Annotated in this window: 53 protein-coding genes and 3 pseudogenes; 5 read left to right on the forward strand and 51 right to left on the reverse strand. The window is 39.2% G+C overall.

Annotated elements, in window-relative coordinates:
- Positions 1–200: 200 nt before the first annotated feature.
- From HMPREF2574_RS04810 to HMPREF2574_RS04900, 22 genes and pseudogenes are all read right to left on the reverse strand, one after another.
- Entirely contained in the window at positions 201–893 is a 693-nt protein-coding gene (locus tag HMPREF2574_RS04810) for a methionine ABC transporter permease (RefSeq protein ID WP_070811336.1), read from the reverse strand.
- Complete coding sequence (locus HMPREF2574_RS04815) at positions 894–1955, reverse strand: methionine ABC transporter ATP-binding protein (protein WP_024052647.1); 1062 nt, start codon at positions 1953–1955, stop codon at positions 894–896.
- Positions 1948–3321 (reverse strand): M20/M25/M40 family metallo-hydrolase, encoded by a 1374-nt coding sequence (locus tag HMPREF2574_RS04820; protein ID WP_024052648.1) that lies wholly within the window; start codon positions 3319–3321, stop codon positions 1948–1950. Before HMPREF2574_RS04820 ends, HMPREF2574_RS04815 begins: the two co-directional genes overlap by 8 nt.
- 86 nt (positions 3322–3407) lie before the next feature.
- The gene (locus tag HMPREF2574_RS04825; RefSeq protein ID WP_024052649.1) at positions 3408–4259 is read right to left on the reverse strand and encodes a MetQ/NlpA family ABC transporter substrate-binding protein; all 852 of its coding nucleotides are present in this window, start codon (positions 4257–4259) and stop codon (positions 3408–3410) included.
- Positions 4260–4396: 137 nt separating this feature from the next.
- Positions 4397–5221: an amino acid ABC transporter substrate-binding protein gene (locus tag HMPREF2574_RS04830; RefSeq protein WP_049517375.1), complete on the reverse strand. Its 825-nt coding sequence runs from the start codon at positions 5219–5221 to the stop codon at positions 4397–4399.
- Positions 5222–5391: 170 nt separating this feature from the next.
- Positions 5392–5520: a hypothetical protein gene (locus HMPREF2574_RS10865; RefSeq protein WP_255261429.1), complete on the reverse strand. Its 129-nt coding sequence runs from the start codon at positions 5518–5520 to the stop codon at positions 5392–5394.
- A 63-nt stretch (positions 5521–5583) separates the two neighbouring features.
- Positions 5584–5964, reverse strand: a pseudogene (locus HMPREF2574_RS10545) (SulP family inorganic anion transporter).
- Positions 5965–6209: 245 nt separating this feature from the next.
- Positions 6210–6611: a helix-turn-helix domain-containing protein gene (locus HMPREF2574_RS04835; protein WP_070812228.1), complete on the reverse strand. Its 402-nt coding sequence runs from the start codon at positions 6609–6611 to the stop codon at positions 6210–6212.
- Positions 6612–7071: 460 nt separating this feature from the next.
- Positions 7072–7788: a YebC/PmpR family DNA-binding transcriptional regulator gene (locus HMPREF2574_RS04840; protein ID WP_003026093.1), complete on the reverse strand. Its 717-nt coding sequence runs from the start codon at positions 7786–7788 to the stop codon at positions 7072–7074.
- Positions 7789–7902: 114 nt separating this feature from the next.
- The gene (locus tag HMPREF2574_RS04845) at positions 7903–8994 is read right to left on the reverse strand and encodes a nucleotidyltransferase (protein ID WP_070812229.1); all 1092 of its coding nucleotides are present in this window, start codon (positions 8992–8994) and stop codon (positions 7903–7905) included.
- 18 nt (positions 8995–9012) lie between these two features.
- Positions 9013–9483 carry a hypothetical protein gene (locus HMPREF2574_RS04850; protein ID WP_024052656.1) on the reverse strand — a complete coding sequence of 157 codons (471 nt, stop codon included), beginning with the start codon at positions 9481–9483 and terminating at the stop codon, positions 9013–9015.
- Positions 9464–9754, reverse strand: coding sequence for a hypothetical protein (locus tag HMPREF2574_RS10165; RefSeq protein WP_024052657.1), 291 nt, complete (start codon positions 9752–9754; stop codon positions 9464–9466). Before HMPREF2574_RS10165 ends, HMPREF2574_RS04850 begins: the two co-directional genes overlap by 20 nt.
- A complete protein-coding gene (locus HMPREF2574_RS10170; RefSeq protein ID WP_024052658.1) occupies positions 9736–9996 on the reverse strand; it encodes a hypothetical protein in 261 nt (86 codons plus the stop codon). The genes HMPREF2574_RS10165 and HMPREF2574_RS10170 overlap by 19 nt, the downstream gene beginning before the upstream one ends.
- 535 nt (positions 9997–10531) lie before the next feature.
- Complete coding sequence (locus HMPREF2574_RS04860; RefSeq protein WP_070812230.1) at positions 10532–11524, reverse strand: hypothetical protein; 993 nt, start codon at positions 11522–11524, stop codon at positions 10532–10534.
- A 156-nt stretch (positions 11525–11680) separates the two neighbouring features.
- Positions 11681–12415, reverse strand: a complete 735-nt coding sequence (locus HMPREF2574_RS04865) for a class I SAM-dependent DNA methyltransferase (protein ID WP_003035486.1) — start codon at positions 12413–12415, stop codon at positions 11681–11683.
- A gap of 68 nt (positions 12416–12483) precedes the next feature.
- The gene (gene rsfS / locus HMPREF2574_RS04870) at positions 12484–12849 is read right to left on the reverse strand and encodes a ribosome silencing factor (RefSeq protein ID WP_070812231.1); all 366 of its coding nucleotides are present in this window, start codon (positions 12847–12849) and stop codon (positions 12484–12486) included.
- Entirely contained in the window at positions 12850–13362 is a 513-nt protein-coding gene (locus HMPREF2574_RS04875) for a cysteine hydrolase family protein (protein ID WP_070584639.1), read from the reverse strand.
- Positions 13359–13955: a bis(5'-nucleosyl)-tetraphosphatase (symmetrical) YqeK gene (gene yqeK / locus HMPREF2574_RS04880; protein ID WP_070584636.1), complete on the reverse strand. Its 597-nt coding sequence runs from the start codon at positions 13953–13955 to the stop codon at positions 13359–13361. The genes HMPREF2574_RS04875 and yqeK overlap by 4 nt, the downstream gene beginning before the upstream one ends.
- A complete protein-coding gene (locus tag HMPREF2574_RS04885; RefSeq protein WP_024052666.1) occupies positions 13945–14583 on the reverse strand; it encodes a nicotinate-nucleotide adenylyltransferase in 639 nt (212 codons plus the stop codon). Before HMPREF2574_RS04885 ends, yqeK begins: the two co-directional genes overlap by 11 nt.
- A gap of 12 nt (positions 14584–14595) precedes the next feature.
- Positions 14596–14907, reverse strand: a complete 312-nt coding sequence (gene yhbY / locus HMPREF2574_RS04890) for a ribosome assembly RNA-binding protein YhbY (RefSeq protein ID WP_070812232.1) — start codon at positions 14905–14907, stop codon at positions 14596–14598.
- Between the two features lie 63 nt (positions 14908–14970).
- A complete protein-coding gene (gene yqeH / locus HMPREF2574_RS04895) occupies positions 14971–16077 on the reverse strand; it encodes a ribosome biogenesis GTPase YqeH (RefSeq protein ID WP_024052668.1) in 1107 nt (368 codons plus the stop codon).
- Between the two features lie 2 nt (positions 16078–16079).
- Positions 16080–16607, reverse strand: coding sequence for a YqeG family HAD IIIA-type phosphatase (locus HMPREF2574_RS04900; protein ID WP_003031000.1), 528 nt, complete (start codon positions 16605–16607; stop codon positions 16080–16082).
- Positions 16608–16756: 149 nt separating this feature from the next.
- Between HMPREF2574_RS04900 and HMPREF2574_RS04905 the strand changes: the two genes are divergently transcribed.
- Complete coding sequence (locus tag HMPREF2574_RS04905; protein ID WP_070812233.1) at positions 16757–17383, forward strand: TVP38/TMEM64 family protein; 627 nt, start codon at positions 16757–16759, stop codon at positions 17381–17383.
- Positions 17384–17414: 31 nt separating this feature from the next.
- Here HMPREF2574_RS04905 and HMPREF2574_RS04910 read toward each other — a convergent pair whose 3' ends face one another.
- The 8 genes from HMPREF2574_RS04910 to HMPREF2574_RS04945 all read right to left on the reverse strand — a co-directional run bounded on the left by HMPREF2574_RS04910 (position 17415) and on the right by HMPREF2574_RS04945 (position 26742).
- Positions 17415–18326: a DMT family transporter gene (locus HMPREF2574_RS04910; protein ID WP_070812234.1), complete on the reverse strand. Its 912-nt coding sequence runs from the start codon at positions 18324–18326 to the stop codon at positions 17415–17417.
- 73 nt (positions 18327–18399) lie between these two features.
- Positions 18400–19833 (reverse strand): Asp-tRNA(Asn)/Glu-tRNA(Gln) amidotransferase subunit GatB, encoded by a 1434-nt coding sequence (gene gatB / locus HMPREF2574_RS04915; protein ID WP_070241955.1) that lies wholly within the window; start codon positions 19831–19833, stop codon positions 18400–18402.
- Positions 19833–21299: an Asp-tRNA(Asn)/Glu-tRNA(Gln) amidotransferase subunit GatA gene (gene gatA / locus HMPREF2574_RS04920; protein WP_024052672.1), complete on the reverse strand. Its 1467-nt coding sequence runs from the start codon at positions 21297–21299 to the stop codon at positions 19833–19835. The genes gatB and gatA overlap by 1 nt, the downstream gene beginning before the upstream one ends.
- On the reverse strand, positions 21299–21601 hold the full coding sequence (gatC, locus tag HMPREF2574_RS04925; RefSeq protein ID WP_003026120.1) for an Asp-tRNA(Asn)/Glu-tRNA(Gln) amidotransferase subunit GatC: 303 nt from the start codon (positions 21599–21601) through the stop codon (positions 21299–21301). The genes gatA and gatC overlap by 1 nt, the downstream gene beginning before the upstream one ends.
- A 76-nt stretch (positions 21602–21677) precedes the next feature.
- Positions 21678–23417 carry an aspartate--tRNA ligase gene (gene aspS, locus HMPREF2574_RS04930; RefSeq protein ID WP_024052673.1) on the reverse strand — a complete coding sequence of 580 codons (1740 nt, stop codon included), beginning with the start codon at positions 23415–23417 and terminating at the stop codon, positions 21678–21680.
- Between the two features lie 506 nt (positions 23418–23923).
- Complete coding sequence (locus HMPREF2574_RS04935) at positions 23924–24499, reverse strand: cysteine hydrolase family protein (protein WP_024052674.1); 576 nt, start codon at positions 24497–24499, stop codon at positions 23924–23926.
- Complete coding sequence (gene codY, locus HMPREF2574_RS04940; protein ID WP_070812235.1) at positions 24499–25287, reverse strand: GTP-sensing pleiotropic transcriptional regulator CodY; 789 nt, start codon at positions 25285–25287, stop codon at positions 24499–24501. Before codY ends, HMPREF2574_RS04935 begins: the two co-directional genes overlap by 1 nt.
- A 240-nt stretch (positions 25288–25527) precedes the next feature.
- Entirely contained in the window at positions 25528–26742 is a 1215-nt protein-coding gene (locus HMPREF2574_RS04945; protein ID WP_024052676.1) for a pyridoxal phosphate-dependent aminotransferase, read from the reverse strand.
- 151 nt (positions 26743–26893) lie between these two features.
- Here HMPREF2574_RS04945 and HMPREF2574_RS04950 point away from each other — a divergent pair, with 151 nt between their 5' ends.
- On the forward strand, positions 26894–27346 hold the full coding sequence (locus HMPREF2574_RS04950; RefSeq protein WP_020999785.1) for a universal stress protein: 453 nt from the start codon (positions 26894–26896) through the stop codon (positions 27344–27346).
- A gap of 45 nt (positions 27347–27391) precedes the next feature.
- On the opposite strand, the gene HMPREF2574_RS04955 is transcribed toward HMPREF2574_RS04950, so the two are convergent.
- Positions 27392–28780 (reverse strand): Cof-type HAD-IIB family hydrolase, encoded by a 1389-nt coding sequence (locus HMPREF2574_RS04955; RefSeq protein ID WP_024052677.1) that lies wholly within the window; start codon positions 28778–28780, stop codon positions 27392–27394.
- Between the two features lie 64 nt (positions 28781–28844).
- Between HMPREF2574_RS04955 and HMPREF2574_RS04960 the strand changes: the two genes are divergently transcribed.
- Positions 28845–29807, forward strand: coding sequence for an asparaginase (locus HMPREF2574_RS04960; protein ID WP_024052678.1), 963 nt, complete (start codon positions 28845–28847; stop codon positions 29805–29807).
- 325 nt (positions 29808–30132) lie between these two features.
- On the opposite strand, the gene recG is transcribed toward HMPREF2574_RS04960, so the two are convergent.
- The 15 genes and pseudogenes from recG to HMPREF2574_RS05035 form a co-directional block, all read right to left on the reverse strand.
- Complete coding sequence (gene recG / locus HMPREF2574_RS04965) at positions 30133–32148, reverse strand: ATP-dependent DNA helicase RecG (RefSeq protein ID WP_070241957.1); 2016 nt, start codon at positions 32146–32148, stop codon at positions 30133–30135.
- A gap of 103 nt (positions 32149–32251) precedes the next feature.
- The gene (alr, locus tag HMPREF2574_RS04970) at positions 32252–33358 is read right to left on the reverse strand and encodes an alanine racemase (RefSeq protein ID WP_024052681.1); all 1107 of its coding nucleotides are present in this window, start codon (positions 33356–33358) and stop codon (positions 32252–32254) included.
- Entirely contained in the window at positions 33345–33710 is a 366-nt protein-coding gene (gene acpS, locus HMPREF2574_RS04975) for a holo-ACP synthase (RefSeq protein ID WP_003026132.1), read from the reverse strand. The genes alr and acpS overlap by 14 nt, the downstream gene beginning before the upstream one ends.
- A gap of 107 nt (positions 33711–33817) precedes the next feature.
- Entirely contained in the window at positions 33818–34858 is a 1041-nt protein-coding gene (locus HMPREF2574_RS04980) for a 3-deoxy-7-phosphoheptulonate synthase (protein WP_024052682.1), read from the reverse strand.
- A gap of 22 nt (positions 34859–34880) precedes the next feature.
- Positions 34881–37400 (reverse strand): preprotein translocase subunit SecA, encoded by a 2520-nt coding sequence (secA, locus tag HMPREF2574_RS04985; RefSeq protein WP_024052683.1) that lies wholly within the window; start codon positions 37398–37400, stop codon positions 34881–34883.
- A 126-nt stretch (positions 37401–37526) separates the two neighbouring features.
- Positions 37527–39374, reverse strand: coding sequence for an APC family permease (locus HMPREF2574_RS04990; RefSeq protein ID WP_024052684.1), 1848 nt, complete (start codon positions 39372–39374; stop codon positions 37527–37529).
- A gap of 266 nt (positions 39375–39640) precedes the next feature.
- Positions 39641–40585 (reverse strand): mannose-6-phosphate isomerase, class I, encoded by a 945-nt coding sequence (gene manA / locus HMPREF2574_RS04995; RefSeq protein WP_024052685.1) that lies wholly within the window; start codon positions 40583–40585, stop codon positions 39641–39643.
- Positions 40586–40615: 30 nt separating this feature from the next.
- Entirely contained in the window at positions 40616–41341 is a 726-nt protein-coding gene (locus tag HMPREF2574_RS05000; protein ID WP_070812236.1) for a GntR family transcriptional regulator, read from the reverse strand.
- Between the two features lie 33 nt (positions 41342–41374).
- A pseudogene (locus tag HMPREF2574_RS05005) lies at positions 41375–41500 on the reverse strand (PTS cellobiose transporter subunit IIC); the annotation flags it as partial.
- A gap of 357 nt (positions 41501–41857) precedes the next feature.
- Entirely contained in the window at positions 41858–43618 is a 1761-nt protein-coding gene (locus HMPREF2574_RS05010; RefSeq protein WP_070812237.1) for an ABC transporter ATP-binding protein, read from the reverse strand.
- Complete coding sequence (locus HMPREF2574_RS05015; protein WP_024052690.1) at positions 43608–45374, reverse strand: ABC transporter ATP-binding protein; 1767 nt, start codon at positions 45372–45374, stop codon at positions 43608–43610. Before HMPREF2574_RS05015 ends, HMPREF2574_RS05010 begins: the two co-directional genes overlap by 11 nt.
- Positions 45367–45825 carry a MarR family winged helix-turn-helix transcriptional regulator gene (locus HMPREF2574_RS05020; RefSeq protein WP_024052691.1) on the reverse strand — a complete coding sequence of 153 codons (459 nt, stop codon included), beginning with the start codon at positions 45823–45825 and terminating at the stop codon, positions 45367–45369. Before HMPREF2574_RS05020 ends, HMPREF2574_RS05015 begins: the two co-directional genes overlap by 8 nt.
- Before the next feature lie 156 nt (positions 45826–45981).
- A complete protein-coding gene (locus HMPREF2574_RS05025) occupies positions 45982–46392 on the reverse strand; it encodes a peptide deformylase (protein WP_024052692.1) in 411 nt (136 codons plus the stop codon).
- A 67-nt stretch (positions 46393–46459) separates the two neighbouring features.
- Complete coding sequence (gene scrK / locus HMPREF2574_RS05030) at positions 46460–47359, reverse strand: fructokinase ScrK (RefSeq protein ID WP_024052693.1); 900 nt, start codon at positions 47357–47359, stop codon at positions 46460–46462.
- Between the two features lie 275 nt (positions 47360–47634).
- Positions 47635–49533: a sucrose-specific PTS transporter subunit IIBC gene (locus tag HMPREF2574_RS05035; protein ID WP_024052694.1), complete on the reverse strand. Its 1899-nt coding sequence runs from the start codon at positions 49531–49533 to the stop codon at positions 47635–47637.
- A gap of 191 nt (positions 49534–49724) precedes the next feature.
- Between HMPREF2574_RS05035 and HMPREF2574_RS05040 the strand changes: the two genes are divergently transcribed.
- Positions 49725–51182, forward strand: coding sequence for a sucrose-6-phosphate hydrolase (locus HMPREF2574_RS05040; RefSeq protein WP_024052695.1), 1458 nt, complete (start codon positions 49725–49727; stop codon positions 51180–51182).
- On the forward strand, positions 51163–52128 hold the full coding sequence (locus HMPREF2574_RS05045) for a LacI family DNA-binding transcriptional regulator (RefSeq protein WP_070812238.1): 966 nt from the start codon (positions 51163–51165) through the stop codon (positions 52126–52128). Before HMPREF2574_RS05040 ends, HMPREF2574_RS05045 begins: the two co-directional genes overlap by 20 nt.
- A gap of 73 nt (positions 52129–52201) precedes the next feature.
- Here the strand turns inward: HMPREF2574_RS05045 and HMPREF2574_RS11040 are convergent.
- From HMPREF2574_RS11040 to HMPREF2574_RS05070, 5 genes and pseudogenes are all read right to left on the reverse strand, one after another.
- Positions 52202–53031: pseudogene (locus tag HMPREF2574_RS11040) on the reverse strand (Cof-type HAD-IIB family hydrolase).
- 142 nt (positions 53032–53173) lie between these two features.
- A complete protein-coding gene (locus HMPREF2574_RS05055) occupies positions 53174–54097 on the reverse strand; it encodes an ATP-binding cassette domain-containing protein (protein ID WP_003026175.1) in 924 nt (307 codons plus the stop codon).
- A 10-nt stretch (positions 54098–54107) separates the two neighbouring features.
- A complete protein-coding gene (locus tag HMPREF2574_RS05060) occupies positions 54108–55175 on the reverse strand; it encodes an ABC transporter ATP-binding protein (RefSeq protein WP_003026176.1) in 1068 nt (355 codons plus the stop codon).
- An 8-nt stretch (positions 55176–55183) separates the two neighbouring features.
- Entirely contained in the window at positions 55184–56110 is a 927-nt protein-coding gene (oppC, locus tag HMPREF2574_RS05065) for an oligopeptide ABC transporter permease OppC (RefSeq protein ID WP_024052699.1), read from the reverse strand.
- Positions 56110–57606: an ABC transporter permease gene (locus HMPREF2574_RS05070; protein WP_024052700.1), complete on the reverse strand. Its 1497-nt coding sequence runs from the start codon at positions 57604–57606 to the stop codon at positions 56110–56112. Before HMPREF2574_RS05070 ends, oppC begins: the two co-directional genes overlap by 1 nt.
- Between the last annotated feature and the right edge of the window lie 65 nt (positions 57607–57671).

The following is a 57671-nucleotide window of genomic DNA, read 5'->3' on the forward strand; positions in this document are numbered from 1 at the left end:
TTTTTTATTTTTCTTAAACTTTTTCTTCCAATTTTTCCTTCCTCCTCTTTCTTATCTCCTGTAAACTGCTAAATACTTGTACTGGTCATACGAAAGAGAAAATATGTATAAAATAAAAATTCTATGACCTATTATCATAGAACTTTTATATTATTTTTCTATATATTTATTGTTTATCTCTAACAATCATCTCAGCTATCCTATTTATGGCTTAATTTTCTAGTCAAAAAATCACCAGCAAACTGAATGGCAAAGATAAGTACAATGATAATAACTGTTGCTAAAATCGTTACATCGTTATTATAACGATTGAAGCCATAAGCAATCGCAACATTCCCGATTCCTCCAGCACCGACTGCACCAGCCATTGCAGTCTCGCCAACGAGAGAAATGAGAGTGACTGTTGTCACACGAATCAAATCTGGCAGACCTTCGCGTAGATAGACACCTACTAGATCACTGAAAGTCGCTCCGCTAGCCTGCGCTGCTTCGATAACACCGCCGTCTAACTCAGCGAGTACAACTTGAACTTGGCGAGCAAAGAAAGCAAATACTGCAAAAGAAAGAGGTACGATAGCTGCATTTGGTCCAATACTAGTCCCCACAATCAAGTGTGAAAAAGGTGAAAGAACAGCTAACAAAATAATAAATGGGATAGCACGGAAGATAGATGTGATTTTGTCTAAAATCCAAAAAGCTATTTTATTTTCCAAGACACCTCCTGGAGCAGTCAAAACAAGAAAAAGCCCTGCAATTAAGCCTAACAATCCGCCGATAATAAAAGAAATGACTGTCATATACAATGTCAAGTGAATAGCTGTTCCCCAGCCAGCTTGACCGCTCCAACCCATTCGATAAACATTCGGCAAGTATGTTTGAATAAAATTTTCCATCTATGCTTCTCCCTTCAATACTGTCAATTGAACACCAGCTTCACGAATGGCTGTTTTAGCAGCTGCTAGATTTTCCTTTTCACCAGATAAAACAACGACCAGTTCTCCAACAGGCGTTCCACCTAAAATTTCAATGTTCCCATAAAGTATATTGGCAGTAACTTGATGATGTTTGTAAATTTCATTCAGTAAGGGTTCATCTGTAGAGGTTCCTGCGTACTTCATTTGCACCAAGAGACTATTTTTCGCCAAATGTTTGACAATTTCTTGTTGCTCAATCTTGCCCATAGCTTCATCAATTCCTGTTGCAGTCGAAATGAAGTCTTTTGTTAAGTCTTGCTGAGGATTAGAGAAAATATCCAAGACAGAACCTTCTTCAATCAATTGACCGTCCTGCATAACTGCGACACGGTTGGCAATGTCTTTAACAATTTGCATTTCATGGGTGATTAAAACAATTGTTAATCCTAGCTTTTGATTTAAATCTTGTAAAAGAGCTAAAATTTGTTTAGTTGTTTTTGGATCTAAGGCAGAGGTTGATTCATCAGAAATCAAGATTTTAGGGTCATTTGCTAAGGCACGCGCGATTGCAACCCGCTGTTTTTGCCCTCCAGAAAGCTGAGAAGGATAATTTTCAGCACGATCTGCTAAACCGACCAACTCCAACAGTGTACGCACTTTTTCTTTCTTTTCTTCTTTTGATAAGCCAGAATGTTTGAGCGCAAAAGCGACATTTTCTTCTGCCGTCAGTTGACTCATCAGATTAAAATGTTGAAAAATCATGCCGATGTCTTGACGTTTGCGACGCAACTGTTCTGCTGTCAAAGTTACTTTATTGTCAAAAAGAACATCATCATCTACAATAATTTTCCCACTCGTTGGAACTTGCAGTAGGTTAATGACACGAACCAAGGTTGATTTCCCAGCCCCAGAATAACCGACAATTCCATAAATATCTCTTTCTTGAATATGAATCGTCACATCTTTAACTGCTTGAATCTGACGTTTCTTTTGTTGAAAGGTTACATCAATGTGATCTAACTGAATCATTTCTTTACTCATAACTTGCAATCAGCTCCTCTACTAATTCAATATGGGTGTAATAATCTGCAATGCGTACATTTTCGTCACCTCCATGATCTCGACTATTCGCATTTCCAAGTCCAAAGGCGACCATTGGTACCTCAAGTGCTTCAAATACCGTGTGCATCGGTCCTGTACCTGCTGTAGTTGGTAAGACAGAAACTCCTTTTTGATAGAATTTTTTAGCTAGTTCAATGACATTTAAAATCGGCGGTGCACTCATATCACTACGATAGCTCATTTCTCCCAAAGTATAAACTAATTCTACCTTATCAAAACCATTTTTGTCGAGTTGTTTGCGAATCAGTTCTAACACTCTATGTGGTTCCAGTCCTGGCACTAAACGAACTTCTGCTTTTGCTGAAGCCTCTGACGGAAGAATCGTCTTCACTCCTTGATCTTGGTAACCAGAAGTAATTCCTTCAATATTCAAAGATGGTTCAAAGAAAATTCGATTTAAAAAAGCTTTTTTCTCCTCTTGTAATAAAGGTAATTCCAAACCATAAATAGCTTGTACTTCTTCTGGACTGCGTTGAGCGTATTGTTCTACTAAAGCTAACTCTCGTTGATTAGGTGCGATTACTTGATCATAAAGTTCTTCTACCTGAATACGTCCATCCTTACCTCTCAAGCTAGCAAGGGCGTTCAACAAGTACCAAGAAGCTGAATCAATCACACCACCAAAGCTAGAATGAATATCCACTTCCGCACTTTGGACCTTCATATCAAAGGTCACAATTCCTTTGTTTCCGCCAGAAATTTCAAGTTGACCTAAAGAATTTTTAATTCCTTGCTCCCAAACCAACAGGTCTGCTCCATGTAGAAGAGATTTGTGTTTCTCTAGATATTTCTCTAAATCAACCGAAGCAGACTCTTCTGCTCCTTCCATCATAAAAATGACATTGACAGGCAAACTCTTATGCTTTTGTAAATACTTTTGAACAGCCGTCAAACGTGCGATAATATGCCCTTTATCATCATCGACTCCACGACCATACATACTACCATCCCGAATAGATAGAGTGAACGGATCATCTGTCCAAATTTGATCACTATCTGCCGGAACTGTATCATAATGGTTGTAAAAAATAATTGTCTTAGCTGTTGGATTCTGACTTTTAAATGTTGCTATCACAAATGGCGCTGTATAGCTTTCATCTAATTCCACCTCTGCACCAGCTTTTGTAAAAATTTCTTTCAGATAAGCAGCAACTTCTTGTAAACCGACTTGTTGAGCGAAGATTGATTTTTTAGCAATCAACGCCCGTAAAACGGCAATATAGTCTTGTGCCACCATATCCTCTTCAAATCTTTTAATTTGTTCTTCTTCACTTGAAAATGTCATCTTTTCTCCTCATAGAAATGGCGACAAAACTCAGTTGGAATTACCAACTGAGTTTTTAGACTGAACTACAGCTAATAGAATCAAGATTACCAAACTGGTTGGTCTAAGCCATCTGATGTTTCTTCAACCACTTTTTTCACTTCATCTGTATGGCAAGCTTTGATGATTTTTTTAATGGCATCGGCTTTTGAAGATTTTTCCCAATCTTTTTTGGCTGCAATGATATTAAACCATTGTTTTGAATTTTTATCTTTTGGTTCAATGAACAAAGCGTTTTTATAGTCCAATTTTGCTTCTGTTACAAATGTATTGTTTACAACGGCTGCATCTACTGAAGTCAATGAGCGAGCTGTTTGACTAGCATCCAATTCTGTAATTTTCAATTTTTTCGGATTTTCTTTGATATTTGCCACAGTTGCCAATTCATTTCCAGACTTGTCTAATTTAATCAATCCTGCAGATTGTAATAAATTAAGCGTCCGACTTTCATTTGTCGCATCATTTGGAACTGCAATTTCTGCACCATTTGGAATTTGGTCTACTTTTGTATATTTATTTTTTCCATTTTTGGTACCAGAGTAGAGACGAATGGGTGAGATATAAGTTTCAGCAGCTGCGACTAAGTCTTGCTTGTTTTCCTTGTTCCAATTGTTCAAGAAATAGTAATGTTGGAAAGCATTGATATCCACTGCACCATCAGCAACTGCTTTATTTGGTTGCGAGTAGTCCGTAAATTCTGTAAATTCCAATTTAATATTGTCTTTTTTCAACAATTCTTGGATCTTGTCCCAACGTTTTTCTTCTGAGTCACTCTTTGTCATCACACCAATCTTAACCGTTTTGGCGTTATCACTTTTATTTCCTGAACCACAAGCTGCTAAACCAATCACTGCTGCAGATGCTAGAGCTGTTATTCCAAACCATTTTTTTAATTTCATTTTCTGTCTCCTTTAAAAATCTTATGAAAATAGTATCGCACATATTTAGCTGATTGACAAATTGTTATTTCATAACAAAGGGTATAGTTATAAACTATAACTATTTTTGTAAGAAAACCAGCTAGCTTTTCATTTTCTTATTTCACATCTGCTTCAGCTGGCAAGTAACTACCACCAAAGAATTTTTGGGATAATTTTTCCAGAGTTCCGTCTTTATACAACTCTTGAATGCGCTTATTAACAAATGTTTTCAACTCATCTTGTCCTTTTGCTAAAAGCGGATAAACATAAGGTTGTTGATCACTTGGTAAATCAATCACTTTCAAGTTGTCCAGTTTTTGATTTTTAATGACTGTTTCAACACCGATTTTATCAAAAATCTTATAATCAAACTTTCCATCGTTTAAATGGCTCATAATTTGTTGAAAATCCGCTTTTGTATAGCTAATTTTTGTTGGATTGTTAGCATGTGCTTGATTGTATTTTTCTAATTGTGCGGCAGTCGTTGTCCCTTGTACGACTTCTGTTGTTTTACCACCAATATCATCCAGCGATTGAATGCTTTTATCAGATTTTTTCACCACTAAAACGTTTGGATTTTTAGCAGTTGGAGCTGCATACAAATACTTTCCTGCACGTTCTTTTGTATAGCTGATATTGTTGACCGCCATTTTGTAGCGATCACTATCCAGACCAGCGAAAATACCTGACCACTCTGTTGTTTCAAATTTTACCTTGTATTTGTCAGAATCTTTGAAGATTGCACGAACTACTTCGATTTCATAACCTGTTAATTTACCATTTTCTTCATAGTTAAATGGTTTGGGTGAAGCATTCGTTGCAACTTTGACTTCCGTTTTCCCAGATGAAGTAGCTGACTTTGAATTAGAGCACGCTGCTAACATTCCTGCTGTTAAAAATCCAAGAGCGACTAAAGAAGAGTATTTCAATACTTTTTTCATATTCCTACATAACCTCTTTCATTAAGATAAATCCTATCATATCAAATATTTTCCTTCTTGACTATTATTTGAGTTTTATCAAAGTGATAGATTTTCTTTATCAAGTAGAGCTAAACGAAATCCGATTTTTACCAAACATTGATACATTTGACGAATAGTGGAAAACTCAATTACTTTTCTAAACTAGCTGCGCGCGTTAAAGCGACATCAATATTAGCACAAAAGTTGTCTGCACCAACTCTATCAATAAAGCTTGCTTTTTCCATGACATGGTAAGGTTGTTCGTTGACATTTGCCAAGGATCTCTTCAAGAGCATCCAATCCCGAAATATCCATTGCAGACACACTGCGCATACGAAGAATTAAGACATTTTTACCTTGTTCAGACAAAATAAGTCCTTGATTTGTCCAACGATGATTCTAACGGCTATTCCAAGGGTAAATCCAACCGTGATGGTCTTTGAAATAAATTTAATCAGGTCACCAAAATGCAACAAACCCACACCGATGATCATTAGACCAGCTAAGAAAGTAGCCACTGTTAGACCAGATAGACCGTACTGCGCAATAATTCCATAAATGATAACAACAAAATAGCTATTAGTTCACCAATCTGAACACGACTCCCACCTAAAAAAGGGAATGAAAAAACCAACTACAACAGCTGTATAAAGATCTTGCTCTGGATTGACCCTCGAAACAATCGCTAAAGCAATTGACAATGGTAAGGCAATAATTGCCACGATAATCTAGCTACAAGGTCTTTGACAAATTGTGCACCCGAATAATTCTTTACCATACTAAAAACTTAGGATTGATATGCTTAAAAGCGTCCATTTTCCCCTCCTCTTTTTCCCTGTTCCCAGACGCTTGCGAGAATCTTATTACCATTGTAATATAACCCCATGTAAAATCTCTAGATGACCTGAATATGAAAACTTACCAGAAAAGGCGATAGTTATTTCACCAACGCCTTTAACAATTATTCTCATTCGTTTCTATCCTTTAGTGAGGAGATAGAAAGGCTGGCTAAACCAAGTCCAAGCATTGTCAGTGCAGCCTTAGTGTCCACTTTTCCTAAAGCAGATAAAACCACTACAACAATCCCCATGGCTACTCCAAGTCCTCTCAACACGGTGTCAACAATATCAGATTTTCTATTTTTCTTGTTTTCTTTCATCACTATCTGTCCTTGCATCAGCTCATCTACCGATGTATCAAACAGGTCTGCTAATTTAGGAATGGTATTAATATCTGGATAGGATAAATCTCTTTCCCATTTTGAAACAGCCTTATCAGTGACCCCCATCTTTTCAGCCAGTTCTAATTGTGTCATCCCTTTTGCTTTCCTTAATGATGAAATCATCATACCTAGTGTTTGTTTTTTCATTAGATTTTTCCTCCCTCCATTTGCTAATTATATTGTAGCACCTTTTCTTACAAACTCAATCGACCAATAGTTTACTTCTCTCAACTTATAGTTTATCACTGGTTTGTCTGTTTTTACGCTCCTTATTTGAATTTTTAGAATAAACTAAGCTACAACAAGCAGTCTTGGAAAACAACCTCACTCTTCAACTACATATTATTAGCTAGCCACCTTTTCTACTAAACTTCATATCTACTCTATCAAAGTAAAGAAGATACTAGCTCAACATATTTACGTTACGGTCTTATAACTAAATTTCTTAAAAAACACTGAGAGATTAGTAAGTAACAAAAAAAGAGACTGGGACAAAATTATCTCAGTCTCAATCTGTATTAGTAAAAAACTCTTGACGCAGTAGCTGTCGGACTCTTCATTTGCTTTTTAAGCTCAGAAGAGTATCTAAGCACCTCTTTCTTCACTATTAAAATCCTTCTACATTTGTATAAATCTTTTGGACATCTTCGTCATCTTCTAACACAGCATACAATTTTTCAAATGTTTCTAAGTCTTCACCTGATAAGGTCACATCAGATTGCGGAATCATTTCCAATTCGGTGACTTGGAATTCTTCTACACCAGATTCACGGAGAGCAGTCAAGGCCTTGTGCAAATCTGTTGGTGCTGTATAAACTGTAATGCTTCCATCTTCTGCTTCTACATCATCTACGTCTACATCTGCTTCTAACAGTTGTTCAAAGACACTATCTGCATCGTCTCCTGCAAACACAATCACACCTTTATTATCAAACATATAAGACACTGAGCCACTTGCTCCCATATTTCCACCGTTTTTACCAAAGGCAGAGCGAACATTGGCTGCCGTACGGTTGACATTTGAAGTTAGTGTATCAACGATGAGCATAGAACCATTTGGTCCAAACCCTTCATAACGCCCCTCTGTAAAGGTTTCGTCTGTGTTTCCTTTTGCCTTATCCAGTGCTTTGTCAATGACATGCTTTGGCACTTGCGCTTGTTTCGCACGTTCAATAACAAATTTCAAAGCTGAGTTCGATTCTGGATCTGGCTCTCCTTTTTTAGCTGCTACATAGATTTCAACACCAAATTTAGCATAAACTTTTGAGTTTGCACCATCTTTGGCAGTCTTTTTTGCCACAATATTGGCCCATTTACGTCCCATTGGATATTCTCCTTTAGATTTTCACTTTTTCAATCTTTCTTATTATATCACAAGTCAGGTTGAATTTCACTAGCAAATTATTGACAATGTCTATCTCTATAAAATAATTTTGTATCAATCTACTATTATCGGGATTTTCCCAAAATTCTGCCCCTCTAGTTGGGCGTTCCCTAGCTGATAAATACAATCAGCTCGCTGGGTTAAGGAATCCCATGGTTCTTGACCGATGCGACTGATGAAGTCTGTTTTCCCTTTCATCTTTTTAAGATGTTCTCGACCTGCTTGAGTAAAGCCCAAGATATGAATACCGCTAGGCAACTGATCATTTCTTGCACCGACCAAAATATAAGTCAGAATTCGTCTGATTCGTGCTTTCGTATATCGCTTGGTTGCGACTTGTTCGACCAACTCCTCTACGCTATAACTAGTTTTCACTGCTTCCTGCAAGCGCACCGCAAGTTCTTGATTAACCTGATAAAAACTCGTCAAATCGGGATGACTGATAATCTGGTAACGCAGCAAAGGATAGAGTGCTGACCAGGTCACTTTGGGAGACTGAATCAGCAGTTCATGAGCCGGGGTAAATTTCTCCAAAAAATCTGGACAATTAAGACGCTCTCTAAGAGCCGTAGCAGAGGCGTATTTTAAATTTTCTTCTTGTGAATGATAACCAGCTCCCTGACGTTTGATTGGGAGAAGCTCGATAGCATTATTCGCGCAAGCTTTGGCATAAGAAAGCCCTAAAATATGATTGGGTGTATTGCCTGTGAATTTCACACCAGCAAACTTTTCCCACATTTTCTGCGTTTTCTGTGGATAAGACAAATCATCTGGCAAATCTTGTATGTAGTCCACCATTTTCTGTTGATTGTCCCCATAAATCTGTGAAAAGTGTTGATAATCTAAGACCTCTTCCGTGCCAAAGGTCAACTTATTCACACTAAGGCGTTCTAAAATATCTACTGCTCCTTGTGCAAAGTAGTCAGCTGACTGAACAGCCACCAAAAATGGTAATTCAACCACCAAATCAGCGCCATTTCGCAGAGCCATTTCCGCGCGTGTCCACTTATCCACAATCGCAGGCTCACCACGTTGGACAAAATTGCCGCTCATGGCAACAATTTTCAAACCTTTAGCCTGCTCTAGCAAGTATTTGTGACCATTGTGGAAGGGATTGAATTCTGCGATAATGCCTGTGATGGTCATGTGGTGCTCCTTTTACAACTATTTTTTTCTTTCAGTAATTTCAGCTTCAATCGTTTGTTTAAATATTTTTCTGACTTGAACTGCTAATTTAATTAATTCAACACAAAATATTAGAAATACCACTATTTCAAAAATTATCAGTATTCTTCCTAAAATTGAATTATCTTTTTTATCAAAAAATAACAAAAAAGAAGGCAAAAAAACTAAAACAATGGAAAAAAACGTTAAATTAATAAATTTCTTAAGTAAATGTAAATCTACATTCAATTGTCTCAAAGACCTAATAAACCTATTTTCAGGAAAAAAAGAGTTTACACCAACTATTGCTAAAAATGATCCTGACAAGAAAATAAAAATTTCTTGAAAAGCTGCTGAAATTTCTTTTATATTATTTATATCAGTTATATACACTTTGGCATTCCATAAAAAGAAAACTACTATTATGTAACCAATTTTTAGAATATTTCTTTTAACTATCTTCATTTTCATAATAATTCAAATAATCTTTTTTATTGGCATATGCTTCTTCTAAAAAAGAATATATATCTTCTGTCGAAAATTCATCTATACAATATTTCTTGTAATATTGTAACTTATATTTTACCAAATCAATAACTTCATTATCACCATATATTGAAAGAGAGGTTACTTTCATATTTTGATTTTTACGATATTCTCCTACTAATTTAACAGAATCAATTATAGTTCGCTTACATAAACTTTCACCATGTATAGCAATATCTACACTGTCTCCTTGCATTTTTTAGCTAACTCTATACCAGAATTGATGCCGTCAACATCATCTGCAAAAAGAGATAATTGTTTTGGAATCGAAACATTTAAAACAAAGTCGTGAATTTGATTAAGATTATCAAGTTTTTTTAAACCATTTTCATCTTTAATAAGTGAAAATTTGAATGCACTATCGTCAATATTAAGTTTTTGAGAAATAAATATTTGAAAATCTTTTATATTTATTTGTCCTTGACCTCGTTTTTGCACTAATATTCCAGATTTAAAATTATAAAGAAATTGAGCATCTTTAGCTAATCCTTGTGTCTCTTCTTTATCAATAATACTTCTTTCCTGAGTTTCAACATCATCTAATTTAACTTCCTCAAGAGTATCAACTTTAGCGATTGTAAATAAGACGTATTCTTCCTTTTTGACAATATCATGTTTGATATAGTAGCTAAAATCAGAAATTGTTTCTGTTTTAATTTTTTTTGATTTGCTAACTTTGAAAAATAGCTATTTATCTTTTGTCTAATTTCAAAATTTGAATTTAATTGATAAAAATAACATTTCAACTCTTTGGTACTAACCATAAAACATTCCTTTACAAATTCATACAAGATTCTTTTATTAATTCAAAAAATGGCTAAAATTACTACTTTTCCGTCAAAGATATCAATATCATCAATTCTAAAATAATTTTGTTGCTTAAGTAAAGCGCTCAGGGTACCAAAAACTGAAAAAGTATCCATATACCTTAGTATATATAAATGTATCCGCATAAAAGAAGCAATATTATCAATTAATAATTTCCCATGCTTCTCGACTTAGGTGAAGCAATATTTATTGCTCCCTTTATTGACTTAGAGCTATGTTGACCTTTTTTTATAATTCCTTGTAATATTGAATTGAAAGTATCATAGCTAAGTTTATTGGGAATTCTTAATTTAATTTTAATAGCTGTACCCGGAAAGACTAGATTTCCCCGTAAATATTCAATACCATTTTTAGTTGCTATAGCCCCCCTGGACACAATAACATATTGACCTTTTAAAACTTTACAGAGTTCTGTAATAGCATATAGCCCATAACCTGAATTAAGGTATTCCGTTTTTTCACCTTCGCGTAGATGTGACTTATCTACGATACCAGCAGTTATACCAGGTTCTAAAGCTAGTCGTATCGCTTCAACATCGTCTAATACTTGAAATTTACTTGCAGAGTTTAAACTTTCTCGAAAACCTCTTCCATAATCAATTAAAGCAATCTCGGCTTCAATATAATCATCATGTACCCAATGCTGTGAGCAGTGCCACCCCTCAAGACATTGGGAATGTTCCGGAATATTTCTGAATAATTCAGAAATAATATACTCTAAAATTCTATATACCTTATCATTACCAGCAGATAATACATTAGAAATTTTTTTAGAGACATTTTCAACTATATTATCCTCAGCTCGATAATAAGTATCCAATGGTGTCTTCATAATAGGAGTGAAAGAACCTGAAAAATCCTTGTTTCTATTATCAATATTTTTGTCACTTTCAGCAAAATGGAAGAAATTATTATTCTTCGCATAACTAGCTGATTGCTTTCCCTCATCATTAATTTCACTTATCACATGATACTCTTGGCTATTCAAAAAGGATGCAACTAGTGCTCCTACAAAAGGAGTTAAAAATTTGATATCATAAATCAGTTTAACCTCCTTATCAGTTGGGTCTAACTCTAAGAGACTATTAATATAGTATCTATATTGAGCTTCGTGTCTATCTATTCTTAATTCTTGCATCGCTAGATTCCTTTCACTCGTGCACAACCAACAATTCGCTAATAATTATAGAAATTAATTCAGAGAATACCTACTTCAACTTAATACTTCTATTATACCACAGCAAACTAATCACAAAAGAAAAAGCCCACCATTTTCGAGAAGCTTTCTTTCCCCCTACTTCTCACACACAAAGAACCAACGCTTGCTTGTTTCTATTGGTGCTTGGTCTTCAAAATCTGCATAGACCTTAACAGTTTTAAATCCAGCTTGTTCTAGTAAAATATCATAGGTCAGAATTTCGTACGTGCGTTCTTCGTGGACTTCGTCGTAACGTGTGAAGCGCCCGTCTTCGTCTTGCAAGAAGAAGGTCAACTCATGCACAACTGAATGGGGCGCCTCATCGGCGTATGTATCCCAAACCATGGCAAATTCATCAGCATTTTCATGGTAAGAATAACCAGGAAAAACGGTATCAGTTTGGTAAGTTGAGTGCACGTCAAAGATGAAAACGCCACCTTCATTCAAGCAGTTGTAAACTTGCTGAAAGACATCACCGACTTCAACTTCATCGGCCATGTAGCAAATTGAATCAGAGTAACAAGTCACCAAGTCGTATTTCCCAGCATGCGATAAATCAAGCATGTTCCCCTGTTTGAATTCCATGGCTTCACCTGCTTCTTTGGCACGTTTACGAGCGATTTCAAGCATCTCGTCACTCAAATCAAGTCCTGCCACATCAAAGCCAGCTTTGGCAAAGCGTACGGATTGAATTCCTGTTCCACAAGCTAATTCTAAGAGCTTTTTCTTATTTTTTGGAAAATGGCGGAGCGAAAAATCGGTCCATTTATCATAAAGATTATCATCCATAATAGCATCATAGACTGATGCGAAGGTTTCATAAGTTGTCATACATTAAATCGCACCGAAACGGCACTTGTCCTTTCTAGTCATTGAAAGGCCGAGGAATTTCCCCAGCCTTACCCTTTATTTGTTTCCAACAAAGCAGCAACATCAACACCTATTGCTTCATGCCAAAGTTTTTCAAGGTTGTAGTGATTCCGCATTTCCTCAGAAAAAATATGAACAACCACCTCGCCTAGATCCAAAAGTACCCAGCCTCCAGCAGAGTCTCCTTCTACATGGCTAGCTGATTGCCCTGCTTCTGTGACTTTCTCACGAATATTATCAGCAATAGCCTCTAGTTGACGGCTGTTCATAGAGCTGGCAATGACAAAATAGTCTGTCATCGTCGTCAATTCGTGCAAATCTAGCACAGTAATGTCTTCTGCTCGTTTTTCATCAGCTGCCTTGACAACCAATTCTAGTAATTCTTTTTTATCCATTTAATCCTCTTTTAAAATTTCTTCTAAGTCCGCCACTTGGGCAAAACGTCCATTCCAAGTGTTTTCATAGTGCTGCATTAATTGTTCTGCTGTAATTTCTCTTTCAGCAAAGGTGGTCGTGCCATTTTTAACAACTGCCAAATTATAGCCAAATTCAAACGCCACCTTAACAGTCGTATCAATGCAATAATTCGTTGCCATGCCAATGATAATCAGCCGCTCAATAGCTTGGCTATCCAGATAAGTCTGTAAATGAGTTTCTTTAAAAGCACTATTATAATGCTTATCAAAGATTTTCTCGTCAGCTTCTGGAGCAATAGCTCCGTAAATTTCCCAGCCATGGCTTCCTGTCAGTAATTCGTCGTCATTGTGGCGGACGTAAATCACCTCAATGTTTTTCTCACGACAAGTGGCGATTGCTTTTTGCCAGACAGACAAGCAGTTATCAACAGCATACGGTTTAGCCTCTATCAAGGCTGTTTGAATATCAATCACTAACAGAGCTGTTTTCATTTATCATCTTTCATAAAGCCGACATACGCATTATAAGTCTCAATAGTTTGTAGGAAGATAGGCAAGCCCTTGTGTGCCAAGTGTTCCACTGTATGTGCCGTTTCATAAGCCACAGCTTGATTGAGCGAAACGTGAGCAATTTCACGCGCCCGCTCCACTCCTGGAAAGTTCCGATTAGGCTCAATATAGTCTGCTACGTAGACCACCTTATCTAAATCGGACATTTGGGCAGAACCTACGGTATGAATCTCAATAGCTCGTAAAATTTCTGGATCTGTCAACCCTAAATCTTCCTGAATTTTATAAATGCCGACCATGCCATGCCAGACATTATTTCCCCAATCTTTCAACGCTGGATTCAGAGCATACTTATCAATCAGCGCCAGAAATTCTTCGTCAGAGAGCTTTTTCGCATAATCATGGAGCAGACCTGCCAAACCAGCTTTTTCCACATCTACTCCGAAGCGCTCTGCCAAGTCAATCGCTGCTTGTTCCACTCCCAGACAATGTTTAAAACGTTTCTCTGGTAAAAGCTGCTGCATTTTGACTAAAAGTTGCTCACGAGAAATTCCCACATAAGTTTCATATCCCATTGTAAAGCCCTTCTTTCTTAATATAGTCTAAAACTGGCTTGGGTAGGAGAAAATTCGGCGTCCGACCTTGAGCCAGAAAAGCTCGAACCATACTCGAAGAAATATCCATCAACGGCACATCTACCCAGATAACTGGATAAGATGTTCCTGCTTTATAGCGGGGGCGCTGAACCCCAACAAATTGAACCAAATCGACTAATTCGTCAATCCGATGCCACTTGGGAAGGTAATCTACCATATCCGCTCCGATGATGAAATAATAATCTGTATCTGGATGTTTTTCCGTCAAAAATTTCATCGTATCATAGGTGTAACTAATCCCTTTTCTCTCCAGCTCAATGGTTTCAATTCCCAGACCTTCAATGCCTTCAATTGCCAACTCCAGCATTTTCAGTCGGTGCTTCTCATCAATCGTTGATTTTCTATCAACATGTGGTGGCTCATACTCAGGCATCAGCAAGACCTGATCTAAACATAATTGCTGACGAACTTGATCAGCCACGACCAAATGGGCATTGTGGACTGGATTGAAGTTTCCACCTAAAATCCCAACTTGCTTTCTTTTTTTTGCTTTTACTTCTGGTTCCAACTTCACCTTGGTGAAGGGAGTCAGTAATTCAATTGCCATAGGCTGCTTCCTCTAAATTTCTTTTACCTTTACTGAAATTTTGCGGTTTTCCTTTTTGCTAGACTGTTTGTAGAGAATTAAAATACGACCAATTTTTTGAACAATATCCACACCTATTTCCTCTTCGAGAATTTCTGCTACCTCATGGATGTTTTCATCTGTATTTTGTAGAAGAGTTACTTTAATCAATTCTCTAGCATCTAGAGCTTGACGGGCACTCGTTTTAATCTGGTCGTTGAGACCGTTTTTGCCAATCTGAATGATGGGTTTGAGACTGTGAGCTTGGCTATTTAAAAAAGCCCGTTGTTTTGATGTTAATGACATAGATTCCTCTTTTGTTTCTTATTTCGTTTATCTTCTCTTTATTTTTCTAACAGCCATTTCCTCTTAGATAATGGCTTTGCGGGTAACCACTGCTACTTCCTCTGGTGCCCAGGCTGCAATCTTTGCTGGTCCTGTCACACGAATCCAGCCCAAGCCTGAAAAAACTACATCTGTTTTAGCTTCAATTTTCAACTCATGTTTGACTAACTGAGGAAAATCTGATACTTCTTTTTTAGAGGGCGGTGTTAGTAAAGAGCCAACATGCTTTTCATAAAACTCCCCCGCTCCCGCAAGCCTGGTGCGATGCAATTTGAGCTCATTGTCAAAATAAGCCGTAAAACCCTGTTTGTCACCCGACACAAAATCAAAGCGTCCCAAGCCCCCTAAAAAGAGGGTTTGTTCAGGATTAAGTTGGTAAGTTTTGGGCTTGATTTCCTTTTTCGGACTGATATATTTGAGATTTTTAGCAGACAGATAATGAGCCATTTGGTGACGGTGGATAATCCCTGGTGTGTCGTAGATATGACTGCCGTCAGCCAGCGGAATTTCAATCTTATCCAGTGTCGTCCCTGGAAATCGTGAAGTCGTAATAACTTCCTTATCCCCGGTAATTTCCTGAATAATGGCATTGATAAGTGTGGACTTACCAACATTGGTCACGCCGACCACATAAACGTCTCGACCTTTTCGATATTGCTCAATCTTTTCAATCAATTCTTTAATCGCTTGCTTGTTTTGAGCTGAAGTCAAAACTACATCAACAGGGCGCAGTCCTTCCTCGTGAGCCCGCTCCATCAGCCACTGTGTAACCTTGCTCGTCTTGACCGACTTGGGAAGAATATCTTTTTTATTCCCGACCAACAGCACATCATTACCAGCCACAAAACGTGGCAAACCCGGAATGACTGAACCATTAAAATCAAAAATATCTACTACATTGACTACGAGAGCATTGCTGTCGCCGACTTCGTGGAGAAGTCTGAGAAAATCATCGTCTGTCAGTTGCACATCAGTAATTTCGTTGTAGTGGCGCAGACGAAAACAGCGCTGGCAATACAATTCGCCCGTCTCCAGTCCCTTTTCCAAAGCTGACTGAGGAGTATAGCCAAGCCTATCCTTATATTTTGTCTGAATCGGCGCTCCGCACCCAATACAAAGAATGTCTTCCATGTTTAAATTCCTTTTTTATACTCAATCGGTTCGTATTTTTCAGTGATTTTTTTCAACACACGACGCTCACGAGCTCGGTTAATCTGGGTCTTTAACGAATCATGCTCGACCAGTGGCTTGACCAAAATCGAACGAATTCCTGCTCTATGAGCAGCTCGAATATCAGTCATGAGCTGATCTCCCACCATGACCACTTCATTTTTCTCAAAATGAAATTCTTTCAGCGCCCGATCAATCCCCCAAGTGAATGGTTTCATAGACCAACAGACATAGTCAATTTCAAACTTTTCAACTGCTCGTTTTACTCGTTTTTTAGTGTTATTGGACACCACAATAATCCGAATCCCTGCATCGCGCACATCATGGAGCCACTGCTTCATTTCTGGTGTTCCATCGGGATTGTTCCATGCGATAAGAGTATTATCTAAATCCACCAAAACAGCCTTGATACCGTGTTTTTTTAAACTTTCAACTGTCAAATCATAAACTGCCTCAATCGCAAAATCAGGCATGTAATTTTCAATCGCCACATTTCTCTCCAAACATTATACTTCTACCTATTTTAACATAAAAAAAGAGTTTTCGCACCCTAGATTTTTTCATCGATTTTATGTACAATTTGCCAAAAATTGTTTAAAAATGTTATAGTTAAAATAGAGAATTTGACACGGAGGACATTATGGCAAATACGAGCAAGAAAATGGCTGCCGTCTCCCCTTTTTTACAAAAATTTATCAATTGGTCTTCTATTATTGGAGCGCTTGGTACGGTGATTTTCTGTATCTGGGCCTATTATGCTGGCATTTTACAATCCAAAGAAACCCTGTCAGCCTTTATTAAGCAAGCTGGCATTTGGGGACCGCCACTCTTTATTTTCCTGCAAATCCTACAAACAGTTGTTCCTATTATTCCTGGAGCTTTGACTTCGGTTGCTGGTGTCTTCATTTATGGTCATATCATTGGTACCATTTATAATTATGTCGGTATCGTCATCGGCTGTGCTATTATTTTTTATCTGGCGCGTACCTACGGTCCGGCTTTTGTCCAATCTGTCGTCAGCAAACGCACCTATGACAAATACATTGGCTGGCTGGATGAGGGCAATCGTTTTGAGCGTTTTTTCATCTTTATGATGATTTGGCCTATCAGCCCAGCAGACTTTCTCTGCATGCTGGCTGCCCTTACGAAAATGAGTTTTAAAAAATATATGATAATTATTGTATTATGCAAACCAATCACACTAGTTATTTATACTTACGGTGTGACGTATATTATTGATTTCTTTTGGCAATTATTTTCAAAATAAAAGGCAGAGTGAAATAAACAGCTCTGTCTTTTTATAAGATCCCTTTTCTTTTTTCCAATATCAAATCTTTTATAGAAATCAAAGCGACCGCTGATAAAATCATAAACATACCAGCAAAATCTACGAGATAAAATTGCTCGTGCATAATGAGAAAGGCGAAAAATACAGCCGATATAGGCTCAACAGCCGCTAGAAGGCTAGATTTCACAGGCCCGACTAAACTGGTTCCTTTGAGAAACAGTGTATAGGCGAGGATTGTCCCCACTAAAATAATCCCCACTAAAGCCAGATATACTTTCATTGACAACTGCCAATGAAAACGCAAAATACCGCTAAATGGCGTTAAGACAATGCCTGCTAGCATCATGCCCACTCCAATCACCGGAATACTACCCCATGTCTTTATCAGCTGAATCGGAATAAGAATATACAAAGCGTAAGTGAATGCGGCAAACAGCCCCCAGAACAGTCCTGCAGGTGTGACAGATAACTGATTGAGTTGTCCATGGGTGGCAATCAAAAAGGTTCCACCAACCGCTAATATCATAGACAATACTTCTGTCACAGTAGGTGAAACACGGTCTTTGAGACAAGTGTAAGCAAGGATTCCCACCGGACAGACATATTGTAAAACAGTAGCCGTTCCTGCATTGCTTTCATAAATAGACTTTAAATAAGCAAATTGATTAAGCAACAATCCTAATAAAGCAAACAGTGCCAAAGGCATCATCGCCTTTGGGTCTTTTATCATCTCAATCAATTTTCTACGATTAGTTAGCACCATATACAATACCAACAAAGCCCCTGCGATTAGAAGTCGGACATTTGTTAAAACTAAAACCGAAAATCCATGCGCCATCAAGTATTGTCCGCTCGTTCCAGATAATCCCCATGCAATTCCTGCGACTAAGGTTAAAATGGTGCCTTTTGCTATTTTTGACATATCTTACCCCCAAACTTTTCCATTCTATGATTATAGCAAAAAAATCAGCCGAAACGACTGATTTTTTTAGATTTTACAACTTCGCCAATTCCTCATTAAGTAGTTTTTGAGCTACTTGTGGATTGGCTTGACCTTTAGTCGCTTTCATGAGCTGACCAATCAAGGACTTGGCTGCATTTTTGTTGCCGCCCTTGTAGTCGTTGAGAGCTTTTTCATTGTTAGCAAAAACGTCCTGAATGATTGGCAATAGTTGTGCTGGATCAGAAATTTGCACCAAGCCAGCTTTTTCAACGTATTCCTTGGCTGAACCACCATTTTTCGCCAAATGAACAAAGACTTTTTTGGCAATTTTAGAGGAAATCGTACCATCTGCCACCAAACTCAACATTTCAGTCAAATTGACTGGTGTCAAACCGATTTCTTCAATGGTTTCACCTTCTGCATTGAGGTACTGAGCGACCTCACCTTGGAGCCAGTTTGACACAGATTTTGCGTCTCCGCCTGCTGCCACCGCAGCTTCAAAGAAATCTGAGATGTTCTTCGTCGCTGTTAATTGTTTAGCATCATAGTCTGACAATCCAAAATCTGCCTTGTACTTAGCCCGACGTTCTTTTGGAAAGGCTGGTAAATCTGAACGCACCGCCTCAATCCAGCTGTCATCAATCTCAAAGTTTGGTAAATCTGGCTCTGGGAAATAACGATAATCAGCTGAACCTTCCTTGACCCGCATCAAAAGAGTTTCACCTGTTGCTTCATCGTAACGGCGAGTTTCTTGACGAATCTGACCACCGCTACGCAAAATCTCAGCCTGACGTTTTTCCTCAAAAGTCAAGCCCTTGCGAACAAAATTGAAGGAATTAAGATTTTTCAATTCTGTCTTGGTTCCAAACTCTTCTTGGCCATAAGGACGGATAGAAATATTTGCATCCACCCGCATGGAGCCTTCCTCCATCTTGACATCGGAAATACCCGTGTATTGGATAATTTCTTTGAGCGCTGTTAAGTAAGCGTAAGCTTCGTCTGGACTGCGCATATCAGCTTCTGAAACAATCTCAATCAAAGGCACCCCTTGACGATTGAGGTCAACATAAGAATAACCGTCGCTGCCATGGGTATTCTTGCCAGCATCCTCTTCCAAATGAGCCCGCTCAATGCGAATTTTCTTAGTCGTCCCGTCTTCTAGCTCGATTTCAATCCAGCCATTATAACCAATCGGCTCGTCAAATTGAGAGATTTGATAGGCTTTCGGATTGTCTGGATAGAAATAATTCTTGCGATCAAAGTGCATCTTTTGATGAATATCCATATTGAGTGCCAGAGCAGCCTTAATACCGTAATCAATAACTCCCTTGTTCATCACCGGCAGGACACCTGGGAAAGACCAGTCAATGATATTGGTGTTGGTATTTGGATCTTCCCCAAAATGAGCCGGTGCTGGTGAGAAAATTTTTGAATTTGTTTTTAATTCAACGTGGACTTCTAGTCCAATAATCGTTTCAAAGTTCATTATTTTTCACCTCCAAAAATGACTGGTTTTTGCTTGTGGTAGTCTGTCGTTGCTTCAAAAGCTGCTGCTACTTGGTAAATCGTTTCTTCATCAAAATGATTTCCAATCAATTGCAGCCCAACCGGCAGACCTTCCGCAAAGCCTGCTGGAATGGAAATGCCAGGAAGCCCTGCTAAATTGACCGGAATGGTCAAAAGATCAGCCAAATACATAGCTACTGGATCGTGACTTTGAGTTCCTAAGTCGTAAGCAACCGTCGGCGCAGTTGGTCCTAAAATCAAGTCATACTTTTCAAATACTTTGGCAAAATCTTGCATAATGAGTGTCCGAACTTGACCCGCCTTCTTGAAATAAGCATCATAATAACCAGACGATAGACTAAACGTTCCTAGCATAATTCGGCGCTTCACTTCCTCACCGAAACCTTGGCTACGAGACTTGACATAAACATCTTCTAAGTTTTCAATCTCATCTGCCCGATAGCCATAACGAATCCCGTCAAAACGTTGCAAGTTAGAGCTGGCTTCAGAAGAAGCGATGATATAATAGACTGCTACCCCGTATTTGCTGTGGGGCAGGCTAACTTCTTCAACAATCGCTCCCAAACTTTCCAGATGCTTGGCAGCCGCTAAAATGCGTTCCTTGACTTTTTCATCAATCCCGTCGCCCATATATTCTTTCGGAAGAGCAATTTTCAATTCTTTAATATCTTGACCAATCTTACTAGTGAAATCAGGAACAGTTCGTTGAGAAGAGGTTGAGTCTTTTTTATCATTTCCTGCAATTACGCCCAAAAGCTGAGCATTTTCTTTAACCGTCCGAGAAAAAGGTCCAATTTGATCCAACGAGCTCCCAAAAGCAATGAGTCCAAAACGAGAAACACGGCCATAAGTTGGCTTCAGTCCGACCACTCCGTTAAAGGAAGCTGGCTGACGGATAGAGCCACCGGTATCAGAACCTAAAGACAAGCGAACCTGACCAGAAGCAACTGCTGTTGCTGAACCACCAGATGAACCACCGGGAACTTTTGTAGCGTCCCAAGCATTTTTCGTAGTCTTAAAATAAGAATTTTCACTAGAGCCGCCCATGGCAAATTCGTCCATATTGGTCTTACCAATGACAATCATGTCTTTCTCATGGAGTTTTTCCACACTGGTTGCATCAAAAATTGGTTTATAATTGTAAAGAATTTTTGACGCAGCTGTCGTTAAAATCCCCTTAGTAGAAATATTGTCCTTAACAGCCAGTGGAATCCCGCTCATAAAATTATCCGCATCAATTCCCTTCGCGTCTACTGCTGCTGCTTGCGCCAAGGCTTCTTCTTCACTAATCGTAATAAAGCTATCAACTGCACTTTCTCGACTCTTAATACCTTCCAGAGTAGCTTTCGTCAGCTCAACTGCGGAAAGTTCCTTTTTGACAAGGAGATTATGCAATTCTTCAATTGTTTTTTGATTCAAAGTCATTAGGCGTCTCCTCCGTCATCTAGAATAGCAGGCACTTTGATATAGCCTCGCTCTTTTTCAGGTACATTTTGGAAAAGTTCTTCTCGATTCCAACCTGCAACTGCTACATCTTCACGCATATAGTTGACATTTTCCGCAACATTTGATGTAAAAGGCACACCAGTCGTATCAACTTCGTTTAACAACTCCACCATGTCCACAATTTTTGACAAAGTTGTCGCAAATTCTGCCGTTTCTTCAGGTGAAAAAGCTAGTTTTGACAAGTGAGCAACATGCGTTACTTCCTCTTGAGTAATTTTCATCTCTGTTTCCTTTCTCTTCTTTTATTTTTCAGTGTAACCGAAAAACAATCATCTTCTTATTTTATCACAAATAGGCTTAGTTCTTCAATTCCAAATGAAGTTCTTTCACTTGACTCGCATCTACTTGACTGGGACTTTCTAGCATAGGATCAAAACCAGTTCCATTTTTAGGAAAGGCAATGACCTGACGGATATTTTCTTCACCAGCTAAAATCATAACCAGTCGATCCAAGCCCAGTGCTAGACCACCATGCGGCGGAAAACCATAATCAAGCGCTTCTAAGAAAAAGCCAAAGTCACGCTCGTAATCTTCTTTTTCCATGCCCAAGAGTTCAAACATGGCTTCTTGACTCTTTCGATCATGGATTCGTAAACTACCGCCTCCAATTTCATAGCCATTAAGGACAATATCATAGGCATGACTTTTGATTGAAGCTAAATCTTCTTTCTCATTTTCAAAAATTCCTTGGGTGAATGGGTGGTGCATGGCTTGATAGCGTTCTTGCTCCTCATTCCACTCTAGCAAAGGCCAATCCAGCACCCAAAGGAAGTCCAGTCGACTCTGATCGATTAAGTCTAATTGTTTGGCAATCTCCAATCGCAAGTGCCCTAGAGCTTCTTGGGCTTGTCTTCTCTTGGCGATGACCAGTAAGAGCAAATCACCGTCTTGCGCTTCAAATCGGTCTATGAAGGCAACTGATTCTGCTTCAAAAGTCGAAGCCAAATCCCCTTGAAGTTCACCTGCTTCCACCTTAAGACTAGTAAACCTACTAGCTCCAAATTCTTTCATTTCTTGATAGAAATGACTGAGCTGCTTCTTCGTGAAAGAATCCGCAGCATTTGGAACACAAATGCCCCATAATTCTTCATGACGAGCAAAAGCCTGCTTCAGCAAAAGAGAGGGATTATCCTGACAGAGATTGGTCAGATTTTTTAATTCCAAACCAAATCGCGTATCCGGCTTATCTGTACCAAAGCGGTTCATGGCTTCCTCATAACTGATAGTCGGAAAAGCTTCTGTCAGCTCCAAACCATGAGTTTTCTTAACAACCGCTTTGAGCATAGCTTCAACCAGAGCTTGGATTTCTTCTTCGCTTGCAAAACTCAACTCTAAATCCACCTGAGTAAATTCAGGCTGACGGTCTCCCCGTAGATCCTCATCTCGAAAGCAGCGAACAACTTGATAATAACGTTCCAGACCAGCTCCCATTAAAAGTTGCTTCAACATTTGCGGGCTTTGAGGTAAAGCATAAAATTGATTTTTAAAAACTCGACTAGGAACCAAAAAATCTCTGGCTCCTTCTGGTGTGGATTTCGTCAAATAAGGTGTCTCCACTTCCAGAAAATCCTTACCGTTCAAGTAGTCACGAATTGTGCTGGTTACTTGGTGACGAAGTTTGAGGTTTTCTGTCATCTTACCCCGACGCAAATCCAGATAGCGGTACTTCTGCCGCAACTCTTCTCCTGTATGAGCGTGCTGATCAAGTTCAAAAGGAAGAGGCTTACTGCTTGCAAGGATTTGAATTTTCTCTGCTCGCAACTCGACTTGCCCTGACTTGATTGCTTTGTTGACAAAGCGGGCTTCTCGCTTGACAACTTCTCCTGTAACAGAAATCACATCTTCTTTATGTAGATGTTCAATTTCAGTAAAAGCCGGACTATCACCTGCGACAAAAACTTGAAGCAGTCCTTCTCGGTCTCGTAGCTCTATAAAAGCCAATTTCCCATGATTTCGGATATTTGCAACCCACCCAGTCGCTGTCATTTTCTGACCAACTTGTTCCAAACCGTAGTTTCCAATAAAAACTTCTTTCATATTCTCTATCTCTTTCTAAATTCATTTTCAAATTAACCATTTGCCGCAAATTACTTATAGAAATCTACGCCCGTAGCTCTAGATACTAAAAGTAGGAAGCATTTTTTGTTTACAGCTTTTGTCCAACTGACAAAATTGCATCCGCTTCTCTAAGTACTAAGAATTATAAGGAACATCGACCTTACTGCCTAATCTATATCCACGGCTATAAACGCTAAAGCATTAAGAACTATGGAAAAACGGCTTACGTCTGTATAAACAGACGAAAGCCGTGGTACCACTGTTATTCGTTGCATTGCAACCTCTAGCTCGTAACGTGAGCAGACGTTTGTGCTTTGATTCACACAAATTTCTTGCAATGATATAATAGTTTTAGACAATATCATCCTTTGCCATTAATAGCATAGAAAAAACCATTTTATCATTGACAGTATGTTCTTCGGATTTTGCTTTCTTGGCGCTGCTCTCAGCTTTCAGCACTCTCTGTTCAAGTCAACAAGCCTACTCTACTGCTTTTTTACTTTTAAATTGTTATCTATTATAGTCGAACCTAAAACATTTTGCAAGTGGTTTAGTGCAAATTTATGATTTTCCTCCGAAAGAGAAGCCACAGCAGACTCTACCACCTCAATTTGATACCCTAAATTATAGGCATCAATAGCTGTGTGGAGAACGCAAATATCCGTCAGAACACCAGTTAAAATCACCGTGTCTACTTTTCTTTCTCGCAGGCGAATATCCAAATCTGTTCCTGAAAAAGCAGAATAATGTCGTTTGTCCATCCAAAGGACGCGAGAATCTGCTTTATGCTCCTGATAGAAATCAGCTAATAGTCCATAAAGGTTACGTCCACTAGTGCCTTTGATGTTATGTGGTGGAAAGAGTTTACTCTCTGGGTGAAAAATATCCCCTTCATCATGGGCATCAATGGCAAAAAAGATATAATCGCCTCGATCAAAAGCAGTCTTTGTTACCTGTGCGATAGTTTTAGAAATCGCCTGAGCCGGTGCTCCAGCTGTCAGTTTGCCATCATCTGCCACAAAATCCACCGTATAATCAATCGAAATCAATGCTTTTGTCATCAGTAATCTCTCTTTTTAATCTCTTCAAAGACATCGGGAATAAGGACTTTAAGATAGGTTCCTTTCATTCCTAAAGAACGACTTTCAATAATGCCTGCACTCTCTAGTTTACGCAGAGCATTGACAATCACCGAGCGAGTAATGCCAATACGATCCGCAATGACCGATGCTGTCAATTGACCTTCATTGCCATTTAATTCACCTAAAATAGCTGAAACAGCTCGTAATTCTGAATAAGACAAAGTATTTACAGCCATGGTTACCGCTGTTCTGCGACGAATATTTTTTTCATCTTCTTCTCGTTGGAAGTTGAGCAACTGAATACCAACCACTGTACTTGCAATTTCAACCAAAATCAAATCATCATCATCAAATTCTTTATCATTGCGCCAAACAATCAAAGTTCCTAAGCGAATCCCTGAAACATGAATAGGCGAAATCGTCGTCAAGCCGTCTGGAAATTCATCTTTGGTTTCAACTGGAAAAATTGACAAATCATGATTGACAGGAAGATTGGCTTCTGTGTCATACATTAAATTCGCTGTGCGAACATATTCTTCTGGGAAGATTTTCATTTGATAAAATGCTTCCACACGGTCATTGTTCGTCTTGTAGCGCATGAAATACCCCAAAAGACGCCCCTTGCTGTTTACAATACAAGCATTGCAATCCATAATTTCAGCTAGCTGCTGGGTAATTGCATTGTAAGGTAATTCATCCTGTAATCGCTCATCTGAACGACGCAAAATAGATGTAATTTTTCGTGTTTTTGCTAATAAGTTTGCCATAATTTACCTCGCATATAATCTTATTGATTATATCATAAAGCGCTTTAATCTTCAACAATTATCTGAAAATTGTTTATTGAGATACAATTGTGTGCAATTAGCTTGGCTAGCCTTCTCACTCCTCCATATTAGCACAAAAAGCTGGGACGAAAGTCTCCAGCTTCATAGCACACTGTGTAATAAATTGACGATGCAGTAGGTGAATGCGTCAGCAATCGTGCGAGTCTGTCTCGCTTTCTATTATCTCCGATATTGCCTTAAGAAACGAGTCATCTTCTCTTGGATTTGTGCTAACTCATCTACACGAGGCAGATAAACAATACGAAAATGATCTGGGTCTTTCCAGTTAAAACCTCGTCCATGCACCAGTAAAATCTTTTCTTGCTTTAAGAAATCCAGCACGAATTGCTCATCGTCATCTACTCGATACATTTCCCTATCAATTTTAGGAAAAATATAAAGCCCCGCTTTAGGTTTGGTTGCCGACAAACCCGGAATTTCATTGATAGCCTTGTAAATAAAATTCCGTTGCTCATAAATGCGACCACCAGGAAGCAACAATTCATCGACTGATTGGTAGCCTCCAAGCGATGTTTGTACCACATGCTGAGATAAGACATTTGAGCACAAACGCATATTGGATAGCATATTCAGGCCTTCAATATAATCTTTTACGTGATATTTAGGACCAGACAGTACCATCCATCCGACACGAAAACCAGCAATACGATGTGATTTAGACAAGCCGTTCATGCTGACACAAAAAAGGTCAGGAGCCAAACTTGCGATAGCCGTATGTTTCTCACCGTCCATCACTAAACGGTCATAAATCTCATCTGCAAAAATAATCAAATTGTTTTGCCGCGCAACTTCAACAAGCTCTTCCAACACCTCTTTTGGATACAAAGCTCCTGTCGGATTGTTTGGGTTGATAACGACAATAGCCTTTGTATTAGAGGTAATTTTTGATTTGATATCATCAATATCCGGATACCAATCTGCCGCTTCATCACAAAGATAATGAACTGCATTTCCCCCAGCTAAACTGACCGCTGCCGTCCAAAGCGGATAATCAGGCATCGGCACCAGCACCTCGTCACCATTATCCAGCAAACCTTGCATAGACATAACAATCAGTTCGCTAACCCCATTTCCAAGGTAAACATCTTCAATATCAACATTAGGAATATTTTTCAATTGACAATATTGCATAATAGCTTTTCGAGCAGAAAAAATCCCTTTCGAGTCCGAATATCCCTCGCTATCACGCGCATTCATAATCAAGTCATGAATCACCTCATCTGGTGCGGTAAAACCAAACTCAGCTGGGTTTCCCGTGTTTAAACGGAGGATTTTCTCACCGTTTGCACGCATCCGCATGGCTTCTTCTAAGACGGGACCACGAATATCATAAGCCACATGTTCTAATTTTGTTGATTTATTAAATTCTTTCATCGAATTTTTCCTCATTTCAAAAGAGTCAATTTATTATAACGCAATTTTTCTAAAAAATCTAAAAAACTTCTTGTAAAGTCTGCTTGAAAATACTTTACTTTTTTCATGTAAAGGGTTACAATATAACTAAAGAAAGAATGGAGGTATTCCTATGCTACAAAGATATCAAAACATTATGGTCGCTGTTGACGGTTCTCACGAAGCTGAGCTTGCTTTTGAAAAGGGCGTAAATGTGGCGCTGAGAAATAATTCACGCCTAACGATTGCCCATGTAATTGATACACGTGCCTTGCAAAGCGTTTCTACATTTGATGCAGAAGTCTATGAAGAATTGCAAGAAGATGCAAAGAAACTCATGGATCAATATGCTGAAAAAGCCAAAGAAGCCGGCGTGGCAAATGTTGTCACAATTGTTGAAATGGGAAACCCGAAAACCCTTCTTGCAACAGATATTCCAGAAGAACAAAAAGTTGACCTCATCATGGTCGGTGCTACTGGGCTCAATGCTTTTGAACGGTTACTAGTCGGCTCTTCATCTGAATACATCTTGCGCCATGCAAAAGTTGATTTACTGGTCGTCCGCGATAAAGAAAAAACATTATAATCCAAAGTTAAAGAGAGATTGGCACAAACCAAGCTCTCTTCTTTTTCATTCTACATTTTTCGTGCAATTTCGTTGATAGGCTTGAATTTGACGTTCAAGCTCTTTTTTAATAGCTGGCTCTGGGGCATAATTTTCTTCCCAATCATCTGGTTTTAAGATTTTATGAGTGATAGGGTCAAAATGCGCTTTGCCATCTGGAAAGAGTTTACCCATATTGGCTCGGTGGACAATCTCAAACAAGTATTCTGGATCCACTCCCATTAACACAAAACTGCCATAGGTAAAATACAACATATCAATCAGTGCATCTACTTGCCCAACTAAGGACATCTCTGCTTTGCTCTTCTTTTTGACTTTTTCAGCAGCTTTGTCCACAGCTTCGTGCAAAGATTGAACAGACTGTTCAAAGACCTCTTCAGAAGGACTAGCTGCCCACAAAAATTCCACTAATTCTTCTACCTTGAAGCCTGCACGATGACGAGCACCCTCTGTTGTCCACAGGATGGGCTCTTCCTGCGTGCATTCATCCATTATCCCATGAAATTCTTTGACCTTATTAAAGTGGTGGTCGCTACTGACAAAGACTTTTTCACTCGCCAAAATACCAAAATGCTCCAAAGCCTTATGAATCCCGTCCTGACTATTACTGCTAGTAGTGTGTTTTGCAACTTCTTTCACTCGACTGGTTCCATTTCCCATGGCAATAGACATACCAACGCCCGCTAACATCTCAACATCATTATCAGAATCACCAAAAGCCATGACTTGATTGATGTCAAAACCGTATTCTTTTCCGACCAGCTTAATTCCTTCTAACTTTGACATTCCTTGATTGACGATATCAGCTGCGAAAGGACTGCTACGAGTAAACTTTAAATCTGGAAAATCCGCTTCGATAGTTTGTGTTTCTTTTGGTGTTGCCAGCATCAGTACTTGATAAATCGGCTCTTGAATGGATTTCAATAAATCATCCTGCTGTTGAGGAAGTGCCTTGCTGATTACATTATTGAAACTTTTATTGACCAAATGTGTCATCTTCTTCGGAACAAAACGACTGGTCCATTGAGAAAACTTGCTCATGCCAAAGCTCATGATTTTTGAACCAACCATTCCTGATTTTGTCCCAAATGAGATTTCTATTTTATGCTGGCGAGCATACTGAATCAGGTGACGCAAACTGGTTTTATCAATTGGCTTCGCAGAAATGACTTTATCTTTTGAAAAAATATATTGTCCATTATAGGTTACTGCAAAGTCCAAATCCAACTGCTCCATAAAAGATTGGACAAAAAATGGACCCCGACCTGTCGCTAAACCAACTAAAATACCTTGCTGTTTTAAACTATGAATTGCTTGTTCTGTGGATTTCAAGACCGTTCGACTATCATTTACTAACGTCCCATCAATATCAAAAAAGACTGCTTTGATTTCCATTCATTTCTCATCTCTTTCTTTTATGATACAATAATTATAGCATAGATTCAGGAGAAGCTCACTTATGACCAAAAGAATTTTAGTTTTACATACTGGCGGTACTATTTCCATGCAGGCGGACACTACTGGAAAAGTCATCACAAACGAACACAATCCCATGAACCATGTTGCAGTTCCTCTAGAAGGCATTCAAGTGACGGCTCTTGATGTTTTCAATATTCCTAGCCCTCACATAACACCACAGCACATGCTGCAATTGTATCAAAAAATCAAGACAGATGGGAAGCATTTTGACGGGGTTGTCATTACTCATGGAACGGACACTCTGGAAGAAACAGCTTATTTTTTGGATACCATGGAACTTCCAGATATTCCTGTCGTCTTAACTGGTGCTATGCGAAGCTCTAATGAACTGGGAAGTGACGGAGTTTACAATTACTTATCTGCACTTCGTGTAGCAAGTGATGACAAAGCACGCGGAAAAGGCGTTCTGGTGGTTATGAATGATGAAATCCATGCTGCCAAATACGTGACAAAAACGCATACGACCAATGTCAGCACTTTTCAAACACCAACTCATGGACCACTTGGACTGATTATGAAGCAAGAAATCCTCTATTTCAAAACAGCTGAACCACGCGTTCGTTTTCATTTAGATAAAATCTCTGGTTTGGTTCCCATTATCCCAGCCTATGCTGGAATGAAAACTGAACTGCTTGATATGCTAGACTTGGAAAAGATAGACGGTCTCATCGTTGAAGCCTTTGGCGCTGGAAATCTGCCACAAGAAGTTGCCCAAAAGCTCAGTCAACTTGCGAATTCTGGGCTGCCAATTGCACTTGTATCACGTTGCTTTAACGGCATTGCAGAGCCAGTTTACGCTTATGAAGGGGGTGGCGTGAAGTTACACGAATCAGGCATTATGTTTGTCAAAGAGCTCAATGCTCCTAAAGCTCGTATCAAGCTGCTAATCGCCCTGAATGCTGGACTTCAAGGGCAAGAATTAAAAGACTATATGGAAGGCTAGGTTCTTACATAGATAAAAAGCCTCGAGTGATTCGAAGCTTCTTAGGATATTTTATGTTTAGGAGATTTATGAAAAAAAGTTTTTTAGCTCTTTTGTTTTTTAGTTATTTACCATACATTTCTGATTCCTTTACTGATTTTTTGAATGTTTTGTTATAATGTACTTTAATGTTTACTGTCATTGGACTTACCTCTTTCTTTTTGATGAATTTAGTATAGCCCGAAAAGCTTAAAGTAGGCTTATAGATTTCTTTCAGAAAACTTAATTTAAAAAACTTCATCCAAATGGTGAAGTTTTTTGGTTTATATATGATGATAAACTAAAATCAATCCAAGTAGTCCTGCTTGTCCAAATGAAGCGCTACAATATGCCAATCTGCATTCGTTCGCCAATCAGGAGTGGACACAATTTGACTGGCGACTTTTCTGGCCTCCTCTAAAATTGGATAATCCTCTACAATATCTGCCACCTGAAATTCCGGCAAACCGGACTGACGAGTGCCGAAGATTTCACCAGAACCACGCATTTTCAAATCTTCCTCAGCTAAGACAAAACCGTCAGTCGTTTCCGTCATGATTTTCATGCGTTTCTTGCCAGATTCTGTCTTAGGATTGGCTACAAGAACCGCATAAGACTGTTTATCTCCACGTCCTACTCGACCACGTAACTGATGAAGCTGGCTGAGCCCAAATCGGTCCGCATCCATGATTAGCATGACCGTAGCATTGGGCACATTGACACCGACTTCAATAACAGTCGTGGAAACCAGAATGTCCGTTTTCCCTTCCTTAAAATCCTGCATAATGGTATCTTTTTCTTCGCTCTTCATTTTACCATGTAGCAGAGCTACTTGTGCTTTGTCACCGAAATAAGCCTTTAATTCCTCTTCCAAAACAATCGCATTTTTCAGATCCAGAGCTTCCGACTCCTCAATCAAAGGAGAGATGACATAGACCTGAGCACCTCGTTGCAGCTCTTTCCTCAACCAATCCAGAACTACTTCCAGCTGCTCATGCTTGACCCAACGGGTGATAATCGGCTTACGCCCAGCTGGCATTTGGTCAATAATGGACACATCCATATCACCAAAAGCAGTAATAGCAAGCGTCCTAGGAATGGGCGTTGCAGTCATCATGAGCACATCAGGATTATTTCCTTTTTCCCGCAAAATTCGTCTCTGTCCCACTCCAAAACGGTGCTGTTCATCAATAATCACCAGACCGAGCCGATGATATGTCACGCCTTCTTGAATCAAAGCATGAGTGCCGACGATCATATCCACCTGACCATCCTCAATAGCTTCTAGTGCCTGTCTGCGTTCTGCTGGCTTCATTCCCCCTGTCAACAGAATTATCCGCAGTTCAGGAAAAAGTTGGCTCAAGCTATCAAAGTGCTGCTCTGCCAAGATTTCCGTTGGCACCATGAGAGCAGACTGCAAACCAGCTGTATAAGTAGTATACATAGCTAAACCTGCAACCACCGTCTTTCCGCTTCCGACATCTCCCTGCAAGAGCCTGTTCATGTGAGCTGGCGATTTCATATCCTGTAAAATCTCGTTTAGACTGCGCTCTTGAGCAGCCGTTAACTCAAAAGGTAGAGTAGCTTTTTTCTTTTCTAGCAAATCTGCCCGCCAAGGAATAATTAAGCCCTGACTAACATCTTTTGTTTCACATTTGAGAACTTGCAATTGCATTTGAAAGTAAAAAAGCTCTTCAAACTTGATCCGACGCAAAGCCTGCTTGTACTCTGCCCAATCCCTTGGAAAATGCATTGCTCGCACAGCCTGATTCCGTCCTAGCAACTGATAGCGTTCTAACAACACTTGGGGCAAATTTTCCTCCAAGAGCAATTCCAACCCTTGGTCAAAGGCTGTCTTAATGACCTTGACCAAACTGGCTTGACTAATCCCTTGAGCTACTCGATAAACTGGCTGCAAATCATCTTCTACTTGTGCTAGAATTTTCATCCCGGTCAAACTAGCTTTTGCCTTATCCCATTTTCCGAAAATAGCAATGGTTGAGCCAACCTCCACCTTGTCTGCTAGATAAGGTTGGTTAAAGAAGTTGACTGCAAGTACCATTTCATCCTGCTTTATGGTAAAACGCAGGCGATTGCGCTTGTAGCCATAGTACTGGACATTTGCTGGTGTAGTCACCACCCCTGAAATAACTGCCTTTTCACCATCTTCCAGTTCTAACACATTCTTACTTTTAAAATCTTCATAGCGAAATGGAAAATAGAGCAGCAAATCTTGCAGGCTTTCAATTCCCAGCTTAGTAAATTTTTCAGCAGATTTCGGCCCCACACCCGGCAGAACCGTTAAAGGTTGGTGTAAATTCATAATTCCTCTTTCAGTTCTGTTTTTCAAGAGTTTGTAAAAGCAGATTGGAACAACCATGCTGAAAATAGCTTTCTAGATTTTTCCAACTGCTTTTTAGTTTCAATCAATTTTTATAAACTCTAGGTACACGATCACTAATCAAGCAAACTATCTCATAGTTGATTGTTCCTCGTTTTTCTGCCACATCTGTTGCAGAAATGGATTCTTTGCCACTTTCTCCGATAAGAACAACTGGTGTACCAATAGGATAAGACTGAGGTAAACGAACGGTAATCTGATCCATAGACACACGCCCAACAATAGGACAAGGTTGCCCGTCAATTAGAACATCAAACCCTTGCATATCTCGCGTCCAACCGTCAGCATAGCCTAATGGAATCGTCCCAATGAACTGTGGGCTATCGCTAGTGTAAGTAGCTCCATAACCCACATCTGCCCCTGCTTCCAGCTGCTTGACATGAACCAATTCCGACACCAGAGAAAGAGCCGGCCTCATTTCGTAAGGAAGCTGCAAGGTACGACCGCTAGGATTGAGACCATAGATAATATCACCCAGACGCACCGCATTCATCACAGTATCTGTATGCCAAAGGGTCGTTGCAGAATTACTAGCGTGAACAATCGGTGGAACGATTTCTAATTGCCCTAAAATTTCTTTAAAACGTGCCAACTGTGCTTCAAACTTATGCGTATCTGCTTCATCAGCTGTTGCAAAATGGGTGAAGATGCCTTCTACCTGAGCACCTGCTTTTTCCAAACGATGAATGGCTTCTTGAGCATCTTGACTATCTCGAAAACCAATCCGTCCCATCCCAGAATCAATTTTTATGTGAACAGCCAAACCAGCTACATCTATATTTGACTGTAGCAGCAAATCAATCCATTCTAAACTAGCAACGGTACAGGTCACTTTGCGTTCAATTGCCAATGAAACAGCATGAACATCTGACACTCCTAATACCAAAATTTTTTTCGTAATGCCGGCATTACGCAACTCTACAGCTTCATCAATATTGGAAACACAAAAGCCATCCACAATTGGATCAATAGATTGCGTAACAGCAACTGCACCGTGACCATAGGCATCTGCCTTGACAACAGCCCATTTTTCTACATTGTTTGGAATATGCGCTGCAATTTGTTTAATATTAAAGCGGATAGCAGCTAAATCCACAACAGCCTTAGTAGGTCGATGATTACTCGTTTTCATGATGTTCCTCCAAAATAACACTAGCTGTAACAATATTACCTGCATGGCTGAGCGACACCCAGACCTTGCCAGAAAAAGGCGACTTAGTAAAAATAGGCGCTCCCTTTTCATTGTTTAAAATTTCTAAATCCTGAAAAGTGACACAACCAATTCCAGTCCCCCATGCTTTAGAAAAAGCCTCTTTAGCAGACCAACGTCCTGCCAAATATTCCATTTTTCGCCTACCAGAAAGTTCTTCAAACCGTGCAAATTCTGCAACAGTCAAAACTTTCTTGGCGAAACGAGCATTTTTTTCATAAACTTTTTGAATAGAGGAAATTTCTTCTATATCAATTCCGTGTCCTTTAATCATCTTTTTAAAAAGAGGCTGGGACAAAAGTGTGCCAGACTCGGTTACTTTCTAAAATAAAACTCAATGCGCTGATGTTATCAGATTTTAGAGATTCACTCCCAACCTTTTTATTTTTCATTTTTAGATAGGGTAGTATAAATTTCCTTGACCAGTCTGACTGTATTATCCCAACCCAAACAAGGATCTGTAATAGATTTCCCAAACACTTCAGGCTCATTTTGACGACCGTCTTCTAAGTAAGACTCAATCATAAAGCCACGTACAATTTTTTTGATTTTTTCATTCCAGTCACGATTGATTAAGGTTTGACGAACAATCCGCACCTGCTCTAAATACTGTTTACCAGAGTTATCATGATTGGTATCAATGATGATAAAAGGATTTTCCAAGCCCATTTTTTCATATTGGTCAATCGTATCCAGCAAATTATCATAGTAATAGTTTGGAATGTTTTTTCCATACTCGTCAAGTCCACCACGCAGAATAGCGTGTGCCAAAGGATTTCCTGAAGTTTCTACTTCCTTACCAGCAAACAAGAAACTTTGCTTGTTTTGCGCTGCGTAAATCCCGTTAAACATGACATTGAGATTGCCAGATGTAGGATTTTTCAAACCGGTCGCAACATCAGCCCCACTAGCGACAAAACGGTGTTGCTGATCTTCCACAGAACGCGCCCCAACAGCCATATAAGAAATCAAATCATCTACCAACGGAAGATTTTCTGGATAGAGCATTTCATCAGCTGTCGTCATTCCCGTCTCCGTAATGACACGATAATGTAAATTCCGAACAGCCTTAATCCCATTAATTAAGCTTGGAGCAGCCTTAGCATTCGGTTGATGAATCAATCCTTTATAACCATCGCCATTGGTGCGAGGCTTAGCTGTATACACGCGCATAACCATGAAAATACGGTCTTTCACCTCTTCTTGGAGGGCAGATAGGCGCTTTGCATATTCTAGGACAGCCGCTTCATTATCAGAAGAACACGGACCAATGACCAACAGAATGCGGTCATCTTCTCCACGGATAATGGCATTTAACTCACGATCTCGTGCCTTTTTTTTAGCTAAAGCCTCTCCTTCTAACTTTGATAAATTACGAACCTTTGCTACATCAATTGGCTCGCTAGTTGCCTTAAATGTCATAATCTCCTCCTCTTTACACTACTTATCTGTGGCGTCCATGACAATTTTTAAATTTCTTACCAGAACCACATGGACACAAGTCATTGCGCTTCACTTTTGTCAAATCAATATCGCTCGGTAAGACTGATTTTTGTGCTGAAATATTGCGTGTCGCTGTTGTGCTGATATGATGCTCCGTACGTGGACGTTCTTGCTCGTGAATTTGAGCCTTCATCATCAAACGCGTCACATCAAATTCGATCGAACCAATCATATCATTAAACATACGGAAACTTTCAGCTTGATATTCAACGACTGGGTTATTTTGAGCATAACCACGAAGTCCAACTGCGTTCCGAAGTTGATCCAAAGCATCAATGTGATCAGTCCATTTGCTATCCACGACGCGCAAAATTAGAACTTTTTGGAATTCTCTGACGGAATCCTCATTGCGAAGTTTCGCCACTTGACTATCGTAAACCTCCAAGGCACGTTTGTATAAATCAGCCTTGATATCTTCATCAGACAAGCCTTCTAAATCTGCGATTTCAATAGATTCTTCTGGAACAAGATTGTATTTTGCAAAATTAACAATTGCTTCTAATTTTTCATCTTGTTCTGCACGACTGTTGCCATCCACAAAACGGTTGATTGTTCGCTTCATCATGGCATGAATTTCCGGTGCCAAATCACGATCAGCCGTAATGACATCATAACGCTGCGCATAGATAATTTCACGTTGCTCCCGCATAACATCATCATATTGAAGGACTTGTTTACGTGTATCATAGTTGTTCCCTTCAACACGCTTTTGAGCTCCTTCTACTTGACGCGTCAGCATACGAGATTTGATAACAGACTCTTCTTCGCTGAGGTTCATGCGATCCAAAACAGCTTTAATCCGTTCCGATCCAAAACGACGCATGAGCTCATCTTCAAGTGACAGATAAAATTGCGATTCCCCTGGATCTCCCTGACGACCTGAACGACCACGAAGCTGATTATCAATACGACGGCTTTCATGTCGTTCTGTACCAATAACGCAAAGTCCACCAAGTTCACGAACCCCTTCACCAAGCTTAATATCTGTACCACGACCAGCCATATTGGTTGCAATCGTTACCGCGCCACGTTGCCCGGCATTCATGATGATTTGCGCTTCTTTATAGTGATTCTTCGCATTCAATACTTCATGCGGAATACCAGCTTCTACTAGTTTCTTAGAAATATAATCACTTGTTTCAACTGCGACTGTTCCTACAAGAACAGGTTGTCCTTTTTCATGACGAGCTTTCACGTCCTCAACAACCGCTTTAAATTTAGACTCAATACTTGGATAAAGAAGATCTGGATGGTCAATACGAGCTACTGGACGATTTGTCGGAATCGGAATAACCCGAATATTATAGGTTTCGCGGAATTCTTCCTCTTCTGTCTTAGCTGTCCCTGTCATTCCTGACAATTTCTTGTACATACGGAATAGATTTTGATAAGTGATAGAAGCCGAAGTCTTCGTTTCATCCTGAATTGGCACACCTTCTTTGGCTTCAATTGCTTGGTGAAGTCCGTCTGAATACCGGCGACCTTCCATTGTACGACCTGTAAATTGGTCCACAATCAAAATTTCTTGCTCTTCACTCACCACATAGTCAATATCTAACAGCATGATATAGTTTGCACGAAGGGCATTGTCAATAAAGTGAGTCAGCGCTACATTTTCAATATCATACAAATTTTCTAACTTGAAGTAGCTTTCTGCTTTATCAATCCCAGAGTCAGAAAGTCCAATGGTTTTAGACTGCACATCAATGATGTAGTCATCTTTATTAAGAGACTTCACAAAGCTATCTGCCATGTGATAAAGTTGGTTTGTATCAGACGAAGTTGGTCCTGACACAATCAAAGGCGTACGAGCTTCGTCAATCAAAATGGAGTCCACCTCATCGACCAAAGCGTAGTTTAGCGGACGCTGCACCATGTTTTCAGCACGCACCACCATATTATCACGCAAATAGTCAAAACCAATCTCTGCATTGGTTGAATACGTGATATCACATTCATAGGCTTCTTTTTTCTCTGCGGATGACTTTGCAGCAAGGTTGATACCAACAGAAAGCCCCAACCAAGAGTACAGTTCCCCCATTTCCGTTGCGTCACGCTCTGTCAGATATTCATTTACTGTGACAACGTGAACCCCTTCTCCAGACAAGGCGTTCAGATAAACTGGCATGGTTGCTGTCAGGGTCTTTCCTTCCCCTGTACGCATTTCTGGCACATCTCCATGGTGTAAGACAATCCCACCCATAATCTGTACTGGGTAAGGGAAAAGTCCTAACACACGCTTTGCACCTTCACGAACAACCGCAAAAGCTTCATAAAGCAAGTCATCTAATGACTCGCCATTTTGATACCGTTGCTTAAATTCATCCGTCTTTGCTTTCAAAGCTTCATCTGACAAAGCAGCCATTTCATCTTCATACGCCATGACTTTCTTTGCCATTTTTTCTAATCTTCTTAATTCACCTTTATCATTTTCGATAATTGTTCTTAAAATATTCGCCATTTCTTTCCTTACTTGTAATAATTCTTATTTTAAAATGTTCTTTTCATTATAGCATTTTTCACTGTATCTTTCAAGAAAATAAAAGGATAAAACGGCAGTTCCATTCAAAACTGCCGTTTTATGTTCTTACTCTTTTAAGTGATAAGAATAGCTGGCTACAACGACATTTTCATGCCATCTGAGGAAATATTTCAATTTCAAGCTCATTTGATTGTGTAGCATGTTTTGCCAACTATGACTTGGAATGAATTGTGGTACTAGCACTGTTACGGTATAACCTTTCTTCTGCGCACCACGAGCGATTTTTGTCACATACTGTACGGTTGGTCTGATGATATTACGGTAGCTTGTTTCCACATTTACAAATTGAATATCTGGAAAATATTGTTTAAATTCACTAGCTACTTCTTCGTCTTTTTCTTGTGTTTCTTTGGTAGATACGTGCATAGCAATCACTTCATCACCGATACTACGGGCATAATTCATCGCACCAGCGCTAACTCGTGTGACATTCCCGACAAGCACCAAAACCAGATTTCCTGCATAGTCTACGCGTTCAATTTCTTCATTCAAACGTAGCTGTTTCGCTACTTTATTGTAATGATTTTTAATACTCAAGAAAATCCATAATAAAACGATGATAATCGGAAAGAATGGCCAAATATCTCGCAAACGAAAAAGTAGCAAAATCGCTACAATGGTGTAACAAATAGCAGCGCCTAAAATATTTGCTACTGAATATTTCAAGAAATGTTTTCCATACTGCTTGCGCCAATGCACGACCATTCCCGTTTGAGAAAGAGCAAACGGCACAAATACACCAATGGTATAAAGTGGAATGAGCCGTTCAGTATTCCCATTAAAAATTAGCAAAAGAAGAATAGCACCGATAGCTAAAGTCAGAATCCCATTTGAATAACCAAGGCGTGCTCCTTTTTCCATATACATGTGTGGCATATATTTATTTTTTGCCATATTGTAGGATAACATGGGAAAGGCCGAAAAGCCTGTATTAGCTGCTACAGCAAGGATGAGAGCTGTTGATAATTGGAAAATATAAAATAGAAGTCGTCCAATAGGTGAATTTCCCAAAATAGTTTGCGCCATTTGAGCGAGCGTTGTAACGCCTTTTACCGGAACGATGCCAATCCAGTAGTTTAAAAAAGTAATACCAGCAAACATGAAACCTAAAATGGCTGCCATAATTGCCAAGGTTTTCGCTGCATTTTCAGCTTTGGGTGTTTTGAAAAATGGTACAGAATTTGAAATAGCTTCCACACCTGTCAGAGAAGCCGAACCACTCGTAAATGCACGTAGCAGGAGCACTAAACTAACACCTGAGATAGATTTTCCAATCGGAGCTGTTGCATGGTAGGATAAATTCCCCAGTAATAATTGCAATAAACCAAAGCCAATTAAGAAAACGGTACTTGCGATGAACAAATAAACTGGAATCATCAGAGAAACCGCCGATTCCCGCAAGCCACGTAAATTCATTAACATTAAAATCAGCACTAAAACAATCGAAATGTGCAAATTGTACGGGTGCAAAGCAGGAATTGCTGACGTAATCGCATCCGCTCCAGAAGAAACAGATACCGCTACTGTCAACATATAATCAACTAGCAAACTACCACCTGAAATTAGACCAGCTTTAGGGGAAAGATTTTCCGTTGTAACCATATAAGCCCCACCGCCTTGTGGGTAAGCATGAATCACCTGACGATATGAAATGGTTAAACTAGCCAGCAAAATCAGCACCACAATACCGATTGGCAAAGACCACCAAATTGCACCAGCAGATACGGATACCAAAACCAAAACAACTTGTTCAGGACCATAGGCAATCGAAGACAGAGCATCACTTGACAGCATAGCCAAGGCTTGTAGCTTAGTGAGTAAATTCCCTTCATCTCCCTCATCACTTGATTTCAAAGGGCGCCCGATAAAAATGTTCTTCAACTTGGAAAACATATTTTTTCTCCTAAATTTTTCAATATTAGCCATTATAACGCTTTTTTGAAATACTATCAACATTTTCTGAAAATGACATCATTTTTTAATATAACTGATAATTTCTGCATAAGTAAGATAGCAAAATAGACTGAAATCATTGCTTGGAAATCATCTGTAAAAAAAATAGACAAACTAATGAATCACTGCATCATGATGCTTTAGACTTATAATTTTAAAGAGGTTACGGACTTTTCCCTAACCTCTGGTTTTCTATATAAAAGATATTACGGATGACTAACAATCATTTCAAGGTCTTTCCCCTCGAAAGTCCACTCTTCCACATCGCTTGGTAGGATAAAATGGTCTCCTTTTGCGATTGGATACGTTTCCCCATCTACGGTCAGCACACCTCGCCCTGCTAGCACACTTACTAGCAAATAAGCAGCTGTTTTCTCGATATCCACTTTTCCTGATACTTCCCATTTGTAAACAGCAAAGAAATCACTAGCTACTAAAAGCGTTGAGGTCAAATCATCTGCTTTCACTGTGACTGGACGGCTATTGGCCGGCGCACCGATATTGAGCACATCAATGGATTTTTCTAAATGCAGCTCGCGCAGATTGCCTTTAGCATCTTTTCGGTCAAAGTCGTAGACACGATAGGTGGTGTCGCTAGACTGTTGCGTTTCTAAAATCAAAATACCCGATCCAATGGCATGCATAGTACCGCTTGGAACATAGAAGAAATCCCCAGCCTTGACTGGCACCTTGGTTAATAGTTTGTCCCATTCTTTCTTTTCAATCTGCTGGCGCAACTCTTCTCGTGACTTGGCATTGTGCCCATAGATGATTTCTGCTCCTTCATCTGCAGCGATCACATACCAGCACTCTGTTTTTCCCAACTCGCCTTCGTGCTCCATAGCATAATGATCATCTGGGTGAACCTGAACACTGAGCCAATCATTGGCATCCAAGATTTTGGTTAAAAGCGGAAAAACAGGCTCGCTGCTGTTACCAAATAACTCTCGGTGTTCTGCATAGAGCTGATCCAAGCCCATACCAGCAAAGCGACCGTTTTTTATAGTAGATACTCCGTGTGGATGAGCCGAAATCGCCCAGTATTCGCCTACTTTATCACTGGGAATTTCATAGCCGAATTCATCTCGTAGCTTCGTTCCGCCCCAGATTTTTTCCTGCATAACAGATTGTAAAAACAATGGTTCTGACATCATTTCCTCCTTTAATATTGTATAAACAACTTAAATATTTTTAACATCTAAAAGCGAATACCCTCTCGTGTCAAAGCGATTGCGGCTTCTCGAGTACTCAATCGGACGCCCATTTTCGAGATAAACAACTTGTTCAACCTGCAAAAGTGGATCGGCATTTTGACAGTCCAGATACATTTTATCATATTCATCTGGCTTTTCAGCTGTGATATGGTGATAACTTCCGGCAAATTTTAAGTTTAATTCATCCCATAAATAAGCATAGATAGACTGAAGTAAAATACTCTCATCCAATCCTGGCACCAAATCACACGGCATATAAGTGTGTTCCAACACATAGGGCTTCTCATCAATCAAACGCAAACGTATGATTTTATAAACTGGCGTCGTCACTTCCACTTGCAGGCGCTCTGCAATCTCGGCTTCTGGGAATTCAACTGCAAACTGAATAATCTGGCTCGTTAATTTTCGGTCATCATTTTTGAAATCTTGACTCAAGCCATTGTAATTATTCAAGCGAAATTTTGAATCTTCTTTATCCCAAAAAGAGGAATTTAACACTCTCGTTCCATTTCCTTGTTTGGAAAAAATCAATCCCTCAATGGTTAGAATCTCAACAGCTTTTTTTATAGTCATTCGGCTAACACCGAACTCTTTTGATAATTCAGACTGAATAGGCAACATGGAGTCTACTGGGTAGACTCCATTTGCTATTCTATCTCGAAGTATATTTGCTATTTCTTCGTATTTAGGCATATGATAGCTCCTGCAAATCTGTCATTCATCTCATTATAATACAGAATCAGGTTGTTTGTCCAGCATACGAAGGAATGGATACCAGATAAATCCAACAATCACCATATCCACTAACTGAAGGACACCACCTAAAATGGAATTAGTTGCCATCATACCACTTTTTTCCTTGATACTCTAACTATACTATATTTTAAAATAAATGTCTATACTTTTCTAATAAAAGGTTGGCTTTTTACCAAAAATATAGAATCATAATATTATAATATAGAATTTTTTATAAAGGAGAAAATACAGGTCATTTCTTTAAAGAACTATCTGAAAAGAACTATCTGACAAAAATGATTTTGAAGATTGAATTTAGCAAAACTCCCCAAGGATTCTGATACCTTGGGGAGTTTGTGTTCAACTATTCCTTTTCTAACAAAAAAAGTAAATCAACAGTCAAAAAACAGAAACTCTTCTCAGATCATTTTGACCAAGAAGAATTTCTGTCTTACTTACTATCTTCAATTCATTTTACGCATACTCTGCGTCTTCATCGAATTGACTATTGTAAAGATCAGCATAGAAGCCATTTTTTCCCATCAATTGAACGTGATTTCCTTGTTCAATGATATTACCATCACGCATGACCAAAATCAAATCAGCATTACGAATGGTCGACAAGCGGTGAGCAATGACGAAAGAAGTCCTTCCCTCCATCAACTTATCCATCGCTTTTTGGATCAATTCTTCTGTCCGCGTATCAACAGATGAAGTCGCTTCATCCAAGATAAGTAAGGGAGCATCCTTAAGAAGTGCACGCGCAATGGTCAACAATTGCTTTTGCCCCACAGAAAGGCTTACTGTATCGTCCAGCACCGTATCGTATCCTTTTGGCAAAGTCTTGATGAAGTGATGAACCCCAACAGCTTTGGCAGCTGCCACAACTGCTTCGTCAGAAATATTTTTCTGATTGTAAATCAAATTTTCCTTAATCGTTCCCTCAAATAACCAGGTGTCTTGGAGAACCATGGAGAAGGCATCGTGTACCTCAGAACGTTTCATTTGCTTCGTATCAACACCGTCAATTGTAATGCGTCCCTTATCAATCTCATAAAATTTCATGAGCAAGTTAACAATGGTCGTCTTCCCAGCACCGGTCGGGCCGACAATGGCAATTTTTTGTCCTGCTTTTGCATTGGCAGAGAAATCATGAATAATCGTTCGATCTGGATTATAACCAAAGAATACCTTATCAAAGGCAACATCTCCTTTTAGGGTCGTGAGTTGTTGCGCTTTGTGTTCATCATTTTCCATTTCAGGCTCTGCTAAAAATTCAAATACGCGTCCCATAGCAGCGCTAGCTTGTTGAAGAGTAGTAATCCCTTGTGCAATTTGTGACAACGGTTGAGAGAAAATCCGTACATATACCATAAAAGCAACAATAGTTCCCATAGTGACATCGCCATTCAAGGCCATGCTCGCTCCAACCAAAACAACCATAACGTAACCGAAGTTCCCTACAAACATCATAAGCGGCATCATAATCCCTGAAATGAATTGTGATTTCCACATACTGTTGTAAAGGTTAGTATTAAGTGTTTGAAAGGCTACTTTGGATTCGTCTGTGGCATTGTAGCTGACAATGACATTATGCCCAGAGTACATTTCTTCCACATAGCCATTGACGCTGGCAAGATTTTCTTGTTGTGCTCGGAAGAATCGTTGAGATTTTCCCATAATCAAAGCAACAAAGACAAAGCCAATCAAGACTGAGCTAATCGTTACAAAGGACAAGACCACATTATTGTAAAACATCATAAAGAGAACCGCAATAAGCAGTAAACTTGATGAAATCACCGTTCCTAAACTTTGGTTCAAAGATTGCCCAACAGTATCCACGTCATTTGTGACCCGTGAAAGAGTGTCCCCTTGGGAATGGCTGTCAAAATAGCGTAGAGGCAATTTATTGATTTTTTCAGCAATAGCAGTCCGCAAGCGCTTGGAGAAATGCTGAATAACAGATGAAATGATAAAAGATTGAACATAATTTAACAAAGCACCTGCTGCGTACAAAATCGCTAAGAAAAGAGCAATGTTGGAGATTGATTTCAAATCAATCTGACTTCGCATCCCCTCTGTGATAAGGTTGGTAATTTCTTTTAATTTGTCCGGTCCATAAACCGTAATAATACTAGACACTGCCGCTCCCACAAATGCAATGAGCAATGGAAGCTGAAAACCTTTGAGATAAGGTTTCACTTGGCTAAATAAAGACGATTTTTTATTTTCCATTTTCCAATTCCTCCTTCGATAATTGTGAGTAAGCAATTTCTTGATAAACTGCGTTCGTTGCCAGCAATTCTTTATGAGTACCCTGACCAACTACTTTTCCTTTATCCAGTACCAAAATCTGATCGGCATCCATAATCGTTGAAATCCGTTGCGCCACAATCAATCTGGTTGTATCTTTCACTTTTTTCGCTAATTCTTCCCGCAAAATGCGGTCTGTCTTATAGTCCAGCGCTGAAAACGAATCATCAAAAATCAAAATTTCAGGCTTGCGAGCAAGCGCACGCGCAATCGCCAAACGTTGCTTTTGCCCACCAGAGAAATTCGTACCGCTTTGTGCAACTTCAGATTGCAAACCGTCTTCTTTTTCTTCAACAAATGATTTAGCCTGTGCCAAATCAAGTGCAGCCCACATTTTTTCGTCATCCAATGGGCTTTCATTGCTTTGCCCAAAGTCTAAATTACTCTTGATATCACCAGAGAAGAGGACAGCTTTTTGTGGAATGTAGCCAACTTTATTATGCAAATCTTCCAGCTGATAATCTTTGACGTTTACGCCATCCACTAAAATTTTTCCTTCTGTCACATCATAGAAACGAGGAATTAAGCTGATTAAAGTGGATTTCCCAGAACCGGTTGATCCAATGAAAGCTACGGTTTCACCTGCTTTAGCTGTAAAGCTAACATGTTCGATAACAGCCTCAGAATTTTTAGCATAGCGGAAAGACACATTGTCAAATACCACTTCCCCTTTGACATCTTTCGCTATTTTTGGCTCCGTTGGAGACTCAATCGTTGAATATAAATCAAGCACTTCATTGATCCGTCCGGCAGACACCAAGGTACGAGGAAGAACGATAAACAGAGCAGCCATGAGCATGAAGCCCATTACGACCTGCATAGCATAGGACATAAAGACAACCATGTCACTAAAGATTGGCAAACGTCCTGGTAAAGCTGCATCTTGAATCAAGTAAGCACCAATCCAGTATATTGCCAAGGTCAAACCACTCGAAATCCCCATCATAATCGGATTTAAAATCGCCATGAGACGACTGACAAAGAGATTCAAACGAGTCACTTCATCATTAGCTCCTGCAAATTTATCATCTTGATAGTCTTCAGCATTGTAAGCCCGAACAACACGAATCCCTGTTAGACTTTCACGCGTAATACTATTTAACTTATCAGTCAACCGTTGAATAACGGATTGCTTTGGAAAGGCCAACGTCATCAGAACTGTTGTCATGATAATATTCACAATAACCGCCACAATAACTGCCCACAGCCAGTATTCTGATTTCCCAATGATTTTTGTAATCGCCCAAATCGCCATAATCGGCCCACGCGTCACAACTTGCAAGCCCATGGTAATCATGAGCTGAATTTGCGTAAGATCGTTGGTTGTCCGCGTTAAAAGACTTGGAATAGAAAATCTCTTAATCTCAGCATTTGAATAATCCAGTACACGATTGAAAATATCTGAGCGCAAGCTCGTTGTAAAGCTAGCTGCCAATCTAGCCGCAATAAAACCAACTACCACAGCACTGAGAAAACTAGCAAATGACAATCCAATCATTTTCAAGCCCGGATTCCACAAATCAGAAACGACCGTTCCTTTCGTCTGTAGGAGTTCCGTAATTTTTGAAATATAGGTTGGAACCTCTAAGTCCAAATAAACTGCCAAACAAGTAAATAAGATACTGATGATAATCAGCCCTACTTCTTTGACAGTTAAACGTTTAAACAATTTAACCATTCGCTTCTCCTTTTTCTAATTTTTCAATATTCTGGTAAAATTTCCCCATCACTTGAAAAAAAGTAACCAAATCTTCTTCTGAAATATCTGTCAATAGGCAATGATCCATTTCATCAAAAAAATCACGAATTTTATTCATGCGCTCTTTTGATTCCGGCGTTAAACGAATAATCTTAGCGCGTTTATCAGTCTCACTCACTTCCAGATAAATCAAGCCATTCTTCACCATTCGCTTCATTAAATTACTGGCAACGGACTTAGTAATGCCCAACTCCTGCTCAATATCTTTAATAAAGGTCATCTTGTCACAATCTTCTCGATGATTCACAAAATGCAATACTTGTCCTTGTGGACCCGCCATAAATTCAATCCCTCGCTCTTTGGCAATTTTTTGAATCATCAGATGTGTCTTCCGTCCAAATCGCTTGAATTCCAATAATGGTTTTTCCATTTGACTTCCTTTCAAATAGTTCTCTAGAGAACTATTTTGTTTTCATGAGAACTATTCTACTATAATTCAAACGAATGTCAAGAAAAAAGTTCCTATGAGAACTATTTTTTTGACCAATTAAAAACCCCGTACTATAAAAGCTGAGTTTTCAGGTCATTAAATCAAAATCCCTTCCAAATGATCCAGTTCATGCTGGCAGATTTGTGCGGGAAAATCTTTCAAAGTCAGCGTTTGTTTTTGCCAATGTTGGTCCAAATATTCAACTGTAATCTCTTTATAACGAGTGGTCGAGCGACTCCCCACAAGTGACAAGCAGAATTCTTCCGCTTGGTAAGGAGATGACTTCCTTCTCAAAATAGGATTGAACATGATAACAGGCACCATACCATACATAAAAATAATGACCTGCTTCTGCACTCCAATCATATTGGCTGCCATTCCGACACACTTATCTTTGTTCGCTCTTAAGGTATCGAACAAATCTTGCCCAATTTCGACATCTTCTTTGCTTGCTGGTTGTGCTTTCTGCTGCAAAACCAACATATCTTTTACAATTGGTTTAATCAATTTCTTCCTTATATCAAAAAAAGAGCAAGCTTATTCAATATTCACTCACTTGCTCTCAATTACTCAATTATCCTTTGGCTTTTTCGCTGACTTTTTTAGCTAAGACAAAGTTTCCAAGTGTCGCTGACCCATTTCCTGCAACCGCTGGCGTTACAATGTAATCACGTACATCTAGAACAGGCAAATAACCATTCAACAAAACTGTGAACTTTTCACGAACGCGATCCAACATGTGCTGTTGCGCCATAACACCTCCACCAAAGACAATCACATCTGGTCGGAAAGTCACTGTCGCTTGAATTGCTGCTTGCGCAATATAATAGGCTTGAATATCCCAAACAGAGCTGTTTAGTTCAATATTTTCACCTCGAATGCCTGTCCGGGCCTCTAAACTAGGTCCAGCAGCTAATCCCTCTAAACAGCCATTATGGAATGGACACACTCCATTAAATTCTTTTTCCACATCCATTGGGTGCTTCGCAACATAGTAATGTCCCATTTCTGGATGACCCGTCCCACCAACAAATTCACCACGTTGAATAGCACCGGCTCCAATCCCCGTCCCAATCGTATAGTAAACTAGATTTTCAATGCGTCCGCCTGCATTATTTCGTGCCACTACTTCACCATAAGCAGAGCTATTAACATCTGTCGTAAAGTAAATCGGTACATTTAAAGCACGTCGCAAAGCACCGACAATATCGACATTTGCCCAGTGTGGTTTAGGTGTCGTTGTAATAAAACCATACGTTTTTGAATTAGGAGCAATGTCAATCGGACCAAATGAACCAACCGCAAGGCCAGCTAAATTCTCAAAACGAGAGAAAAATGCAATTGCCTTATCTAACGTTTCAATCGGTGTGGTCGTTGGAAATTGTGTTTTTTCAATTACTTCAAAATTTTCATCTCCAACCGCACATACAAATTTTGTACCGCCAGCTTCTAGGCTTCCATACAATTTTGTCATTTCAAGACCTCTTTTTATTTTGTTTTCTTCTCTATTCATTATAGCATATCTTCGTATGACTTCTGAGTAAAAATCTTACTTTTCCTTCTCTTTTTCAAAGAAAAGGGAGTGGGAAAGAACTGAAATGAGCTCGTTTCCCACCCCTGCACAGTTGATTGACAACTTTGAGACGTGAAGCGAGCAAAGAAAACAATCAACCTCTGTGTTAATGTGTTTTGTTAACCAAAAGTGAAGAAGCTGAACCCTTTTGCTCAGCCTCTTATCACATTATACGGTTAGGCTTTTAGCTCAATCACAGCATCGCCTTTCGCTACTGTACCCTCTGCAACAGGAGTAACAGAAGCATAATCAGCTGTGTTGGTAACAATCACCATAGTTGTGTCATCAAGACCAGCAGCTGCAATTTTCGCAGCGTCAAATGTACCAAGAACATCGCCAGCTTTCACCTTATCACCTTGAGCAACTTTTTGATCAAATCCGTCACCGTTCATAGAAACTGTGTCAATACCTACGTGAATCAAGATTTCAGCACCTTTTGCCGTTTTCAAACCGTAAGCGTGACCAGTTGCAAATGCGATTGTCACTTCTGCATCCGCAGGAGCATACACAACACCTTCACTAGGTTTCACTGCGATTCCTTGTCCCATAGCACCACTTGAGAACACTGGGTCATTGACATCTTTCAAGTCAAACATTTGACCAACGATTGGAGAAACAATTGTTTCATCAGCAAGAACTGGCGCAGCTGCTTCATTAGCTTCTACTACTTCTTTTGCTTCAGTCACTTCTTCTTCAGCATCTTTGTAACCAAACGCATAAGTCAAACCAAATCCAAGACCAGTAGTGACAAGTACCATAAAGATATATTGAAGAACTTGACCATTCAGATAGAGAAGCGTACCTGGGATAATGGTAATACCAAATCCAGTACCAGCAAGTCCAAGAATAGAAGCTAACCAACCACCAGCAGCACCGGCAACAAGACCAAGTACAAATGGTTTACCATAACGTAAGTTTACCCCGAAAATAGCTGGTTCAGTAATTCCAAGACCTGCAGAGAGAGCAGCCGGAAAGGCAAGAGCTTTTAGTTTTTTAGATTTTGTTTTTACACCAACTGCAAGAGTTGCACCCGCTTGGGCAGTCATAGCAGCTGTGATGATCGCATTAAAGGCATCTTTTCCTTCATTTGCAATCAATTGTGCTTCTAGTAAGTTGAAGATATGGTGAACACCAGTTACCACGATAAGTTGATGCACACCACCAAGGATGAGACCAGCTAAACCAAACGGTAAGGCAAGAATAGCTTTTGTCGCAGCAAGAATGACATTTTCAAGTGAGTGGAAGATTGGCCCAATGACAAAGAGTCCAAGAACTGACATCACAAGGAAGGTCAAGAATGGCACAACAAGCAAATCAAGCACATCTGGAATTTTCTTATGCAACCATTTTTCAAGTTTCGCACCAAGTAGTCCAATGAAGAAGGCTGGCAATACTGAGTTTTGATAACCAACTACTGGAATGAAACCAAAGAACATGATTGGCTTTGCAGCACCAGAAGCTACATCCCAAGCATTTGGAAGGGCGGTATTTACCAACATCAAACCAAGTACAATACCGATCACTGGATTCCCACCGAATACTCGGAAAGCTGACCAAGAAATCAAAGCTGGGAAGAAGGCAAAAGCTGTATCTGTCAACACAACTGTGTAAGTATAGAAGTCTGACGCAGCAAAGGCTTTTGAAGTTGTTCCAAATAACCCAAGAATCGTATCGTTATTAATCGCGCCACGAATCCCCATAAAGAGACCTGTTGCTACGATTGCTGGCAGGATTGGCACAAATACGTCACCAAATGTACGGACGGCACGTTGGAACCAATTTCCCTTTTTAGCTGCTTCTGCTTTTTGCTCACCAGTTGAAGATGTAGGCAAACCAAGCTCTACCACTTCATCATAGATTTTATTCACTGTACCAGTACCAAAGATAATTTGATATTGACCTGAGTTAAAGAAAGCCCCCTGAACCTTTTCAAGATTCTCAACTCTGTCTTTATCAATCTTAGCTTCATCTTTAACCATGACACGCAGACGGGTCGCACAGTGAGCAACACTACTTACATTGTCACGTCCGCCAATGGCCTCAATGACTGCTTTTGCAATGTCCTTATTTTCCATTTGCATCTCCTTATTGAAAATAATTAAAATTTATGAAAGCGATTTAATCACTCCTACGACTATTATTTTAACATGATTTCAAAATATGTCAAGCGTTTTGCAGAAATTTTATTTTTTTCTATTAAAAAGTTGATTTTTTCAGAGAAAACGTTTACTATATAAGTAAGAAAATTATCTCGGAGGACAAAAGATTGGCTTGGACTACTGAACAACGTTACAAACGCTATGAACAATGGACTGAAAACGAAATCCAACAGATAAAAAATAAAATCGCTACATCACCTTGGCGTGCTACCTACCACGTAGAGCCTGATACGGGACTGCTGAATGACCCAAATGGTTTTTCCTATTTTGACGGAAAATGGATTGTCTTCTATCAAAATTTTCCATTTGGTGCAACTCATGGGCTCAAGTCTTGGGTACAACTGGAAAGTGATGACCTCGTACACTTCACAGAAACCGGTGTTCGTGTTCTGCCAGACACCCCATTAGACAGTCACGGTGCTTACTCTGGCTCTGCTATGCAGTTTGACGACAAACTTTTCCTATTCTATACTGGAAATGTCCGTGATGAGAATTGGGTTCGTCACCCTTACCAAATCGGCGCTTTGCTGAACAAAGACGGACATATTCAAAAACTAAACAAAGTATTGATTGAACAACCTAAGGATACTACAGATCACTTTCGAGATCCACAGATTTTCAATTATAAAGGTCAGAGCTATGCCATTGTCGGCGGACAAACTCTGGACAAAAAAGGCTTTATCAAGTTTTATAAAGCAGTTGAAAACGACTATATAAACTGGGAAGAAGTCGGCGATTTAGACTTTGAAAATGACAATACAGCTTATATGATGGAATGCCCCAATCTTGTCTTTATTGATGAAACACCTATTTTGCTCTACTGCCCTCAAGGTTTATCAAAAAAAGTTGCTCCTTACGACAATATTTTCCCAAACATGTATAAGATAGGTCAATCGTTTGACATAGCGGAAACAGCAATTGTCGATCCTAGTCCTCCGCAAAATTTAGATTATGGATTTGATTGCTATGCCACCCAAGCTTTCAATGCTCCAGATGGCCGTGTCTTAGCAGTCAGCTGGTTAGGTTTGCCGGATATTGCTTACCCATCTGATCGTTTTGATCATCAAGGAATTTTATCGCTTGTCAAGGAATTAACACTAAAAAAAGGAAAACTCTATCAATATCCTGTTCAAGCTATCACATCCTTACGCACAGATAATAGCCAAACGTTTGCTAACCAAGCGCAAACAAAGAACTGCTATGAATTAGAACTAGAATTTACAATTGATTCACAAGCTGAGATCGTCCTTTTTGCAGATCAAGAGCATAAGGGTCTACGCATTTGCTTTGACATCAAAAATGGTCAAGTAACAGTTGACCGTAGTCAAGCCGGTGAGCAATACGCTCTTGAATTTGGTACTGTTCGTAGTTGTACGATTGAAAACCAAGCTACAACTGCTACTATCTTCATTGATAAGTCAGTTTTTGAAATTTTTATTAACAAAGGAGAAAAAGTATTTTCAGGTCGCGTTTTCCCTCATGAAAACCAAAACGGTATTTTTATCAGCGAGGGAAATCCAACTGGAACTTACTATGAATTAGATTATGGTCGCGAAGTTAACTGATGTTGCAAAAATTGCTGGAGTCAGCCCAACCACTGTATCTCGTGTAATTAACAAAAAAGGCTACCTCTCAGAAAAAACGATTACAAAAGTCAATGAGGCCATGCGCGAGTTGGGATACAAGCCCAATAATCTCGCTCGTAGCTTACAAGGAAAATCCGCTAAACTGATTGGATTGATTTTCCCAAATATCAGTCACATCTTTTATGCCGAACTCATTGACAAATTAGAACATGAGTTATTCAAAAGAGGCTACAAGACAATCATCTGCAATAGCGAGCACAATTCAAGTAAGGAAAAAGAGTATCTGGAGATGCTAGAAGCCAATCAAGTGGATGGCATTATCTCAGGCAGCCACAACTTAGGCATCTCTGATTATGACCGTGTAACAGCTCCCATTATCTCTTTTGACCGCAACTTATCCCCTTCCATTCCTGTTGTATCTTCAGACAACTATGCTGGTGGTGTCTTGGCTGCAGAAACCTTGGTCAAATCCGGTGCCCAAAATATCATTATGATTACCGGAAATGATAATTCAAACTCCCCGACAGGTCTCCGCCATGCAGGTTTTGCTTCCATGCTACCTGATGCACCAATTATCAATGTATCAAGTGACTTCTCTCCTATTCGCAAAGAAATGGAAATCAAAAATATTTTAAAACATAGAAAACCTGATGCCATTTTTGCTTCAGATGATCTGACAGCCATTTTAATCATGAAAGTCGCTCAAGAACTGGAAATCAAAATTCCAGAGGATCTAAAAGTCATCGGTTACGACGGAACTTATTTTGTAGAAAACTACTATCCCCAACTAGCCACTATACAGCAACCATTGAAAGATATAGCTTGTTTACTGGTAGATTTGTTGCTTCGAAAAATTGCTGGTGAAGAAGTTGTGACAACCGGCTACTTTCTTCCCGTCCACCTCTCTTCAGGAAAGAGTATTTAATACTGTGAGATAGTTAAACCCCCACTTAAGTATTGAGAAATCTTAAGTGGGGGTTAGCGTTTATTCGTTGTTCTTATATTTTATCTGCCAGAAGCACATCATCAATAGCCTGCGCACAGTCACCGTGGTCGTTATCTGCCACAATAATATCTGCCAAACCTTTGATATTCTCATCGGCATTTCCCATAGCAACACCAAAACCTGCTTCGCGAATCATGCTTTCATCATTGTCAGCATCCCCAACAGCAATGATTTGCTCCATAGGAAGATTCAAGTTTTGAGCAAGGTGAGCTAAACACTGCCCCTTTTCAACTCCTTGCACTGTTAGTTTAAGACCACTTACTTCAGCTTTTATAATCGTTATCTTTTCAGACAATAAAGTTTCATACGATTGATCTCGATCCCTGATCCCTTGCCGTAAAGTGATAAATATTGATTTTGTCAAAATGCTCTCTCCTTAGCTAACACATCGTAAATATTATCCACCAAGATAGCTGTTTTATCATAAAGTTCAGTATAAATTTCCATATAATAGTTAGCAATATTCTCAAAATGTGATTTTTGAAGATAGCCTTGACCGTCAATCATACAAACCAGCATCAAATCTTGAACTTCTGCTATCGCTTTCACCTTATCTACTGCTATAGCAGGCAAGGTTTGCTTAGCTAAAACGCATTTAGCCTCCAAATCATAAATCAATGCACCACTTGCAAGAATATCATAGCGAATCTCGCGCAAATCATATCCATAAGGAAGCAGTTCTGACAAAGAGCGTCCTGTTGAAAGTACAACTTGTTTACCAGCATCTTGAGCTCTCCCAATCGCTTCAACACTGCTTTTGGCAATTGTTTTTTTACTAGTCAAAAGTGTTCCATCCATATCAAACGCAATCAATTGATACAGCCCATTACTCCTCTTTTCTATTACAACTAGTATAGCACAGTTTAAAATAGAATCGTCCAGAAAAAGATAACATGAATTCAAAAATCACTCTAGATAACCTCTAAAGTGATTTTTAAAATTCTCTCAAAGTCAAAGAATGATGTTATAATTCTTTTTTATATTTTTCAACTTCTGCTTTATTAGCCCACACAAAGTGTCCAGGACGAATTTCGACCATTTCTGGCTTATCCGTTGAATAATCATGCTGATTAGCATCATAGACTTTCAACACTTTCTTCCGTTCCAAGATTGGATCTGGAATTGGCACAGCTGACAATAAAGACTGAGTATAAGGATGAATTGGATTGTTAAAGAGTTCTTCTGTTTCAGCTACTTCGACAATCACACCCTTATAAATAACCGCAATACGATCTGAAATGAAGCGTACAACCGATAAATCGTGAGCAATAAAGAGATAAGTCAAACCTAATTCTTTTTGGAATTTTTTCAGTAGGTTTAAAACTTGTGCCCGCACAGACACGTCCAAAGCTGAAATCGGCTCATCTGCAATGACAAAATCTGGTTCCATAACAAGCGCACGGGCAATCCCAATCCGCTGACGTTGACCACCAGAAAATTCATGCGGGTAACGTGTTAAATGCTCTGATAACAATCCAACTTCATGAATAATATCTTTCACTTTTTTCTTGCGTTCTTCTTCATCTTTAAATAAATGGAAATTATACAAGCCTTCCGAAATGATATAATCAACTGTCGCACGTTCATTCAAACTAGCAGCAGGATCCTGGAAAATCATTTGAATTTTACGAATGATTTCTGACTCTTCTTCTTTTGATTTTTTGCCATTGATTTTTTTCCCTTCAAAGAAAATCTCTCCATGACTCGTATCATTTAAACCAATAATCGCACGACCAATTGTCGTTTTACCAGAACCAGATTCTCCTACAAGTGAAAACGTTTCTCCTTTATTGATAAAGAAATTAGCATTTTTAACAGCAACAAATTTCTTGCTTCCCTCACCGAAGGAAATTTCCAAATCTTTAACTTCTACTAATTTTTCAGGCATTTCCTTCCTCCTAGGCGTCTAAATGGGCAAAGCCCATTTTTGAGCTAATTTTTTCGTGTAAATCATCAATAACAGCTGGCTTATTCACTTTTGGAGCATTCTCATGTAACAACCATGTTTTTGCCCAGTGGGTATCCGTTACATAAATTTGAGGTGGTTTCTCTTCAAAATCAATTTCCATAGCATAATCTGAACGCAAGGCAAATGCATCTCCTTGTAAATGTGAATAGAGAGATGGCGGCGTTCCAGGAATTGAATACAACTCACCCTTATCATCTGCTAACTGAGGCAGACTAGATAACAAACTCCAAGTGTAAGGATGACGTGGATCGTAAAAGACTTCTTCTACTGTTCCGTATTCAACGATTTCACCAGCATACATAACCGCAACCTTATCTGCAATACTTGCTACCACTCCCAGGTCGTGGGTGATAAAAATAGTTGTGAATTCATACTCGTGTTGCAAAGATTTCAACAAATCAATGATTTGTGCCTGAATCGTAACGTCAAGCGCTGTCGTTGGTTCATCACAGATAAGGATATCAGGTCGACAAGCAAGCGCAATAGCGATAACAATCCGTTGACGCATTCCTCCTGAATATTGGAATGGGTATTCATTAAAACGCTTTTCAGCATCAGGAATGCCGACCTTATTCATATAGTCAACAGCCATTTCTTTTGCTTCTTTTGGCGTTTTCTTTTGATGCTTGATAATCACTTCTGTAATTTGGCTACCAATTGTGTTAATAGGGTCCAAACTCGTCATCGGATCTTGGAAGATTGTTGCAATTTTAACACCGCGTATAGGTTCCCAATCTTTATTAGACTTCAATTTTGTCAAATCTTGTCCACGGTAATCAATCGTTCCTTGAGCAACTCGACCATTTTCCTCTAACATTCCTGTAAATGTCTTTGTCAAAACAGACTTACCAGAACCAGATTCTCCTACAAGTGCAAGAACCTCACCTTCGATAAGGTCAAGCGAAACACCACGAATGGCTGTTAAGACTTTATCACGAACGTCAAATTCCACGACAATATCGCGAGCAGTCAATATTACATTTTTTTCTTGTGTCATATTTACTCCTATCTATGTGTACGTGGATCACTAGCGTCCGCTAAGTTTTGACCGACAACGAACAATGAAAGAGAAACCAAAATCAAGGTTGTCAATGGAATCCAGAAAAGATACGCATTTGTTGTCACGTTTTGTGAATAATCTGAAATTAACCGTCCCAAACTTGGTACTGTGACAGGAAGCCCTAAACCAAAGAACGATAGAAATGCTTCATAAGAAATGAAACTTGGAAGCAGTTGCGAAGCCGTTGTCACAATAACAGAAACCAATTGTGGCATGATATTTTTCACAATGATTTTCAGTGTTGGCGTACCCAAAGTTCGGCTGGCAAGGTTATATTCCAAGTCGCGATAACGCATGATTTGGATACGAATTGTATAAGCAATCCCAACCCAACCTGTGATGGTCATAGCAAAAATCAAGTTCCAGAAACCAGCACCAATTGAATAAGTCAAGACAATGACAATCAAGAGAGATGGGATGTTAGAAATGATATTGTACACTTCCATCATGATACGGTCAACGGTTTTTGAAATTCCCCAGATACCACCAATCACAATACCAATAACTAAGTTAATCACGGTTGCAATGACAGAAATGAGGATAGAGTTACGAGCTCCAAACCATACTCCGTCAAAAAGAGATTTTCCGTTGCTATCTGTACCAAACCAATATTGACCGTTTGGTTTAATATAACGCGCACCGAAATCATTCACCTTGCTGACATCGTTAAAGTCAAAATCTGAGAAAATCGGATAAATGAAACTCATCAAAATAATAGCGATCAAAATTCCCAACATGATAACTGTTGATTTCTTTTTTAGGAACTGACGCATAACTGATTTCCAGTAAGAATAGGCTGGAGCATCAATTGTTTCAGAGGCAAAATCATCGCGTTTGACAAATTGGAACTTAGTCTTATCAATTGTAGCCATTATTTACCTCCTTTTGATGTTAATTTAATACGTGGGTCAAGCACTGTCATCAGAATATCACCCAATAAAAGAGCGAAGATAGAAAGACAAGTAAAGATAAAGACAAGACCAACGACCATAGAATTGTTTGAAGCTTTAACAGAGTCAATCAACATCTTACCCATACCAGGGAAAGCGAAGACTGTTTCAGTCAAAGTTGCACCTGTAATAACCCCAATAACTGAGTTTGGAATGCTGGATACAAGTGGCACCATGGCATTTTTGAAAATATGTTTATTTGAAATTTCTTTTTCAGAAAGACCTTTTGCCCGTGCAAAACGAACAAAATCTTGTGATTGCAAGTCAATCATATAACGACGAATCCAAACGGCTGTCCAAGGCGCACTCAAGAGTCCAAGAATGACTGCCGGCAACACATAAGAGCGCCAATCACCTGCTCCCAAAATAGGGAATGAATCAGGCAAACCAATCGCTGAACCAATCAAGCGAATGATATAAACCAAGGCAATAGTTGGCAGTGACATTAAGAAAGTCAAAGCACCGGTTGAAATACTATCAAACAATGTATTCTTAAAGCGAGCCATATAAGATCCAAGTGGAACGGCGATTAAGTATGACAAGGCCAAACCAATCACCCCAACAATAGAAGAACTCACAATCATAGATGGATATTGATAATTGCTCTCTGTCGCCGTATAGGGATCATCTTTTCCGTAATTAGCAACATCGCGTGCATCGGCTTGTTTTGGAGACTTATATGTACGCGTATAAATATTAACAGATGATGTTTTCTTTCCTGTTGGAAATTGAACTTCTGATGTCTTCGTTTGACCTTGCCCTTGTGAAATAACCTGTAAAACAGGAAGATTAGCATAGGTCGGATAAGAAGTTCCTAGATTTAATCTTACAAAATTTTGATGGATAAATGGAAACTGACTATTGAAGTACAATAAATATTTATGTCTCGTTCCAGAACCAACAACAGACCAACCAATGGCAGGATCATTTTCAATGCAAATATAACGCTTCAAATTCGGATTAGAAGCATCTTTCACAGCACCGGTATGGTCAATTTGAATCAAATTACCATAGAAACCAAGAACGCGTTCATAAACTGGAACTTCACGAGTTGCATAAAATTGCTTGCTTTCTTTAAATTGCTGCAATTTCCAACCGCGTCCCAGCTTTTTGATGTAAGCTTCATAGATTTTTTTATTTGCATTAGTAGGTTCTACTGTTACAGAAGAATTCTCTTTACTAGCTTTTTCTTGCAATTCCTTCGTATCATAGTAGTCAATGTAACCCATACGCTCAAAAATCGTATTTTCGTAATTGGCTTTTTTATCAGGAGTTGTCGCTATTTTGTTATAGTTTGGGTCCTGTTTGAAAATCAACTTCCTAGGCACCATGGTATAGATAATGGTGTAAGTCAGCGTTGTTACCATGAAAATAGATACTAAAGAGCGTAAGATACGCATAAAAATATATTTCTTCATTTACCGTTTCCTTTAAAATCCCAAAAGAACTTTCCCTCCTGTTAGAGAAAGTTCTGATGAGAAGT

The sequence above is a fragment of the Streptococcus sp. HMSC034E12 genome (genome assembly GCF_001835915.1).
Classification (GTDB): domain Bacteria; phylum Bacillota; class Bacilli; order Lactobacillales; family Streptococcaceae; genus Streptococcus; species Streptococcus vaginalis.

Bases quoted from the DNA above. Each gene is read 5' to 3' on its own strand.
- HMPREF2574_RS04810 (WP_070811336.1), bottom strand. From the start codon at position 893: ATGGAAAATTTTATTCAAACATACTTGCCGAATGTTTATCGAATGGGT.
- HMPREF2574_RS04815 (WP_024052647.1), bottom strand. From the start codon at position 1,955: ATGAGTAAAGAAATGATTCAGTTAGATCACATTGATGTAACCTTTCAA.
- HMPREF2574_RS04820 (WP_024052648.1), bottom strand. From the start codon at position 3,321: ATGACATTTTCAAGTGAAGAAGAACAAATTAAAAGATTTGAAGAGGAT.
- HMPREF2574_RS04825 (WP_024052649.1), bottom strand. From the start codon at position 4,259: ATGAAATTAAAAAAATGGTTTGGAATAACAGCTCTAGCATCTGCAGCA.
- HMPREF2574_RS04830 (WP_049517375.1), bottom strand. From the start codon at position 5,221: ATGAAAAAAGTATTGAAATACTCTTCTTTAGTCGCTCTTGGATTTTTA.
- HMPREF2574_RS04835 (WP_070812228.1), bottom strand. From the start codon at position 6,611: ATGAAAAAACAAACACTAGGTATGATGATTTCATCATTAAGGAAAGCA.
- HMPREF2574_RS04840 (WP_003026093.1), bottom strand. From the start codon at position 7,788: ATGGGACGTAAATGGGCCAATATTGTGGCAAAAAAGACTGCCAAAGAT.
- HMPREF2574_RS04845 (WP_070812229.1), bottom strand. From the start codon at position 8,994: ATGACCATCACAGGCATTATCGCAGAATTCAATCCCTTCCACAATGGT.
- HMPREF2574_RS04850 (WP_024052656.1), bottom strand. From the start codon at position 9,483: ATGAAAATGAAGATAGTTAAAAGAAATATTCTAAAAATTGGTTACATA.
- HMPREF2574_RS10165 (WP_024052657.1), bottom strand. From the start codon at position 9,754: ATGCAAGGAGACAGTGTAGATATTGCTATACATGGTGAAAGTTTATGT.
- HMPREF2574_RS04860 (WP_070812230.1), bottom strand. From the start codon at position 11,524: ATGCAAGAATTAAGAATAGATAGACACGAAGCTCAATATAGATACTAT.
- HMPREF2574_RS04865 (WP_003035486.1), bottom strand. From the start codon at position 12,415: ATGACAACTTATGAAACCTTCGCATCAGTCTATGATGCTATTATGGAT.
- rsfS (WP_070812231.1), bottom strand. From the start codon at position 12,849: ATGGATAAAAAAGAATTACTAGAATTGGTTGTCAAGGCAGCTGATGAA.
- HMPREF2574_RS04875 (WP_070584639.1), bottom strand. From the start codon at position 13,362: ATGAAAACAGCTCTGTTAGTGATTGATATTCAAACAGCCTTGATAGAG.
- yqeK (WP_070584636.1), bottom strand. From the start codon at position 13,955: ATGGGATATGAAACTTATGTGGGAATTTCTCGTGAGCAACTTTTAGTC.
- HMPREF2574_RS04885 (WP_024052666.1), bottom strand. From the start codon at position 14,583: ATGGCAATTGAATTACTGACTCCCTTCACCAAGGTGAAGTTGGAACCA.
- yhbY (WP_070812232.1), bottom strand. From the start codon at position 14,907: ATGTCATTAACATCAAAACAACGGGCTTTTTTAAATAGCCAAGCTCAC.
- yqeH (WP_024052668.1), bottom strand. From the start codon at position 16,077: ATGGAAGACATTCTTTGTATTGGGTGCGGAGCGCCGATTCAGACAAAA.
- HMPREF2574_RS04905 (WP_070812233.1), top strand. From the start codon at position 16,757: ATGGCAAATACGAGCAAGAAAATGGCTGCCGTCTCCCCTTTTTTACAA.
- HMPREF2574_RS04910 (WP_070812234.1), bottom strand. From the start codon at position 18,326: ATGTCAAAAATAGCAAAAGGCACCATTTTAACCTTAGTCGCAGGAATT.
- gatB (WP_070241955.1), bottom strand. From the start codon at position 19,833: ATGAACTTTGAAACGATTATTGGACTAGAAGTCCACGTTGAATTAAAA.
- gatA (WP_024052672.1), bottom strand. From the start codon at position 21,299: ATGACTTTGAATCAAAAAACAATTGAAGAATTGCATAATCTCCTTGTC.
- gatC (WP_003026120.1), bottom strand. From the start codon at position 21,601: ATGAAAATTACTCAAGAGGAAGTAACGCATGTTGCTCACTTGTCAAAA.
- aspS (WP_024052673.1), bottom strand. From the start codon at position 23,417: ATGAAAGAAGTTTTTATTGGAAACTACGGTTTGGAACAAGTTGGTCAG.
- HMPREF2574_RS04935 (WP_024052674.1), bottom strand. From the start codon at position 24,499: ATGACAAAAGCATTGATTTCGATTGATTATACGGTGGATTTTGTGGCA.
- codY (WP_070812235.1), bottom strand. From the start codon at position 25,287: ATGGCAAACTTATTAGCAAAAACACGAAAAATTACATCTATTTTGCGT.
- HMPREF2574_RS04945 (WP_024052676.1), bottom strand. From the start codon at position 26,742: ATGAAAGAATTTAATAAATCAACAAAATTAGAACATGTGGCTTATGAT.
- HMPREF2574_RS04950 (WP_020999785.1), top strand. From the start codon at position 26,894: ATGCTACAAAGATATCAAAACATTATGGTCGCTGTTGACGGTTCTCAC.
- HMPREF2574_RS04955 (WP_024052677.1), bottom strand. From the start codon at position 28,780: ATGGAAATCAAAGCAGTCTTTTTTGATATTGATGGGACGTTAGTAAAT.
- HMPREF2574_RS04960 (WP_024052678.1), top strand. From the start codon at position 28,845: ATGACCAAAAGAATTTTAGTTTTACATACTGGCGGTACTATTTCCATG.
- recG (WP_070241957.1), bottom strand. From the start codon at position 32,148: ATGAATTTACACCAACCTTTAACGGTTCTGCCGGGTGTGGGGCCGAAA.
- alr (WP_024052681.1), bottom strand. From the start codon at position 33,358: ATGAAAACGAGTAATCATCGACCTACTAAGGCTGTTGTGGATTTAGCT.
- acpS (WP_003026132.1), bottom strand. From the start codon at position 33,710: ATGATTAAAGGACACGGAATTGATATAGAAGAAATTTCCTCTATTCAA.
- HMPREF2574_RS04980 (WP_024052682.1), bottom strand. From the start codon at position 34,858: ATGACATTTAAGGCAACTAGCGAGCCAATTGATGTAGCAAAGGTTCGT.
- secA (WP_024052683.1), bottom strand. From the start codon at position 37,400: ATGGCGAATATTTTAAGAACAATTATCGAAAATGATAAAGGTGAATTA.
- HMPREF2574_RS04990 (WP_024052684.1), bottom strand. From the start codon at position 39,374: ATGTTTTCCAAGTTGAAGAACATTTTTATCGGGCGCCCTTTGAAATCA.
- manA (WP_024052685.1), bottom strand. From the start codon at position 40,585: ATGTCAGAACCATTGTTTTTACAATCTGTTATGCAGGAAAAAATCTGG.
- HMPREF2574_RS05000 (WP_070812236.1), bottom strand. From the start codon at position 41,341: ATGCCTAAATACGAAGAAATAGCAAATATACTTCGAGATAGAATAGCA.
- HMPREF2574_RS05010 (WP_070812237.1), bottom strand. From the start codon at position 43,618: ATGGAAAATAAAAAATCGTCTTTATTTAGCCAAGTGAAACCTTATCTC.
- HMPREF2574_RS05015 (WP_024052690.1), bottom strand. From the start codon at position 45,374: ATGGTTAAATTGTTTAAACGTTTAACTGTCAAAGAAGTAGGGCTGATT.
- HMPREF2574_RS05020 (WP_024052691.1), bottom strand. From the start codon at position 45,825: ATGGAAAAACCATTATTGGAATTCAAGCGATTTGGACGGAAGACACAT.
- scrK (WP_024052693.1), bottom strand. From the start codon at position 47,359: ATGACAAAATTGTATGGAAGCCTAGAAGCTGGCGGTACAAAATTTGTA.
- HMPREF2574_RS05035 (WP_024052694.1), bottom strand. From the start codon at position 49,533: ATGGAAAATAAGGACATTGCAAAAGCAGTCATTGAGGCCATTGGCGGA.
- HMPREF2574_RS05045 (WP_070812238.1), top strand. From the start codon at position 51,163: ATGGTCGCGAAGTTAACTGATGTTGCAAAAATTGCTGGAGTCAGCCCA.
- HMPREF2574_RS05055 (WP_003026175.1), bottom strand. From the start codon at position 54,097: ATGCCTGAAAAATTAGTAGAAGTTAAAGATTTGGAAATTTCCTTCGGT.
- HMPREF2574_RS05060 (WP_003026176.1), bottom strand. From the start codon at position 55,175: ATGACACAAGAAAAAAATGTAATATTGACTGCTCGCGATATTGTCGTG.
- oppC (WP_024052699.1), bottom strand. From the start codon at position 56,110: ATGGCTACAATTGATAAGACTAAGTTCCAATTTGTCAAACGCGATGAT.
- HMPREF2574_RS05070 (WP_024052700.1), bottom strand. From the start codon at position 57,606: ATGAAGAAATATATTTTTATGCGTATCTTACGCTCTTTAGTATCTATT.